Source organism: Lacrimispora indolis DSM 755 (genome assembly GCF_000526995.1).
In the GTDB taxonomy this organism is placed as follows: domain Bacteria; phylum Bacillota; class Clostridia; order Lachnospirales; family Lachnospiraceae; genus Lacrimispora; species Lacrimispora indolis.
This window is the reverse complement of the sequence record NZ_AZUI01000001.1, coordinates 4,862,596-4,920,266: the sequence shown is the minus strand read 5'-3', so window position 1 is coordinate 4,920,266 and position 57,671 is coordinate 4,862,596. Positions and strand designations below refer to the sequence as shown.

The 57,671-nt window shown below is 46.0% G+C and carries 54 protein-coding genes, 1 pseudogene and 1 riboswitch (2 of these 56 only partly in view); of the genes and pseudogenes, 7 read left to right on the top strand and 48 right to left on the bottom strand.

The annotated features are described in order from the left end of the window. The 3 genes from K401_RS0123945 to K401_RS0123935 form a co-directional block, all read right to left on the bottom strand. A protein-coding gene (locus K401_RS0123945) for a formate--tetrahydrofolate ligase (protein ID WP_024295321.1) crosses the window boundary here: on the bottom strand, positions 1–536 show its beginning. Its footprint begins 1,135 nt before the window's first position; 536 of the gene's 1,671 nt are visible here — the first part of the coding sequence; its start codon is at positions 534–536; the stop codon falls past the left edge of the window. 38 nt (positions 537–574) lie between these two features. Then, entirely contained in the window at positions 575–3,250 is a 2,676-nt protein-coding gene (locus K401_RS0123940; protein ID WP_024295320.1) for an FtsK/SpoIIIE family DNA translocase, read from the bottom strand. Between the two features lie 61 nt (positions 3,251–3,311). Next, entirely contained in the window at positions 3,312–4,052 is a 741-nt protein-coding gene (locus K401_RS0123935; RefSeq protein ID WP_024295319.1) for a ClpP family protease, read from the bottom strand. Between the two features lie 368 nt (positions 4,053–4,420). Between K401_RS0123935 and K401_RS0123930 the strand changes: the two genes are divergently transcribed. After that, complete coding sequence (locus K401_RS0123930) at positions 4,421–5,752, top strand: citrate synthase (protein ID WP_024295318.1); 1,332 nt, start codon at positions 4,421–4,423, stop codon at positions 5,750–5,752. Between the two features lie 3 nt (positions 5,753–5,755). Then, a complete protein-coding gene (locus K401_RS0123925) occupies positions 5,756–8,068 on the top strand; it encodes a hydratase (protein ID WP_024295317.1) in 2,313 nt (770 codons plus the stop codon). A gap of 71 nt (positions 8,069–8,139) precedes the next feature. Here the strand turns inward: K401_RS0123925 and K401_RS0123920 are convergent, their stop codons facing one another. The 22 genes from K401_RS0123920 to K401_RS0123800 form a co-directional block, all read right to left on the bottom strand. Then, the gene (locus tag K401_RS0123920; protein ID WP_024295316.1) at positions 8,140–9,282 is read right to left on the bottom strand and encodes an ABC transporter substrate-binding protein; all 1,143 of its coding nucleotides are present in this window, start codon (positions 9,280–9,282) and stop codon (positions 8,140–8,142) included. A gap of 36 nt (positions 9,283–9,318) precedes the next feature. Then, positions 9,319–10,068, bottom strand: a complete 750-nt coding sequence (locus tag K401_RS0123915) for a DUF364 domain-containing protein (RefSeq protein ID WP_027352332.1) — start codon at positions 10,066–10,068, stop codon at positions 9,319–9,321. After that, positions 10,068–10,841, bottom strand: coding sequence for an ABC transporter ATP-binding protein (locus K401_RS0123910; protein ID WP_024295314.1), 774 nt, complete (start codon positions 10,839–10,841; stop codon positions 10,068–10,070). The genes K401_RS0123915 and K401_RS0123910 overlap by 1 nt, the downstream gene beginning before the upstream one ends. A gap of 10 nt (positions 10,842–10,851) precedes the next feature. Then, the gene (locus K401_RS0123905; protein WP_024295313.1) at positions 10,852–11,868 is read right to left on the bottom strand and encodes a FecCD family ABC transporter permease; all 1,017 of its coding nucleotides are present in this window, start codon (positions 11,866–11,868) and stop codon (positions 10,852–10,854) included. Next, the gene (locus tag K401_RS0123900; protein ID WP_024295312.1) at positions 11,843–12,481 is read right to left on the bottom strand and encodes a nucleoside-triphosphatase; all 639 of its coding nucleotides are present in this window, start codon (positions 12,479–12,481) and stop codon (positions 11,843–11,845) included. The genes K401_RS0123905 and K401_RS0123900 overlap by 26 nt, the downstream gene beginning before the upstream one ends. Next, positions 12,481–13,512 carry an XdhC family protein gene (locus K401_RS0123895; RefSeq protein ID WP_024295311.1) on the bottom strand — a complete coding sequence of 344 codons (1,032 nt, stop codon included), beginning with the start codon at positions 13,510–13,512 and terminating at the stop codon, positions 12,481–12,483. Before K401_RS0123895 ends, K401_RS0123900 begins: the two co-directional genes overlap by 1 nt. A 382-nt stretch (positions 13,513–13,894) precedes the next feature. Next, the gene (locus tag K401_RS0123880; RefSeq protein WP_024295309.1) at positions 13,895–15,502 is read right to left on the bottom strand and encodes a C40 family peptidase; all 1,608 of its coding nucleotides are present in this window, start codon (positions 15,500–15,502) and stop codon (positions 13,895–13,897) included. A 253-nt stretch (positions 15,503–15,755) separates the two neighbouring features. Then, a complete protein-coding gene (locus K401_RS0123870; RefSeq protein ID WP_024295308.1) occupies positions 15,756–16,553 on the bottom strand; it encodes an ABC transporter ATP-binding protein in 798 nt (265 codons plus the stop codon). A 3-nt stretch (positions 16,554–16,556) separates the two neighbouring features. Beyond that, entirely contained in the window at positions 16,557–17,471 is a 915-nt protein-coding gene (locus tag K401_RS0123865) for an ABC transporter permease (RefSeq protein WP_024295307.1), read from the bottom strand. A gap of 250 nt (positions 17,472–17,721) precedes the next feature. Next, the gene (locus tag K401_RS0123860) at positions 17,722–18,759 is read right to left on the bottom strand and encodes an ABC transporter substrate-binding protein (RefSeq protein ID WP_024295306.1); all 1,038 of its coding nucleotides are present in this window, start codon (positions 18,757–18,759) and stop codon (positions 17,722–17,724) included. A gap of 211 nt (positions 18,760–18,970) precedes the next feature. Further along, complete coding sequence (locus K401_RS0123855) at positions 18,971–19,834, bottom strand: YitT family protein (RefSeq protein ID WP_024295305.1); 864 nt, start codon at positions 19,832–19,834, stop codon at positions 18,971–18,973. A gap of 148 nt (positions 19,835–19,982) precedes the next feature. Then, the gene (gene galT / locus K401_RS0123850; RefSeq protein WP_024295304.1) at positions 19,983–21,500 is read right to left on the bottom strand and encodes a UDP-glucose--hexose-1-phosphate uridylyltransferase; all 1,518 of its coding nucleotides are present in this window, start codon (positions 21,498–21,500) and stop codon (positions 19,983–19,985) included. Positions 21,501–21,590: 90 nt separating this feature from the next. Next, on the bottom strand, positions 21,591–22,106 hold the full coding sequence (locus tag K401_RS0123845; protein ID WP_024295303.1) for a Gx transporter family protein: 516 nt from the start codon (positions 22,104–22,106) through the stop codon (positions 21,591–21,593). Between the two features lie 138 nt (positions 22,107–22,244). Further along, positions 22,245–23,132, bottom strand: coding sequence for a DegV family protein (locus tag K401_RS0123840; RefSeq protein ID WP_024295302.1), 888 nt, complete (start codon positions 23,130–23,132; stop codon positions 22,245–22,247). 34 nt (positions 23,133–23,166) lie between these two features. Next, positions 23,167–24,570, bottom strand: a complete 1,404-nt coding sequence (locus tag K401_RS0123835) for a sensor histidine kinase (protein WP_024295301.1) — start codon at positions 24,568–24,570, stop codon at positions 23,167–23,169. A 44-nt stretch (positions 24,571–24,614) separates the two neighbouring features. Further along, positions 24,615–25,304 carry a response regulator transcription factor gene (locus K401_RS0123830; protein WP_024295300.1) on the bottom strand — a complete coding sequence of 230 codons (690 nt, stop codon included), beginning with the start codon at positions 25,302–25,304 and terminating at the stop codon, positions 24,615–24,617. Positions 25,305–25,337: 33 nt separating this feature from the next. Next, the gene (locus tag K401_RS0123825) at positions 25,338–26,993 is read right to left on the bottom strand and encodes a Na/Pi cotransporter family protein (RefSeq protein ID WP_024295299.1); all 1,656 of its coding nucleotides are present in this window, start codon (positions 26,991–26,993) and stop codon (positions 25,338–25,340) included. Between the two features lie 104 nt (positions 26,994–27,097). After that, the gene (locus K401_RS0123820) at positions 27,098–28,090 is read right to left on the bottom strand and encodes a dipeptidase (RefSeq protein WP_024295298.1); all 993 of its coding nucleotides are present in this window, start codon (positions 28,088–28,090) and stop codon (positions 27,098–27,100) included. Between the two features lie 144 nt (positions 28,091–28,234). Continuing rightward, entirely contained in the window at positions 28,235–29,413 is a 1,179-nt protein-coding gene (locus K401_RS0123815; protein WP_024295297.1) for an ABC transporter permease, read from the bottom strand. Beyond that, positions 29,397–30,056 (bottom strand): ABC transporter ATP-binding protein, encoded by a 660-nt coding sequence (locus K401_RS0123810; protein WP_084493144.1) that lies wholly within the window; start codon positions 30,054–30,056, stop codon positions 29,397–29,399. Before K401_RS0123810 ends, K401_RS0123815 begins: the two co-directional genes overlap by 17 nt. A 119-nt stretch (positions 30,057–30,175) precedes the next feature. Continuing rightward, positions 30,176–31,957, bottom strand: a complete 1,782-nt coding sequence (locus K401_RS0123805) for an efflux RND transporter periplasmic adaptor subunit (protein ID WP_024295295.1) — start codon at positions 31,955–31,957, stop codon at positions 30,176–30,178. A gap of 14 nt (positions 31,958–31,971) precedes the next feature. Next, a complete protein-coding gene (locus K401_RS0123800; RefSeq protein ID WP_024295294.1) occupies positions 31,972–33,063 on the bottom strand; it encodes an S-layer homology domain-containing protein in 1,092 nt (363 codons plus the stop codon). Between the two features lie 222 nt (positions 33,064–33,285). Here K401_RS0123800 and K401_RS0123795 point away from each other — a divergent pair, with 222 nt between their 5' ends. Together K401_RS0123795 and K401_RS0123790 are read left to right on the top strand one after the other, a co-directional pair. Further along, positions 33,286–33,960 carry a response regulator transcription factor gene (locus K401_RS0123795; protein ID WP_024295293.1) on the top strand — a complete coding sequence of 225 codons (675 nt, stop codon included), beginning with the start codon at positions 33,286–33,288 and terminating at the stop codon, positions 33,958–33,960. After that, positions 33,957–35,225 (top strand): sensor histidine kinase, encoded by a 1,269-nt coding sequence (locus K401_RS0123790; protein WP_024295292.1) that lies wholly within the window; start codon positions 33,957–33,959, stop codon positions 35,223–35,225. Before K401_RS0123795 ends, K401_RS0123790 begins: the two co-directional genes overlap by 4 nt. Before the next feature lie 54 nt (positions 35,226–35,279). Here the strand turns inward: K401_RS0123790 and K401_RS0123785 are convergent, their stop codons facing one another. The 5 genes from K401_RS0123785 to K401_RS0123765 form a co-directional block, all read right to left on the bottom strand. Next, entirely contained in the window at positions 35,280–35,990 is a 711-nt protein-coding gene (locus K401_RS0123785) for a GTP pyrophosphokinase (RefSeq protein WP_024295291.1), read from the bottom strand. A 25-nt stretch (positions 35,991–36,015) separates the two neighbouring features. After that, entirely contained in the window at positions 36,016–36,852 is an 837-nt protein-coding gene (locus tag K401_RS0123780) for an Mrp/NBP35 family ATP-binding protein (RefSeq protein ID WP_024295290.1), read from the bottom strand. Next, positions 36,845–37,663, bottom strand: coding sequence for a Cof-type HAD-IIB family hydrolase (locus tag K401_RS0123775; protein ID WP_027352333.1), 819 nt, complete (start codon positions 37,661–37,663; stop codon positions 36,845–36,847). Before K401_RS0123775 ends, K401_RS0123780 begins: the two co-directional genes overlap by 8 nt. 266 nt (positions 37,664–37,929) lie before the next feature. After that, positions 37,930–38,514: a folate family ECF transporter S component gene (locus K401_RS0123770; protein ID WP_024295288.1), complete on the bottom strand. Its 585-nt coding sequence runs from the start codon at positions 38,512–38,514 to the stop codon at positions 37,930–37,932. A 60-nt stretch (positions 38,515–38,574) separates the two neighbouring features. After that, positions 38,575–38,672: riboswitch (THF riboswitch) on the bottom strand. Positions 38,673–38,708: 36 nt separating this feature from the next. Next, complete coding sequence (locus K401_RS0123765) at positions 38,709–39,257, bottom strand: phosphatase PAP2 family protein (RefSeq protein WP_024295287.1); 549 nt, start codon at positions 39,255–39,257, stop codon at positions 38,709–38,711. 165 nt (positions 39,258–39,422) lie between these two features. Here K401_RS0123765 and K401_RS0123760 point away from each other — a divergent pair, with 165 nt between their 5' ends. Both K401_RS0123760 and K401_RS0123755 read left to right on the top strand, forming a co-directional pair. Next, positions 39,423–39,794, top strand: a complete 372-nt coding sequence (locus K401_RS0123760) for a CidA/LrgA family protein (RefSeq protein ID WP_024295286.1) — start codon at positions 39,423–39,425, stop codon at positions 39,792–39,794. Next, complete coding sequence (locus tag K401_RS0123755) at positions 39,787–40,479, top strand: LrgB family protein (RefSeq protein WP_024295285.1); 693 nt, start codon at positions 39,787–39,789, stop codon at positions 40,477–40,479. The genes K401_RS0123760 and K401_RS0123755 overlap by 8 nt, the downstream gene beginning before the upstream one ends. 182 nt (positions 40,480–40,661) lie before the next feature. Here the strand turns inward: K401_RS0123755 and fliB are convergent, their stop codons facing one another. The 13 genes and pseudogenes from fliB to K401_RS0123690 all read right to left on the bottom strand — a co-directional run bounded on the left by fliB (position 40,662) and on the right by K401_RS0123690 (position 54,133). Continuing rightward, positions 40,662–41,822, bottom strand: coding sequence for a flagellin lysine-N-methylase (fliB, locus tag K401_RS0123750; RefSeq protein ID WP_024295284.1), 1,161 nt, complete (start codon positions 41,820–41,822; stop codon positions 40,662–40,664). Positions 41,823–41,918: 96 nt separating this feature from the next. After that, a complete protein-coding gene (locus K401_RS0123745; protein WP_024295283.1) occupies positions 41,919–42,539 on the bottom strand; it encodes an MntP/YtaF family protein in 621 nt (206 codons plus the stop codon). Between the two features lie 179 nt (positions 42,540–42,718). Then, on the bottom strand, positions 42,719–44,155 hold the full coding sequence (gene nagE / locus K401_RS0123740; RefSeq protein WP_024295282.1) for an N-acetylglucosamine-specific PTS transporter subunit IIBC: 1,437 nt from the start codon (positions 44,153–44,155) through the stop codon (positions 42,719–42,721). 70 nt (positions 44,156–44,225) lie between these two features. Continuing rightward, positions 44,226–44,468 carry an HPr family phosphocarrier protein gene (locus tag K401_RS0123735; protein ID WP_242837867.1) on the bottom strand — a complete coding sequence of 81 codons (243 nt, stop codon included), beginning with the start codon at positions 44,466–44,468 and terminating at the stop codon, positions 44,226–44,228. Positions 44,469–44,488: 20 nt separating this feature from the next. Continuing rightward, positions 44,489–44,983: a PTS sugar transporter subunit IIA gene (locus K401_RS0123730; protein WP_024295280.1), complete on the bottom strand. Its 495-nt coding sequence runs from the start codon at positions 44,981–44,983 to the stop codon at positions 44,489–44,491. A gap of 20 nt (positions 44,984–45,003) precedes the next feature. Beyond that, the gene (licT, locus tag K401_RS0123725) at positions 45,004–45,831 is read right to left on the bottom strand and encodes a BglG family transcription antiterminator LicT (protein ID WP_024295279.1); all 828 of its coding nucleotides are present in this window, start codon (positions 45,829–45,831) and stop codon (positions 45,004–45,006) included. Between the two features lie 301 nt (positions 45,832–46,132). Next, positions 46,133–47,005, bottom strand: a complete 873-nt coding sequence (locus K401_RS0123720) for an ABC transporter permease (RefSeq protein ID WP_024295278.1) — start codon at positions 47,003–47,005, stop codon at positions 46,133–46,135. A 16-nt stretch (positions 47,006–47,021) separates the two neighbouring features. After that, positions 47,022–47,966: an ABC transporter permease gene (locus tag K401_RS0123715; RefSeq protein WP_024295277.1), complete on the bottom strand. Its 945-nt coding sequence runs from the start codon at positions 47,964–47,966 to the stop codon at positions 47,022–47,024. Then, positions 47,959–48,978, bottom strand: coding sequence for an ABC transporter ATP-binding protein (locus tag K401_RS0123710; protein WP_024295276.1), 1,020 nt, complete (start codon positions 48,976–48,978; stop codon positions 47,959–47,961). Before K401_RS0123710 ends, K401_RS0123715 begins: the two co-directional genes overlap by 8 nt. Positions 48,979–48,981: 3 nt before the next feature. Then, entirely contained in the window at positions 48,982–49,983 is a 1,002-nt protein-coding gene (locus K401_RS0123705) for an ABC transporter ATP-binding protein (protein WP_024295275.1), read from the bottom strand. Continuing rightward, entirely contained in the window at positions 49,980–51,662 is a 1,683-nt protein-coding gene (locus tag K401_RS0123700) for an ABC transporter substrate-binding protein (protein ID WP_027352334.1), read from the bottom strand. The genes K401_RS0123705 and K401_RS0123700 overlap by 4 nt, the downstream gene beginning before the upstream one ends. 420 nt (positions 51,663–52,082) lie before the next feature. Beyond that, a pseudogene (locus K401_RS0123695) lies at positions 52,083–52,457 on the bottom strand (sigma-70 family RNA polymerase sigma factor); the annotation flags it as partial. Between the two features lie 23 nt (positions 52,458–52,480). After that, positions 52,481–54,133, bottom strand: coding sequence for a recombinase family protein (locus K401_RS0123690; protein WP_034620533.1), 1,653 nt, complete (start codon positions 54,131–54,133; stop codon positions 52,481–52,483). Between the two features lie 169 nt (positions 54,134–54,302). Between K401_RS0123690 and K401_RS0123685 the strand changes: the two genes are divergently transcribed. Beyond that, positions 54,303–54,464: a hypothetical protein gene (locus tag K401_RS0123685; protein ID WP_156882289.1), complete on the top strand. Its 162-nt coding sequence runs from the start codon at positions 54,303–54,305 to the stop codon at positions 54,462–54,464. On the opposite strand, the gene K401_RS0123680 is transcribed toward K401_RS0123685, so the two are convergent. The 5 genes from K401_RS0123680 to K401_RS0123660 form a co-directional block, all read right to left on the bottom strand. After that, positions 54,452–55,828 carry a nickel-dependent hydrogenase large subunit gene (locus K401_RS0123680; RefSeq protein WP_024295270.1) on the bottom strand — a complete coding sequence of 459 codons (1,377 nt, stop codon included), beginning with the start codon at positions 55,826–55,828 and terminating at the stop codon, positions 54,452–54,454. The two genes, K401_RS0123685 and K401_RS0123680, sit on opposite strands and share 13 nt — an antisense overlap. A 2-nt stretch (positions 55,829–55,830) precedes the next feature. After that, on the bottom strand, positions 55,831–56,733 hold the full coding sequence (locus tag K401_RS0123675) for a hydrogenase small subunit (RefSeq protein WP_024295269.1): 903 nt from the start codon (positions 56,731–56,733) through the stop codon (positions 55,831–55,833). An 8-nt stretch (positions 56,734–56,741) separates the two neighbouring features. After that, on the bottom strand, positions 56,742–57,218 hold the full coding sequence (locus K401_RS32065) for a cytochrome b5 domain-containing protein (RefSeq protein ID WP_024295268.1): 477 nt from the start codon (positions 57,216–57,218) through the stop codon (positions 56,742–56,744). Positions 57,219–57,285: 67 nt separating this feature from the next. Beyond that, positions 57,286–57,543: a hypothetical protein gene (locus K401_RS0123665; protein ID WP_024295267.1), complete on the bottom strand. Its 258-nt coding sequence runs from the start codon at positions 57,541–57,543 to the stop codon at positions 57,286–57,288. Further along, on the bottom strand, positions 57,536–57,671 hold the 3' end of the coding sequence (locus K401_RS0123660; protein ID WP_024295266.1) for a hydrogenase maturation protease. 326 nt of this gene lie beyond the right edge of the window; the window shows 136 of its 462 coding nt (coding positions 327–462); its start codon lies off the right edge, out of view; the stop codon is at positions 57,536–57,538. Before K401_RS0123660 ends, K401_RS0123665 begins: the two co-directional genes overlap by 8 nt.

Genomic DNA, 57,671 nt, shown 5'->3' with positions numbered 1-57,671 from the left:
ACCACAATATTTCTAAGGGCGCGGTCATTCATGTCAAGGCAACGCTTCCAGAGAATCTGGCGGGTGTCGATTCCAAGAGTGTTACCCTGGTGGATATGATTGTCTAACAGGGCTGCAAGTAGGTTGTTTGCCGAAGTTATGGCATGAAAATCACCGGTAAAATGAAGATTTAAGTCTTCCATCGGCACAACCTGGGCATAGCCGCCCCCTGCCGCTCCGCCCTTGATACCAAAGCATGGTCCGAGGGAAGGTTCCCTGAGAGCGATCATGGCATTCTTTCCCATTTTCCCTAATGCCTGTCCAAGACCAACGGTAGTTGTAGTTTTCCCTTCTCCTGCCGGAGTGGGGTTGATGGCGGTCACCAGAACCAGCTTGCCGTCAGTACGGTCCTTTATCCGGTCCCATAGCTCGTCAGTCAGCTTTGCCTTATATTTCCCGTAAAGCTCCAGTTCATCTTCACTGATCCCATAGGAAGCAGCCACATCCTTAATAGGCAGCATTGCTGCCTCCTGCGCGATTTCAATATCTGTTCTCATTTCCCAGTCCTCCTTCTATGTAAATGATACAGCTTTATTTAATAACCCTGGGAAAGCATTTCATCAAATTCCTCCAGGCTCATCAATACCTTACGGGGCTTGGTACCTTCCTCTTCCCCCACTACACCGGCTTCTGCCAGCTGGTCCATGATACGGGCCGCCCGGTTAAAGCCTATTTTAAACATTCTCTGGAGCATACCAATGGATGCTTTGTCCTTTTCAATGATAAATTTCCCGGCCTGGACAAAATATTCATCCCGGTCATTTCCGCCGCCTTTGGTCTCTCCGCCTACAGGTGCTGAAGTGATCATGCTTTCCACTTCCGGATTATAATCAGGGGTCATTCCCTGCTCTGTTAAGAAATCCACCACCTTTGAGACTTCGGAATCTGATACAAAAGCGCCCTGAACCCGCATTGGCTTTGGATAGCCTGCCGGATAAAACAGCATATCACCTTTACCAAGAAGCTTTTCCGCACCGTTCATATCAATGATGGTCCTGGAATCCACGCCGGAAGAAACCGCAAAGGCCACCCTGGATGGAACATTGGCCTTGATCAGTCCTGTGATGACATTGACCGAAGGACGCTGGGTGGCAATAACTAAGTGAATGCCAGCCGCTCTGGCAAGCTGGGCCAGGCGGCAGATGGAATCCTCCACCTCTCCAGGGGCAACCATCATCAAATCCGCAAGCTCGTCAATGATGATGACGATCTGTGGCATTTTCTTCGGCTTATCCTCATCCTCAATGTCCTTTATGCTTTCCACCTTTTCGTTATATCCTTTGATTTCCCTGACATTGTACTGGGCAAACTTATTATAGCGGTCCGTCATCTCCGCCACCGCCCAGTTAAGGGCACCGGAAGCCTTTTTCGGGTCAGTGACCACTGGGAGGAGCAAATGAGGAATACCATTATAAACGCTCAGCTCCACAACCTTGGGATCCACCATGATCAGCTTCACATCCTCAGGGTCAGCCTTAAAGATGATGCTCATGATCAGGGTGTTGATGCACACGGATTTACCGGAACCAGTAGCCCCGGCGATCAGAAGGTGGGGCATCTTTGCAATGTCCGTGACAACCACCTGCCCGCCGATGTCCTTGCCCACCGCAAAGGCAATTTTAGAGGAATGTTTCTGAAAACCGTCTGCCTCCAGAATATCCCGTAAGTATACCATTTGGTTTTCTTTATTGGGAACCTCGATTCCCACCGCCGATTTTCCGGGTATGGGGGCTTCAATACGGATATCCGCAGCCGCTAAGCTCAATTTAATATCATCTGCCAGACTTACGATCTTGCTGACCTTTACTCCCTGCTCCGGATGCAACTCATACCTGGTTACAGAAGGTCCGCAGCTTATATTGGTTACCGTAACCCCTACACCGAAATTCTGAAGGGTCCTTTGAAGCTTGATAGCGGTATCCTTGTATTCTCTGTCGGAAAAAACCGACGTTTTCCCTTTTTTAAGGAGGGAGAGGGGCGGAAATTTATATTCCACCTTTACGGTCTCCTGCTTTTGCCTGATTTCCTGGCTGACGCTTAAACCGTCTTCCTTTGATGCCCCTTCCCGTTTCTTTTCCAGTTTTTTCTGAAGGGCTTCCGTATCTGTCTCTATGATCTTTCCGGAAGCAGTGACCACCTGCTTTGGTTCCTGGGGAATGGAAAAGGTGTCATTTTCCTCAACAGGATAGACATCCTCTTCCACAACCTCCATTTCCTTTAAGGTTCTCATCTCTTTCTTCATATATATGGAAGATTCTTCCAGAGCCTCTCCAAAAGCCCCAGTCCCTCCGTCAGGATCAAAGGGAACGATATCCTCTTCATTCTCCACGACCGGCGAAATACTGCCCCGGAAAATATCCGCCGGATTAGGTTCGGCGGTTTCTACAGCGGTAAGGGCAGACAGCCGGTCTGCCTGGGCCATAATATCCTCCCCAAGATCATTGGAAATTTCCTCAGCCGGTTCCGGATAATTTTCTTCCTGGGCCGCCTCCAGCTTTGTGGCGTCTAAATTGACTCCACGAAGCTTTTGCTCTTCCCAAAGCTGCCTGCGGGCTTCCTGGCGCTTTGCATGGAGCTCCATATGCATATCCACATTTTCCTTGGCATGACGGTACGCCTTTCCGCTTCCCTTTTTCACAATATCTACAAAAGACTTTTCCGTAATGCATACTGCAGATATGACAAGAAGGACCCCTATTACCAGATAGGCTCCTACAACGCCGATAATGGAGGTGAGACCTCCGGCCAGGAGACCGCCTATAATACCGCCCCCCCTTCCGCTGACAGAGGCTTCAAAATAAATGTCGGCAAGTCCAGCTCCCTCACCGGCTTTTCCGCCAAAAAGGAGCTGTAAAAATCCACACAAAGAAACCAGCGCCAGAATAAAAGACGCCAGTTTAAAAGCTGCCCTGGGATTTCCCTGATTGGAAATGTAAAACGCCGTTCCTGCAAACAGCAGCACAGGCGCTATATATCCCACACTTCCGAATATGCCAAGCTGTATGCTCCGCAGAAAATCCCCTACCACGCCGCACAAGTGAAAGTTACTTAAAAACAGAATGGACGCAGCCAAAAATGACATAATGATCACTACTTCTGAATGGATAAATTCCGGTTCCGGCAAAATCACATTTTTTTTGGCGCCGGAGTTTCTTGTTCTCCCGTTTTTTCCTTTTTTTGCTGTTGTACGTTTCTTCGTTGTCTCAGGCACAATACTTCCCCCTTCTATCCGTTGGTAACAGTATACAAAAAAATCGGGAGAATTGCAACGATTAACGGGAAGCAGTTTCCATCAGTTCATATAATTTTTTCAAAGCATCCTTTATTCCGCCTACCTCGTTGATCAGGCCTTCTTTTACGGTTTCCTCGCCCACGAGAACGGTGCCTAAGTCTCTGGTGAGCATTTCCGTATTCAGCATAAGGCGCTTCAACTGATCGTAGGCAATCTCTGCGTGATTGGAAACAAAGCTTAAAATCCGGTCCTGTATCATTTCAAAATATTCATAAGTCTGGGAAGCGCCGATTACCATTCCCGTCATTCTTACCGGGTGTATCATCATGGTTCCGGTGGGCACGATGAAAGAATAATCCGTGCAGACTGCCAGTGGAACTCCAATGGAATGACTTCCTCCAAGAACCAGGGATACAGTTGGGACGCTCAAAGAAGCGATCATCTCAGCAATAGCCAGGCCTGCGTCCACGTCACCGCCGGAAGTATTTAAGAGAACCAAAAGCCCTTCCACTGAATCGTCGTCTTCAATCTCAGCCAGTTTCGGGAGGATGTGATCATATTTTGTAGCCTTGCTGTTTCCGGATAAATTCTCATGGCCCTCCACCTCTCCTATAATGGTAATCAGATGGATTTTTCGCTTGTTTGCATTGTCATCCAAAGTGGCCTGACCATATTCTTCCAGCTTTTCATCCTCTTTCTGCTCAATATCCTTTTCCGTCTTTTTTTCGTCCAGGTTTTCCTTGCGTGTATTGTCGGAGGGCTTATTCTGCCTTTCGTCCATATCTTCATTCTTTTGATTATCATTATTCTGATGTTCTCTCACCTTAAAAACCTCCTGTTTTGCTCTGAATTTGGTAATATCTTATGATGTGGAGAAAACCATAAAAATATGCTTGAAAATCTTAAAACCGGATTTTACGTTTCCATACAAAAGGCCAGTCATAAAACTGCCGGAATAACAATATTTTAGTTGTGATTATAACAAGTTATTGACTTTGATACTTTTCCATGTTAAACTACCAAACAATAAAAAAAGTCACATTCTTGCCAATGGAGGCAGCGCCGGGGATATCCTTTTGCGCTGCTTTTCTATAAACGGATACATATTCTTCAGGCTGTGGCTTAACTAAAAAAAAGGAGAGATCGTTCATGAACAACTTTTTTATTGCTCAAACTTTTGGTAAATCCTCAAATTTCACGGATATTCCAAACCATTTATTTAAGGAACACAATGTAAAAAAAGGCCTGCGCAACGAAGACGGTACCGGAGTCCGGGTGGGCTTAACCCGCGTATCTGATGTAGTTGGCTATGAAATCCAAGACGGAAAAAAGGTGAACGTTCCCGGCAAGCTCTATTACCGGGGAATCGAGATCGGCGACCTGGTAAGCGGAAAAAACAGCGAGCGCTACGGCTTTGAAGAAACTTCGTTTTTGCTCCTTTTTGGTTATCTTCCATCTAAAAAGGAATTAAGGGAGTTCACGGCCACCTTAAGCCATAACTATCTTCTTCCGGATGAGTTTCTGGAAAAGAACATGCTCCGTTCTCCTTCCCGCAATTTAATGAACAGCCTTCAGCGGAACATCCTGTCCCTTTACGATTATGACGAGGAGCCGGATAATGTGGATCCTTATCGGACCATGTTAAAAGGAATCAACATCCTTGCAAAGCTTCCTTCTCTTTCCGTCTACGCATACCAGAGCAAGGTTCATCATTATGACAGAGACAGTCTGATCATACATTATCCAAAACAGGAATATTCCATAGCAGAAAACATCCTCTACATGCTGCGCCGGGATGGGGCCTTTACTGAACAGGAAGCAAATCTGCTGGATGTAATGCTCATGATCCATGCAGACCATGGCGGCGGAAACAACTCCACCTTTACCAATGTAGTCATATCTTCCACCGGCACCGATATTTATTCAGCCATTTCCGCTTCCATAGGCTCCTTAAAAGGGCCAAAGCATGGCGGTGCCAACATATGCTGCAGCGAAATGATCAAGGCGATTGAAAAAGAAATCGGGTTTAAGGCAACGGAAAACCAGATGAAAGGAATAATCCAGAAGATCCTTGCAAAGGATTTTTATGATAACTCCGGCCTTGTATACGGACTTGGCCACGCAGTTTATACGGTCTCCGACCCCAGGGCGGATTTATTAAAAGTCTGCTGTGAAAAGCTTGCCAAACAGAAAAACAGGGAAGATGAATATGAATTTCTGACAAAATTTGAGAAAGTTGCCAAAGCATGCCTGGCGGGAAACGGAAAAACCCTGTCAAACAATGTGGACTTCTACAGCGGTTTCGCTTATAATATGTTACAGATACCGGAAGATATGTATACGCCTCTGTTCGTCTGCTCTCGTATGGCAGGCTGGCTGGCGCACAATATCGAAAACAAGCTGTATGACGGAAGAATCATGCGTCCGGCAACAAAATACGTAGGAGAAACCATTTCCTACAAAAAAAGAGAGGAAAGATAGCATATGGTGAAATTGTATGACGGCGGGGCTTATCTTGTTCATGGAAGGGAACTGGTTCCGGAACAGGAAGCTTTAAAAGTGGCTGCCCTTACAGGAAAAACTGCAGATAAGGCTGAAGCCAAAAAGGGCACCATCGCCTATTCCATTTTAAAGGAACACAATACCTCCGATGACATGGATCATTTGAAGCTCCGTTTTGACTCCATGGCCTCCCATGACATTACATTTGTAGGGATCATCCAGACTGCCCGGGCATCAGGGCTTAAGGAATTTCCCATTCCATACGTTATGACCAACTGTCACAACTCCTTATGCGCAGTTGGTGGCACCATTAACGAGGATGACCATGTTTTCGGGCTTTCCGCCGCAAAAAAATACGGCGGGATCTTTGTTCCGCCTCATATTGCGGTCATCCATCAGTATATGAGGGAAATGATGGCCGGATGCGGACGGATGATCCTCGGCTCTGACAGCCATACCCGTTACGGCGCCCTGGGAACCATGGCTATCGGCGAAGGCGGCGGGGAACTGGTAAAGCAGCTTCTGCGGGATACTTATGACGTGACATATCCCGGCGTTGTGGCTATTTATCTTACAGGAAGCCCCGCCCCTTCTGTCGGTCCTCATGATGTGGCCCTGGCCATTATCGGAGCGGTCTTCCAAAGCGGCTATGTAAAGAACAGGATCATGGAATTTGTAGGGCCCGGAGTTTCTTCCATGGATACGGACTACAGGAACGGCGTGGATGTCATGACAACGGAAACCACCTGCCTTTCATCCATCTGGAGAACCGATGAGGACACAAAGGCTTATCTGGATCTTCATGGACGGGGAGATGCTTATAAGGAGCTGAATCCTGAGGAAGTGGCTTACTACGACGGAGTCGTTTATGTGGATTTAAGCACCATTAAGCCCATGATCGCACTGCCCTTCCACCCAAGCAATACGTATGAGATCGACCAGCTGAATGCAAACCTGGGCGACATTCTCCGGACCGTGGAAAAAGAAGCGGAGCGAATTGTGGGAAGTTCCAAGGCAAGCCTTTCTCTCACCGACAAGATCGTGGATGGAAAGCTCATGGTTCAGCAGGGAGTGATTGCAGGCTGCGCCGGAGGCAACTACTCCAACGTCATGGCTGCGGCTCATATTCTGTCAGGAAAAGACTGCGGAAATGATATCTTTAATTTATCCGTGTATCCTTCCTCCCAGCCGGTATACATGGATCTGGTGAAAAAGGGAGCCATCTCGGAATTTATGGCAGCCGGAGCGACTGTCCGGACGGCCTTCTGCGGCCCGTGCTTTGGTGCAGGGGATACTCCTTCCAACAATTCCTTAAGCATCCGCCACACCACAAGAAACTTCCCCAACAGGGAAGGCTCCAAGCCGGGAAGCGGACAGATTTCCTGTGTAGCCCTCATGGATGCCCGTTCCATTGCGGCAACGGCGGCAAACGGCGGCTATCTGACCTCTGCGGAAGGATATGGAGAAGATTACCGTGTTCCTGCTTATGAATTTGACTCATCTTCCTATGACAGGCGGGTATATCAGGGCTTTGGAAAGGCTCAGCCTGAGGCTTCCCTGATTTATGGTCCCAATATCAAAGACTGGCCGGCCATGAGCGCTTTGACAGAAAACATCCTTTTGCGGGTATGTTCAAAGATCATGGATCCTGTTACTACCACCGACGAGCTGATCCCTTCGGGTGAAACCTCCTCCTACCGCTCCAACCCTCTGGGTCTTGCGGAATTTACCTTGTCCCGCCGGGATCCGGAATACGTGGAACGTTCCAAAAAGGTAAATGAGCTGGAACAAATAAGGAAAGCAGGAAACACCCCATTAGAAGCCGATCAGTCTCTGGAGTCAGCATGGAAAGCCCTGAGCTCTTACTTAAACCAGCCGGAGCTGAAGGCAGGTGAAACGGAAATCGGAAGCATGATCTATGCGGTGAAGCCCGGTGACGGCTCTGCCCGGGAACAGGCAGCCAGCTGCCAGCGAGTGCTGGGCGGCCTGGCCAATATTGCCAAAGAATATGCTACCAAGCGATACCGTTCCAATGTCATGAACTGGGGAATGCTTCCCTTCCTTCTTGATGAGGAACCTGATTTTGAAGTAGGTGATTTCATCTATGTGCCCGGAATCCGCACCGCCCTTGACGGAGATATGAAGCACATTCCAGCTTATGTGGTAAAAAACAGGGACGGGAATCCGATTCATGAGATTAAACTGCACATTGCCGATATGACCCCGGAAGAACGGGAAATCGTAAAGGCCGGATGTCTGATCAACTATAATAGAAATAAAAACCAACAGAAATAATCTTTAAAACAGGAATCCCCCGGACTTGAAACTGGCAGAAAGGCCAGATCCAAAACCGGGGGTTATGTTTTTTATTTCAAAATTTTCTCCGTCTGTGTGTCATCAAGATTTACGTGATAAAACAGCTGGTAGAAATCTTTTACTTCCTGTTTTATATCAACGTTATACTGCTCCGGATATACAAGATTGCCCAGCCACATAATCCCGATCATTCGGTTGACAGAAGGCGGGCTGCTCATAAAACTATATGGAACAGAAGGTATCTGATAAACCTTACCTTCTTTCACTGCATTTAATTCTCCCCAGACCTTATCTGTTGTTATTGTCTGGTATAAGGTCTCAGAATCTGCGATGATAATATCCGGCTGCCACAGAAGAAGCTGTTCAAAGGATACTTCACTTCCGCCTCCGCTTGATACCATTTCAACTTTTGCCGCATTTTCCGCTCCGATCTGTTCGATGACCCGGGCATGAATGGAACCCTCTGCATTGGTGTGAAGTCCATCATCTCCAATGGCAAAATAAACCGATTTCTTTTCTTTTTCTGCCAGTTCTTCCTTGGCTGTTTCAGATTTTTTCAATATATTATTACAATAGTCCGCCAGCTTCTTTGCCTGATCAGCCTCGCCGGTAAGCTCCCCAAGCTTTTCATAAGCAGCACTCATGGTATCTAAATCTGCCTCTATAAAAATGACCGGCATGTTAAGCTGTTCCTGAAGGGCATCCATATCCTCTTTTACGGTTTTCTTCGCTTCTCCGATATCAATGATCACATCCGGGCTTTCTGCAATGAGAGCCTCCATATTAAGGCTTGCATTCTTTCCATAAAACTGGCCGAATTTAGGAAGTCCCCAATATTTTTCGTCAATATACAGCTTTGCACCCTCAGAAAAATCAGAAGCAAGTCCGGACAGCTTATCCGGGCACAGGGTATAAAGCACAATCTGTGCCAATGGCCCGGAAGGAGCAATCTTGTTAATTTCCTTTGGAAGTGTAACTTCTCTTCCTGCTGAATCCGTAAATACTCTGGTCTCTGACTGTCCCCCTGTTTCACTGGATTTTTCTGTTTCCGCCTGAGTTTCTGCCTTTGCAGGCGCAGTTGACTCTGTCTGAGTGGCAGGTACCTCATTACTGTTTTCCTTTTGGCAGCCATTTGCCAGTACCGCAGCAGCAAGGAATGCAGCCAATACCAGCCCTTTTCTCATTTTTTTCATATAATCCCCCTATTCTGCCGCATTTGCGGCTTATATTTATTTTAGGGAAAGCCTTACCGGTAAACCAGAACGGATTACCGCCTTGTGCTCTCCTTTTTTAACAAATTCCTCTGTAAGCTTTTTATCTGTAATAAGTGTGCCTGCCAGCTCCCACACACCAAAATCAAAAAGTTCAGGAGCAAGAGCCACACTGGGCCCCACTAATATGACTTTGGCATTCCGCGACAGCTCCAACAGCCTTGGAAGGGTTTTATTAACCAGGGTAAATCCAGTGATAAATACATAATCTCTGTCTGAAAGAACATATTCACAGGCACTGTCCGGATAATCGCCATCCTTTGGATTGCGTTCCAGAATTACGCAGGATTTTGCTTCTTTAAAATACTCCTCAGCAAAGCAGAAATGTCCGATGGTCGCCACCTTTTTTCCTTTGATATCCTCACTATGTGCCATAAAGGCATCTTCCCTGGACAACATCCTGATTGCACCTTCCCTTTCCAGCCTGCTGATCCGGTCCGGCTGATTATAATAGGCATTTACCGCCGCGGCACCTATGCTGGCTTCCGTAAAATTCCATGATTTTATCAGTCCTGCAGCTTCCTTCCATGACATGTCCAAGATATTTTTTTCAGTTCTTGATATGGTCTGAAGCGGATTTGTCGCCGTCGCACCTGTACAGCCGCAGACAGTCACCGAAGTCCACTGGATTCCGGCAAAATAATCTTCTATCTTTACGTCATCTGGTATTGGTTCTATCAGACTGTCATACATTTCCCACATATTCATCACCCTTCCCCAGGCATACAAACCTTTTTCCCGCTTTTTAAATCTTCATAGATCTCAATTGGCACCTGGTACACGCCTTCCAAAAGCTCCTTTGTCAAGATCTTGTCCGGCTCACCCAAAGCCCTTATCTTTCCATCCATCATCACCAGCGATTTATGGGCAAAGTGAAAGACATGCTCCGGATTATGGGTGGACTGCACAATTAAATATCCCTTTTCTGACAAGGTACGCAGCTCCTTCATGACCCTGATCTGGTTGCCGTAATCCAAGCTGGAACATGGCTCATCCATGACCAGTATTTTTGCCTCCTGGGCGATTGCCCTTGCAATCAGCACAAGCTGCTGCTCTCCGCCGCTGATCTGCCCGAATATACGGTCCCTTAGACCAGCAATCCTTAATAGCTTTAAAGCATTCATTGCCCTGTCTTTTTCCTTTGGTCCCGGCCCTGCAAAGCGGGGCAGGGAAGCGGTTGTTCCCATCAAAACCATATCCAGAACCGAAAAAGAGAATGCAGTATCGTGATTCTGGGGGATATAGGCGATCCGTCCGGCCAATTCCCTTTCTGAAAAGTGCCGGCGTTCCGTTCCGTCAATCAGAATCTCCCCCTGGTATCCCTTCAGCAAACCTAACATGCAGCGAAAAAGCGTACTCTTCCCTGCTCCGTTTTTCCCAAGAACACAGACCAGTTCTCCTTTGTTGAAGGAAAAATTAATCCCCTTTAATACCGGAAAACAATGATAGCCGAATTCTAAATCTTTTACCGTCAGTTCCATATCTCCTCCTCTATAACCGGTTTCCTTCCCGTAAAATCAGATATAAAAAGAACGGAGCACCAACAAATGCAGTCAAAATGCCGATAGGAACCTCACTGGTAGCCAAAAGCCTTGCAAAATTATCCACGATCAGCAGAAAACTGCCGCCCATAAGCAGGGAGGCCGGCAACAGCCTGCGGTAATCACTTCCTACCAGCATTCTTGCAAAATGAGGAATTACCAGTCCCACCCAGCCGATATGCCCGCTTACTGAAACTGATGCTGAAGTAATCAAAGATGCACTGACAACAATGATAAGACGAAGCCTTCCTCCATTGATCCCCATGCTCCTCGCCTCCTCTTCCCCAAGGCTTAAAACATTGATCCGCCACCGGAGAAGATAAATCGGAAGGATTCCCATCAGGATCCATGGAGCAGCAAACATCACATCTTTCTGACGGATGGATGCCAGGCTTCCCATAAGCCAGTAGGTAATGACCGGAAGTGTATTGGCCGGATCCGCCACCAGCTTTAAAAAAGATACTGCTGCGGAAGCAAGGGAACTTATCATCATGCCGGACAACACCAGCCCCAGCACGGGATTATATTTTACCCGGCTGCTGATGAGGCAGACAATTCCTACGGCACCAAGACCAAAAAGAAAGGCACTGATTGTTACTCCGTTATAACCCAATGACAAAAACAGTCCCAGGGCAGCGCCTAATCCTGCGCCCGAGGAGGCTCCCAGAACATCCGGTGATACCATGGGATTTTTAAAAATCCCCTGATAAGCGGCGCCTGCACAGGACAATCCTCCTCCGATCAATGCTGCCATGAAAACTCTTGGAAGACGGACACGAAAAACAACAGTCTCTATCTGGGCAGGCCAAGAGATTTCTATAGGAAAAACTTTGGCAAGAAGGACTTTTAAAAGCGTGTCCGGGTATACCGGGTACCGTCCAAGCAAAAAGGAACCCAAAAAGCAGACAATAAATAAGAGCACTATGATTCCAAAACGTCTTTTATAAACCCAGTCCCTTTCTACCATGTGTTTCCATTCCTTCCTTTTCCCCGCATTCTCTCAAAAAATCCATAATTTCCATACGGATGTGTTCTTTTCTGTCGCGCTCAAACGTAAGTATCCGCCCATTTGACCGTTTTTCAAGTTTTTCCTCCAAGTCCAGGAGAAGCTTGTCCGTATCCGTCTGTATGGGGATTCTGGTCCTCATGGACTCCAGATTTTTCCGGTTTTTTAATACTCCGATGCATGGAACCGGACCATCAATACAGCAAAGAACCTCCTCCATAAATTCCGGCACAAAAAGCTCTACCCCGCCTATTTCATCCAAAAGGCAGAGTCTGCTCTGAGCGGAAGAACGCAGAATATCCACACCAACGGTTTCAAAAAGTTCAGGATTTTTATGGAATCCATGTTCAGTCCGTTCAATAAAAACATTAGTCATTCCTTTTTTATAGGGAGCTGCCGGAATCCAGTCTTCCTCTGCAGGAACCATTCGAAATCCCATAGTCATTCCATCTTCCATTATTAAGCGCTGTGAATAAAACCCTCCCATCAGCCGGTGCCAGGATCTTAAACATTCAAAAAGCAAGGTTGTCTTTCCTTCTCCGGAATCACCTTTTAAAAACAGAAATTTTCCCATTATTTTTTTCGCCCTTCCCGCAGAGCCCTGACAGCAATCAGTTCTCCTGCCACACTGATGGCGATCTCAGCGGGTGTTTCTGCATAAATTTCCAGACCGATAGGGCTGTGGCAGCTGTCGATCTGTTCTCTGGTAACGCCGTCTGCCATAAGCTTTCCGGCCAGAGTTTCCAGCTTCCTTCGGCTGCCGATTACGCCGATATAACAGACATTTTTTGTAAGGACCTGTCTTTGGACAACATAATCCGACTGGTGTCCTCTGGTCATAACACAGACATAATCACATTCCCTTAATTCAAGGTAATCAAAAATCCTTTCATAATCCCCTGCAATGGTCTTCTCTGCCTGGGGAAACAGTGTTTCATTGGCAAACTCCGGCCGGTCATCAAAAACAGCACACCGGAATCCTACATGCGCCAGGACCGGTACCAATTCCTGTGCCACATGTCCGCCTCCAAAAATATAGACACAGCCGGCCCGGACCAGAGGCTCGCTGTAATACTTGCGTTCACCAAAGTTTTTCTGAACCGCCTTATTCTGAAGAAGAATTTTTCTTTCTTCTTCAGCAATTCCTTCTATTCCTGTAAATCCCGCTGATTTACTGTAGATTCCCAGCCCCCATGTGGATTCACTGGAAATATCCATAATAAGCCAGCTGTCTTCATCCTTGTCATAGGCTTCTTCTATCCTCCTGCACAAGTCAATAAATTCCTGATTTTCATGGTCCAAATACTGAAAGTATACCACCACATCGCCACCACAGATCATGCCCAGATCAGCTACCTGTTCTTTTCCCAGGACAAAGCTGTGGATATAGGATGCCTTTTCCTCAATCGCCTTTTGTGATCTCTGAATGGACCGGTATTCCACCGCTCCGCCCCCGATAGTTCCTTCCGTGGTCCCGTCCCGCCTTACCAGCATATGGGATCCTGCACCTCTGGGAGTGGATCCGGAGCTTGCAATAATGGTTACTAAAACTCCATCCTCGCCTTTTTCCAAAGTTTCTAAAACTGCTTTAAACATCTGCCTCATTTTAATACCCCCTCAAAATATTTCATAAACAGTTCTTCTGTTTTTTCATTCAACTCTTTTTCCATGCTTAGGAACCGGTTCAGAAAATCCTTAGTCTTAGGTGTGAGTTGGGAAAATCCACCCTCTGCTCCGTCTGATAACGGTTGTCCCTCCAATGGGCATCAATGGTTTAAATGTACTGGCGGCACTTTTATGTCCCGCCGCAAAAATGACCGCACCTGCCTTCATACCGGATCCTGCCTTTCCGTTGTATTTTCAAAATTATAACGGCGTACTCATTATAATCCATTTTCCAGAATTTGTAAACCCGGGGAAAAGCAAAAAGCTCCCGGATTGAAATTTAATCGAAATATCAATTAAATTTCAATCCGGAAGCCTTAAATCAATCACCGATCATATTTCGGATCCTTACCGGTGTCCGGTAATTCCATGTAGATATTTTTATACCGCTTCGCCTGCTGGCTGCATGTACGATCTGACCGTTTCCGATATACATGGCCACATGGTTGATGGTTCCTTTGCTGTCTGCATAATAGATCAGGTCTCCGGGTCTCATCTCACTGGATTTTACCGCCTTGCCCATGCCTGCCTGAGAGCCGGAGTAATGAGGCAGCCCGATGCCGAAATGAGCATAAACAGATAAAGTGAAACCGGAACAATCAGCCCCTTTCGTTAAGCTGGTTCCTCCCCACACATAAGGATTTCCCAAAAACTGCAGGGCATAATTTACGATCTGGGTCCTGAGGGAAGCCTGTGCATTGGCCTTTTCCTCCAACGGGGAAAATTTGATGGCCTCAGGAAGCGCATACCGGACATCCACAAAATCTGTGGATACGTAAGCGCTGCTGTTTTCCTCCAGCTCGATCTCAATCCAGCCGTCAATCTGCTTTAATACAGGATACCGCTCATTGTTGGATATCTGCGTCCATATCTTTGAATCAGTGGAAGGCTCAGTCCTGGCATTTAACATATCCGTGTTTACAATGGCCATAAGCTCCGCCACCTGCATTGCTTCATCCTTTGCCGCCGGTCCTGTGAGGATATAATCGGACTTTACATAGCCTGTAATATTGCCGGACTGGATCTTATACCATCCGTCTTCAGTAGTCTCCAAAATGTTTCCTGCTGCTTTGCTGGGCATTTTCCCGATGATTTTGCCGTTTTCGCTGGGCTCTTCTCTTACATTCAGATAATTATCCACATCTGAAATCCCGATATTCTTGTATAGATTAAATATCATTGCCTTTAAATCCAGCTTTCTGGCCTCGTTCAGTCCGTATTCCAGATTTACGTAGTCTGCGGACAGATACCCAGTGGGAATTTGTACCCAGCCCTCCGTCTGTCCTATGACCTCATACCGCTCATTTAAAAGTGCCTGACCCACCACATCCGAACTGGTGGAAGGTTCCTTCCTGATGTTCATATTGTCGGTCTGGACGACAGCCCTCAGCTTTACCAAGTCCATTGCTTTTGTCTTTGCATCTTCCCCTGTCAGGACATATTCAGAATTTATGTATCCTTCAATTCCGCCGGAAGATATTTTAAACCATCCGGATTCTGTATTCTCAAGGATATCACAGGCACTGTCTCCCTGAAGCTTTCCAATTACATCTTCCTCGGTACCAGGTGCCTTTCTCACATTTAAATAGCCCGATACCTGGATGATTCCCAAATTCTTATAGGAATTTATTACCGTTTCTTTTTCCTCTTTTTCCTTTGCGGCCTGGGCAGCAGACTCAGATTCAGCTTTAACCTTTAAATCCGCTGATTCCTCCGGCTTTTGGGCAGAGGCATCAGATCCTGTGGCAAGGCCCGCCGGCTTTGCAGACATGTGATTTTTTATCGACATTCCCGCCGCTGAAATGACTGCCACGCAAAGAACCGCTGCGCCTCCCAGTGTCATAAGTTTCTTGTAATCATTCTGGCTGCGTTTTTTTCTGGCCTTATCCAAACGGATTGTATAATCTTTTTTCTCGTTATTGTTTTCCATCCTGTACTTTCTCTCCATCTTCCTGTTTTCTAGCGGAAAGCCGATTCAGGCTATGAGCCTATCTGTCTAATTATAGCATAAAATGTCATTCTTTGCGATACAGGTCTCATAAAAAATTATTAAGATTATGTTACAAACAATTAAAAAAGATATATCCGGGAAATACCTTGATAATGAATCTCCGGACATTAAAACAAAAAAACACAGGGCAGGAAGCACATATAAAGGGCTCCTGTCCCATGTTTTTTACCTGCTATTTTGCCAGAATCATTCTGTCGTTGGAAAATTCTTCACCGCTGGCTTCCTCAAACTTCTTAAGTAAGTCTTCCACTTCCAGCTTCTTTTTTTCTTCCCCTGAAATATCATAAATGATGCGTCCTTCATGCATCATCACAAGACGGTTGCCAATCTGGATGGCATCCTTCATGTTATGGGTGATCATAAGCGTGGTAAGATTCTGCTCCTTCACAATTTCCTGAGTGATCTCCAGAACCTTTCTGGCTGTCTTTGGATCAAGTGCGGCAGTATGTTCATCAAGCAGAAGAAGCTTTGGCTTCTTTAAGGTCGCCATCAAAAGGGTAAGCGCCTGTCTCTGACCGCCTGAAAGAAGTCCCACCTTGTTGGTCATACGGTCCTGAAGCCCAAGTCCAAGCTTTTTAAGGGCCTCATGGTAAAATGCCTTTTCATTTGCCCTGATTCCCCAGGCAAGGCCTCTTCCCTGTCCCCGGCGATAGGCCAGCGCCATATTTTCCTGTATCTCCATTCCGGCGGCTGTTCCCATCATAGGATCCTGAAACACTCTTCCGATGTACTTGGCTCTTTTATACTCGGGATCCCTGGATATGTTAATTCCATCGATCTGGATCTTGCCGGAATCAATGGGATACACTCCTGCTATCATATTAAGCATCGTGGATTTTCCCGCTCCGTTTCCGCCGATCACAGTGACAAAATCGCCTTCATTCAGATGGAGATCAATGCCATTTAATGCTTTTTTTTCATTTATGGTATTTTTATTAAACGTTTTTCTGACATTCTTAATATCCAGCACAGTTTATTCTCCTCCCTCTGTATAAGCTTTCCTGATGCGCCATTTGTTTACCATGACCGGAACGCAAAGCGCTACAGCTACGATCCCAGCCGACAACAGCTTCATATCATTGGCATCCATACCCATTCTCAAAACAACGGCACGGATTACAAAATATATGACGGAGCCGACTACTGCAGAGGTGAGTTTGCTTCCAAAGGATCGTAATCTTCCCATAAGCACATCACCGATAACAATAGCGGCAAGGCCGATGACAATGGCACCAGTCCCCATACCGATATCCGCATATTTCTGGCTTTGACACACCAGTCCTCCTGAAATCCCCACAAGCCCGTTGCTTAAGGTAAGTGCCAGAAGCTTTGTCCAGTTGGTATTGACGCCCTGGGCACGGATCATAGCCTGATTATTGCCAGTAGCCCGCATGGCACTGCCGATTTCCGTTCCAAAGAACCAGTAAAGCAGTGCAATCATAATAATTGCAGCCCCGATTCCGATGATCATGGCGGCAGCCTGTTTGCTTAATCCGCTTACCGCTATGAATTTAGACATAATCGTATCCGTCTTTAAAAGCGGTACGTTGCTTTTTCCTCCCATGATCCGGAGATTGATGGACCAAAGCCCGATCTGCGTCAGAATTCCGGCCAGAATCGCGGGTATTTCAAAGATTGTATGTAACAATCCGGTTACCGCTCCGGCCGCCATCCCGGCTATGGCCGCCATCCCCAAGGCAACCCAGGGATCGACATTAAAATTCAATATCATGACGGCGCATACACAGCCGCCCATTGCAAAACTACCATCTACCGTCAAATCGGCAATATCTAACAGTTTATAGGTGATGTAAACACCTAAAACCATAATCCCCCATAAAACTCCCTGAACAACTGCATCCTGAAGGGATATCAGTAAACCACTCATCTATCATTCCTCCGCATATTTTCTCATTTCATATTTCCTGCCCATGTACTTGGGGCATAAAGGTATGCCAGAAAGGCGTTCATATTTCCTGCCCATGTACTTGGGGCGTAAAGTATACCCGTAGGGCGATCATAGGCATAAATGCCTTACATAAAAAATGAAAGCCCCATTCTTTATGTAAAGCATCTATGGTTGACAGGCGGGCCAGTCAAATAGGCGCCGCCTGCCGCTCATTCCTGTTTAAATCTGCCTATTTAAGGCTGGAAACATCGATCCCAAGGGTCTTTGCTGTTTCCTCGTTGACAGTCAGCTTGCACTTATCCAAAGGAAGATACTCAATAGGCATCTTGGAGATGTCCGCACCCTCTGTTAATATCTTCACTGCCTGCTGACCGGTTAAGTAACCCAGTTCATAATAATCAATTCCGTAAGTAGCAAGACCGCCTGCATTTACCATGCCTTCTTCGCCGCAGATTACCGGGATTTTGTTTTCAATGGCTACCATGCTCACTGTTGCCATACCTGCTGCAACAGTATTATCGGTTGGCGCATAGATGGCATCTACCTTGCCTACCATGGAGGTAACTACTGTCTGGATCTCGTTGGAATTGGATACGGTGTAATCCACTGCAGTCATGCCTTCCGCTTCAATGGCATCTTTTGCCATCTTGGCCTGGATCTCTGAGTTGGATTCTGAAGAACAGTAAAGGATTCCTACAGTCTTAGCATCGGGGAGAATCTTCTTTAACAGGGAGATCTGCTCCTTCACAGGGGTCAAATCAGAGGTACCGCTGACATTTCCGCCCGGATTATCGTTGCTTTCCACCAAATCCGAAGATGCAGGATCAGTGACCGCTGTCACCAGAACCGGGATATCGCTCGTAGCTCCTGCCACGGCCTGAGCCGCCGGTGTTGCGATGGCGAGAATCAAATCGTCTTTATCATTGACCAGCTTGCTGGCAATGGTCTGACAGGTAGGCTGGTCGCCGGATGCATTCTGCTGGTCAACGGTATAGTTAAGACCTGCATCGTCAAGGGCCTGGATAAAGCCCTTATTGGAGGCATCCAGGGCTGCATGCTGCACAAGCTGAAGAACCCCGATTTTAAACTGCTTTCCGTCTGCAGTCTTTTCTGCTGTGGATTCCGCCGCTTCACTTGTATTCTCTGCTGCTGTGGTGGTTTCCGGTGCCGCAGTAGTAGTTTCCGGAGCTTTACTTCCGCATGCTGTCATGGACATCATCATGGCGCCGGCGAGAACCAGTGATAATACTTTTGCTGATTTCTTCATAATCTTCTCTCCTCTTCCTTCCAAAATCTCGTCCTTTCTGGAACTTAATTCGTATCATACTACAAAAAAGACAAGCCGTCAATTTTATTACTTTAATTTTATATGTTTTTAAAGCGTTAAAGTACATTTTCGTCAAAATTTACGATAAAAATCCCATATAGTCCATTTCATTCGTCAAAAAGACCGGAGAATCTCTGTTCTCCGGTCTTTTTTAATTGGCAAGAAATCCCTTTCCTATAATCTCACTGGAATTGGATATCAGTATAAATGCAGTGGGTTCCACGGTACGTATATAGTTTTTAAGTTTCAGCGCCTGGGAACGTTTCATGGTTGTTAATATGACGGTCTTTTTATGATGGCTGAAAGCTCCCTGTGCCTCGTAAACTGTGGCGCTCCGGTTAAGCACGTGAATGATGTAATCACAAATGGGCACCGGGTCATCACAGATGATACTGAAGCATTTGCAAAGGTTGATATTCTCAATGACATCGCCAATGACAAGAGATTTGGCCATTAAGCCAAGGGATGAGAATAATCCGGTCTCCGGTCCGAATACAAAGTATGCCAGTATTACACCCGCCACATCCACCAGCAGAAGCACTGTACCTATATTAAGGCTGGTGTACCGTTTCAGGATCATTGCAATAATATCCGTCCCTCCGCTGGAAGCCCCCACGTTAAAAAGAATGGCAGAGCCAACGCTTGGTAAAAGGATGGCAAAGATCAATTCCAAAAGCGGTTCCGTAGTCAGCGGCCTAGTCATGGGATACAGCCGTTCTAAAAAATAGAGTGATGCTGACATCATAATGGTGGCGTAAACTGTTTTGATTCCAAAACTCCGCCCCAGAAACAGAAAGCCGGCTACCAAAAGAGCCGTGTTCACGATATTCGTAAACTCACTGGCCGACCAATGGGTCAATGCACTGATTACTGTTGCAAACCCTGTGACACCTCCGAATGCAAAATTATTAGGGAATTTGAAAAAATAGATTCCCACCACCATAATCCAGATGCTGAACGTGATCAGTCCATACTCTGTAAGCGTTCTCAGTGTTTTGTTTTCTAACTGCTTCATGGCTGTTTGTCTGTCCCCCTCCGGCTCCTTTTAGCCGGTTCCGTATGTTTATGGAATGAATTTAAAACTTCCTTTCACTCCCACTCGAATATACCTCAAAGAGGCGGTAATTACAAACACCAATCCATCTGATATTCTCACAGTCTTTCTATTGTGAACAAGGGGTAAATCCCACGTCTGCAAGGAACCGTGCAAATCCCTTCCGTCCAAGCTCATCACATTTATAAACGCCGGAATCCTCCAACACCCGTTCAAATACCAGACCAACTTCCTTCTTTAAAATATCCTCCACATTTTCCTTTGTCACTGCTTCATAATTTTTTAAAAAAGCCTCCGCCCAGTCCGCGTGTTTTTCAATGGCTTCCTGTTCTCTTATGTTCTTTCCTTCCACAATACATTCAGCCAGGAGATTCAGCTCTTCCTTCAGCCTGGAAGGCAGAACCGCCAATCCCATGACCTCAATTAAGCCGATATTTTCCTTCTTAATGTGATGAAGCTCCTGATGGGGATGGTAAACGCCAAGAGGAAATTCTTCCGTGGTGATATTGTTTCTTAAAACCAGGTCCAGCTCATATACGCCATCCCGCATTCTGGCAATGGGGGTAATGGTGTTGTGAGGCTCTCCGTCTGTTTCAGCAAAGACAAAGAATTCCTCGTCCGTATAAGCCCTCCAGGCATTAAGAACCTTTGTTCCAAGTGCGATTAAATCTTCTGGATTTTTGCTTCTGGTACGCAGTACGGACATGGGCCATTTCACGATTCCGGCTTCCACATTGTCGAAGCCTTCTATCCGGAAACAGCTCTCCATTGGAGCCTTTGCCATGGCAAAATCATAATTTCCTCCCTGAAAATGGTCATGGGAAAGAATGGAACCTCCTACAATGGGCAGATCCGCATTGGAGCCAAGAAAATAATGAGGAAACAGTTTTACAAAATCAAACAGTTTTACAAAGGTCTCTCTCTCTATCTTCATGGGAATATGCTGTCCGTTGAAAACGATGCAGTGTTCATTATAGTAAACGTAGGGGGAATACTGAAAGCCCCACTGGCTGTTGTTGATCTCAAGACGGATGATCCTGTGGTTATTTCTGGCAGGATGGTTTGTCCTTCCTGCATAGCCCTCATTCTCCATGCAAAGCTGGCATTTGGGATAACCGCTTTGTTTTGCATGCTTTGCCGCTGCAATGGCCTTCGGATCCTTCTCAGGCTTTGATAAGTTTACCGTAATGTCCAGTTCTCCGTATTTGGTAGGGGTCACCCAACGCATATCCTTTTTGATCCGGTACCGTCTGATATAATCGGAATCCTGGCTCAGCTTATAATAATATCCGGTCGCTGCCTGGGGGGACTGGCTTTGGTACAGCTCCCAGAACGTCTTTCCTATTTCGCTGGGTCTTGGCATCAGGCAGTTCATCAGCTTTGTATCAAATAAATCCCGGTATGTAACACTGTCTTCCTCTATGATTCCGGTCTGGCAGGCATAATCAAGCAATTCCTTCAAAACAGCTTCCAGCTCTATTTCCCCGCATTCTCCCGGCTGTTCCTCATACTCGTCCATCATCATCACGTCAAGGATCTGGTTAAGGGCATAAAACCGGTCCTCTTCCTCGATCAAGCCTGTGTTAAGTCCATACTGCACCAGTTTCTTAATTGCCTCATCAATCATTGTGGTATCCCTCCTGGTTTCTTTTTCTCCGTATATTCTATCTCATTATACCTTTCCCAAAGCTGCAAAACAATACGATTTATTTTGTTTTTACTGCATTTTTTTTATAAAACCACTGATCCGGTTTATGATCATGCCTCCCAGAATCCCTATGACAAGTCCTGCGGCCGTACCGGAGATCAGAAGCATGGGGAGATAAAAGAACACTCCGGCCTGCTTGACCACAAGGGCGGCCACGCAGACTTGTCCGATGTTATGTCCCACACCTCCCAGAATACTGATGCCCGTTGTGCCGATCCAGTTTTTCTTCCTGCAAAGGACCATGATAAGAAGGCTTAAGCTCCAGCCTCCCAGGCTGTAGAGCATGGCAAACAGGTTCCCAAAGGTGAAGCCGGTGAGAACGATCCGCAAAAGCGAGATGATAACCGTACCGCCTGCTCCGACCGTATAGAGCCCCACAACCGTGACCAGATTGGCGAGTCCCAGCTTTACTCCCGGTATCCCAAGGGAAATGGGGATGAGGGTTTCTACAAAGCTGAGCACAAACGCCAGTGCAATCAGCATCCCGTACAACGCTGCCACATGTGCCGAATTTTTTCCCTTCATAAGAGCTCTCCTTTTTTCTGCAATCAGCCTTTATCTTATCACATTTTGTCATTTATGTAAAAGAAAATCCCGGAGAACATCCTAATAATTAGGAAAACCCTCTCCGGGATAAAACCTTTAATTGATTCTTTTCCTGGTCTAATCCATTCGTTTATCGCCCCAGAAAAACAGTGCAACAGTACCAGGTCCGGTATGGGAGCCGATGACAGCGCCAATGCTGTTTAACACCACATTTCCGGATAAACCGGGGAAGCGTTCTTCTACCAGGGCGGCCACTTCTCTGGCGTCGTTTTCACAGGCGGAATAAGAAATGAAGCATTTTCCGTTGTAATCCCTTCCGCCCTTTGCATGGGCCTCCATGGTATTTACGATCTCCTGGATGGCCTTTTTCTTGGTACGGATCTTCTGTCTTGGAATCAAATGCCCCTTGTCATCAATGCTCATAAGAGGGCAGATGTTAAGAACCGTTCCAAGCATTGCAGAGGTAGCTGAAATCCTGCCGCCCCGCTTAAAGCTGGTTAAGTCGGTGGAAAAAAACCAGTGATGTACAAATAATTTGTTATTCTCCGTCCATTCCCAGGCTTCCTCCAGGGAAACGCCTTTGTCCCTTAAGTCTGCCACTGCCTCAGTCAAAAGTCCATAGCCGGCAGAAGCGGCCAGGGAATCTACAACAATGATCTTTCTTTCCGGGTATCTGGAACTCATCTCTTCTCTGGCCACACATGCGGAATTATAGGTTCCTGATATGCCGGAAGAAAGGGTGAGGTGCAGAATATCCTTGCCTTCCTTTAAAAACGGTTCAAAAAAATTACAATATTCTTCCACATTGACCTGTGAAGTCACCGGTGTTGCGCCTTTGGCGATCCGGTCATAAAATTCCGGAAAGGGAATGCTCTGCCCTAAATCATCCGGATAAGTAACGCCATCCATTGTATAGTGAAAACACACATAGGGAATCTGACGCTGCTCAAAAAACTCCTTCTTCCTGTCTACCGTTGAACAGCAGGTTAAAATAAAACTTCCCATATCTGTACACCTCCTATCATTTGCTGAATCAATATTAACACATTTTTTCCTGAATTGGAATCTTTACGACAAATTCCGTCCCCACATCAAGCTCTGAGCGGACGGTAATGGTCCCATGATAGAAATTTACAATATGCTTTACAATGGAAAGTCCAAGGCCGGTTCCTCCCTGCTTTTTGCTCCGCCCTTTGTCCACCCGGTAAAAGCGCTCAAAAATACGGCTTAAAGATTCTTTTGGAATGCCCATTCCATTATCCTTTACGCGGATTAACACATTGCGGTCCTCTTCTGTCACAGTGACCCACACCTGGCCACCGGGCTTGTTGTACTTTACCGCATTGCTTATGAGATTCCCGAAAAGCTCTTTCATCTGCTGCCCATTGGCATAGATGCAAAGAGGCTTGCAGTCCACATGGATGATGACTTCATGAGACGCCACCAAAGGCTTTAAGGATTCCACGATATCGTTTAAAAGAATGGACAGGCGCACATCGCTTTTTAAAACCTCTGCTTCCTTTGCTTCCAGCCGGGAGATCATTAGAATGTCATTGATGAGATGATTCATATTGACCGCTTCCTTTTTGATGCGTCTTATGAAATCCATCTTTTGTTCTTCATCCTGGATGATCCCGCTTTCCAGAAGCTCCGCATATCCCTGAACCGATGTGATTGGGGTTTTCAGCTCATGAGAGGCATTGCTGAAAAATTCCTGACGGATCTGCTTTTCCAGCTCGATCTGGTTTAAATATTCCTTTATATTCGTAGACATTGACCTGGTCGTTTCTGCGATAATATTAATTTCCGGATATTGGTAGGTTTCAAAGGAAAGATCAGTGTAATCTCCGTTTACTTTCAGCATCTCCTGAGAAATTTCCTTTAACGGCTTTGTTATGGATTTAGAAAAGCTGTCTGCAGAAAAGGCGGAATACATGATGGCCAAGAGAAAGCTGAGCCAGATGGCAGGTAACAGGAGCATTAAATATTCTTTCATTCCGGAATAGGGAATGGCCATACGAAGAATATAATCCGCCTGTGAGGAACGGATGGCAACATACAGCATGTTTTCTTTAAGAGTCTCTGAATAACGCCTGGCCGTGCCGGCCCCCTCTGCAAGAGCCTCCTTCACTTCTTCCCTGTCTAAATGATTATCCAGGGAAGCAGCCGGTACATTTCCAGTATCGGCCGCAACACTTCCATCCATGCGTATGATTGTAAATCGGCTTTGATTTTCGGTGAGTGTCTGCTTAAGATCCTCTATCTCTCCGTCAAGATTGCCGGAATAATCCAGAATCTCATCCATGGCCTTTAGAGTGTAGGTCATATCCTTTCTGGAATTTTTAAGCAATGCGCTGCTGGAGGCAATATAAAAAACAGCACTACTGAGTATCAGCACAACCAGAATGATCTGGATAAATTTCTTAAAGATCACACTTCTCATAGACTCCTCCATTCTGCACATATGCAGCCAGGTCATAGAATTCCTTACTCTTCTGCCTTAATAAAACGGTAGCCCACACCTCGGATCGTCTTGATGCAGGAACCTCCGTTTTCTCCCAGCTTTTGCCGGAGAGTACGGATATGCATGTCCAGGGTCCTGGTTTCTCCATCGTAATCATATCCCCAGATGTGGTTTAAAAGCTCATCTCTGGTGACGACCTTATTATGATTTTCCATTAAATACTGTAAAAGATCAAACTCCTTTAAGGTCAGTTCCACCTTAACGCCGTCACAGTGGACTTCTCTTGTTTTTTTGTTGAGACTCAGGCAGTACTGGTTCAGTTCATTTGCTGAAGCCTGGTCTCTGGTGCTGCGGCGCAGAAGGCTTCGGATTCTGGCTGCCAGCTCCATAACTCCAAAGGGCTTTGTCATATAATCGTCGGCTCCGCCATCCAGTCCTGCCACCTTATCAAATTCCCTGTCTTTTGCTGTCAGGATAAGAACAGGAATATCTTTTAAAGACTCATTTTTACGTATTCTTCGGATAGCTGTCAGTCCGTCCATGCCGGGAAGCATCAGATCAAACACAGCCAGCGCCGGCTTATCTGCTTCAATGTGCTTTAAGGCATCCTCCGCCATCTCAAAAGCAGAAACTTCATAGCCAAAACCTTCCAGAGCAATTTTTATTAAATCTCTGATGTTGTCATCGTCTTCAATTACATAGATAAGTTCCATACAGTCTCCTTTCCATTTTCCTGCCGTCTTCTGTTACATTTCATCCCTCACATAACCGGCAATATTATGAGCATGGTCTGAAATACGTTCCAGGTTGCTCAGCGCATCCAAAAAGACGACTCCGTTTTCCGGTTTACAGGTCTGAGCAGATAAACGCTCAATATGGCGTTCTCTTAATTCCTCTTCCAGGCTGTCCACTCGTTCCTCGCTCTGAACCACTGCACGGACCTCAGACATGTCGGAAGTTGCCCTTGCCTTTATTGCATGCTCCAGAGAGGACCGTACTTCTTTGATCATTTCCTTGATCTCATTTTCTGCTTCCTTTGAGAAAACAATGTTCCGGTTGGCTTTTTCAACCGCAAGCTCAGATAAGTTCTCACAGTGATCACTGACCCTTTCAAAATCGCTGACCGTATAGAACAGATTTTTTACCAGAAGATGCTGTTCTTCATTTAAAGACTGATTGTTGATTTTCACCAGATAATCAATAAGTATTTTCTCATAACCGTTGATCTTCTGTTCCATTTTTTCCACCAGCTTTGCCTCTGCTTTATCGCTGCTGAGAAGAGCTGCCGCTGCAAGATCTAAGTTCTCCATGGCAGCATAACCCATGTTCACCACCTCATGGTTTACGTTTTCAATTGCAAAGGAAGGGGTTTCCAGGATTCTGTCATCCAGATGACGTTTCATCTGAGCATCGGAATCCATGGAAGCTTCCTTCTTATCTTCCCGGACAAGGATTCCCGAGGCCTTTACCAAAAGTCCTGCAAAGGGGAATAAAATGACGGTATTGCTCACATTGAATATGGTATGGAAAATGGATATTCCCACGCTGCTGATCCGTGAAGCCGCGAAAACCGGATTCAGCGTAAATACGACAAACATGATGCAGCCGAAGATCACAGCGCCGGTCACATTAAAAAGCAGGTGGATGACAGCGGCACGCTTTGCGGTTTTATTTGCTCCTATGCTGGAAAGCAGGGCAGTAACACAGGTGCCGATATTTTGTCCTAAGGTGATGAAAATCGCTGACTGCCAGTTTACGATTCCATTGAGCGCCAGGGTCTGCAAAATTCCCACAGATGCCGAAGAGCTCTGAATAATGCCGGTAACCACAAGACCTGCTAAAATTCCAAGAAACGGATTTTTCCCCAAAATAGAAAATGCCTGGCTGAAAATAGGAGCATTCCGGTAAGGAGTGATGGAGTCTGACATAAATGTAAGTCCTACAAACAGCACACCAAAGCCGACTAAAATTTCTCCGATCTGCTTTTTCTTTCCGCTGCCAGTAAAAAGGCTTAAAACAGCGCCCACACCAATCAGTGCCGGAGCAAAAAACTCAGGTTTAAGCATTTCGCCCCATTCGCTCATGGATACGATCCAGCTGGTAACGGTGGTTCCTATATTGGCGCCCATAATGATACCCACGGCCTGGGCCAGATTAATGATCCCGGCGTTAACAAAGCCAACTACCATAACTGTGGTGGCCGAGCTGCTCTGGATGATGGCGGTAATTCCTGTTCCCAAAAGCACACCCATGAGCCGGTTGCTGGTCAGAACTCCTAAAAGCTGCTGCATCTTATGGCCTGCGGACTTTTGAAGCCCATCGGCCATGGCATCCATTCCATAGAGGAACATCCCCAGTCCTCCAATGAATTTAAATAGCATTTGTATATCTGCGATTGACATAGCTTCCTCCTGATTTTTCATGATAAGACATGTTATGTAAGTACTATATCAAATCTATGTAAAGTAAGATGCACATAAATGTAAAATTTATGTAAATTTTTGTCTTAATGTAAAATTTCCTTATAGACCCGAAGGACATTCCCATAAAAGACCGCTTCTATTTCGCTTTCTGAGAATCCCTCTTTTTTCATATAACCTTCCAGAAGGGGCAGATCTTCTGAAGATCTCAGCTCTAAATTTCCTCCGATCCCATCAAAATCCGATCCAAGGCCAATGCACTGGATGCCTCCCACCTGCTTCATATGCTTCATATGGAATATCATATCTTCCAGCCGGCTTAAAACTCCATCTCCCTTTTTCCAGTCATGAAGAAAATCGGCGCAATAATTGATCCCGGCCACACCGCCCCGTTCTGAAAGCCTTTTGATCATATCATCCGTTAAATTCCTGGGATGGGAAGCAATGGTCCTGGCGTTGGAATGGCTGGCTACAAATGGCTTTTCCGTATAGCGGAACACATCTTCAATTCCGGCATCTGACAAATGGGACACATCGATGATCATTCCCAGCTTTTCCATCTCCTGAATAAAAGCGATCCCTTTTTCCGTAAGACCCAGCTCAATTTCCGGCTGGAAAAAGGCCTCTCCTTTTTCCTCCCAGAACCGGTTTGGATGCCCCAGTTCGTTTTTATAATTCCAGGTAAGAGTGGCCATACGGACTCCCAACCGGTAAAAATTCCTTAAAAATGCCAGTTCTCCCTGGCAGACGCCTCCCTCCTCTATGGTGAGCATGGCAGACATCTTCCCATTTCTCCGGTTTTCTTCAATGTCTTCGTAAGTTTTTACAATGCCGATCATATCCTCGTATTTTTCCAGCTCCGTAAAAAAAAGGTCAGCCAGCTTCATACAATATTCAAAGGGATGTTCCTGTCTTGCAAGATTTGTAAACATGGCAAAGTTCTGCAGGCAGTAATCCCCCTTTTTCATGCGCTCCAAATCAATATGGCAGTCATTCTTTAAGATAGAATACTCCTTTCCCTCCTCCCTGCGGTAAAAAAGCTCGGAAATCGTATCACAATGCATATCAACAACCTTCATAATTTCTTTCCTTTCTCATGATCCTTCTAAATTTCCTCGACGCAAAAGGAGCAACCCAAAAAATGAGCTACTCCTTTGGTAACTATGCAAATAGTATCACCAATATGTCATATTTGCAAGAATTTGCAGGAAAATATCGGATTATCACTCACTGCGCAGGGCGTCAATGGGATTTAAATCAGCTGCCCTTCTGGCAGGCATGTAGCCGAACAAAAGGCCGATCCCTACGGATACACTGAAGGAAACTACCACGGCGCCGGGTGTTGGGGTGGCATTCATCCCCATAGCTGTTCCAATGACGGTCGTTGCCACAGAGCCTATCAAGATGCCGGCAACTCCGCCGAGAGAACTGGTAACTGCGGCTTCTATTACAAACTGCTGCATGATGTTGCGTTTTTTTGCACCCAAAGCTTTTCGGATCCCGATCTCCCTGGTCCGCTCTGTTACCGACACCAGCATGATGTTCATGACCCCCACTCCGGCTACCAGCAGCGAGATCCCCGCGATTCCGCCAAGCATCATGGACATCATGGAGATCATGGAATTTAAGGAATCCAAAAGCTCACTCATGGCTGTGATCCGGAATAAGTCCTCATCCTTTAAGATCTCAAAAAGAAAGGTGTTAATCGCTTCCTTTGCCTCTGTGGTATGATCCATATCAGCAGTTGCAAATACATAGCTGTTTATGTCGGCAGTGTTATTCATCTTGGCAGCACTGCTGTAGGGGAGATATAAAACGTCGTCCGAGCCGCCGGCCTTAAGTTCCGAATCATCCTGTCTGGAAACCACGCCAATGATCTGGTAAGCATAACCGTTTATTTTAATAGTCTGGCCAATGGCTTTTTCCGCTCCTCCGTATAATTCCCAGGCAACATAATAACCTGCCACACAGACCTTTTGTCTGGATAGAATATCGGAATACTGAAGAAACCGCCCTGAATCCAGAGTCTGATCCTTCATTTCTAAGTATTCCTCGCTGACGCCGGATACCGTGGTATTTGTCAGGGACTCCGTCCCGTTTTTTAAAGTAGAGGATAAGGAAACCCTTGGCGTCATCTGGGCAAAAAGGCTCCTGTTGTCCTCATAAAATTCATACATCTGATCAACGGTGACGGACCTGGATGAAAGATTGGTCACGTTGACGTTGATCTGGTTGGTACCCATGCTGGCAAAGCTTTCTGTCATATAGGACATCTGCCCGTTTACAAGGCTTACCAGAATGATGACCGATGCCACGCCGATGATGATACCCAGCATGGTGAGAAAGGAACGCATCTTATTTCCCCAGATGCTTTTTAAAGCCATTTTAAAGGATTGCAGAATATTCATTTACGTCTCCATCGAAATTAATCTTACCATCGTGTACCCGGATCACCCGCCTGGCCTCCCGTGCAATGGCGCTGTCATGGGTGATCATGACAATGGTATTCCCTTCATCGTTCAGCTTTTTTAAGAAATTGAGAACTTCCCGGCTGGTTTTGGAATCCAGAGCCCCAGTCGGTTCATCGGCCAGAATCAGAGAGGGATCTCCTGCCAGCGCCCTTGCAATGGAGGCCCTTTGCTGCTGGCCTCCGGAAAGCTGATTGGGAAAGTTTTTCCATTTTTCTGCCAGGCCTACCCGCTCTAAGGAGGCCATGGCCCGGTTGTTCCGTTCAGCGGCTCCTATCCCTGAATACAGCAGGGGCAATTCCACATTTTCAAGAAGATTCAGTCTGGGAAGCAGATTATACTGCTGAAAGATAAAGCCAATCATCTTATTCCGTATCCCGGCCAGCTGATTGTCCGACATCCTTCCCACATCCTCGCCGCCCAGAAGATACTCTCCTGAGGTGGGAACATCCAGTGCGCCTATGATGTTCATGAGCGTGGATTTTCCGCTTCCCGACTTTCCTACGATAGCCACGAATTCTCCCCGGCAGATGGTTAGGGAAACTCCGTTGTTTGCCCGGACCTCCTCCTCCCCCATCTGGTATACTTTATAAATATCCTTTAATTCAATCAAAGAATTTTCCACGCTTTACAACCTCCTTGCTGCCTTTTGGGCCGAGGGCCGCCGCTGCTGCCGGGCCCTCAGCCTCCGGTGTTTCAGCCGCCGTTGCGCCTTGCACCGCCGGAATTACCCCCGGAATTACCGCCAGAACCACTTCCGGAACCGCCGCTGCGCCATCTGCCATCAGAGCCGCCTCCTCCCGGATTTACATTTACGCCGCCCATGCCGCCTGGCATCATAACAGCGTTGGTGTTGCTTACAGTGGTTTGTGCAACATAAACTTCCTGGTTTTCTTCCAGCCCGCTTTTAATCTCCACGTAATTATCATTGATCAGTCCTGTGGTGACTTCTATGGCTTTAAAGCCTGCCGGTATGTTTCCCTGGGCCTCTTTCACTGTTTCATCCTTTACATAAACCTGATTTCCCCGCATCAGTGCATCTGCCGGAACAGCCAGCACATCGGTTGCTTTGTCCAGAATGATCACTCCGTCTACGTTCATGCCGGGAAGAAGCTCATCCATTCCGTCATTTAAGGTAACGGTAACCGGATAATTGGTAACGCCGTTTGAAGTGGAACTTTCCAGGCTCACATTGGTAACAATGCCGGAAAAGGTTTTACCTGTTACCGCATCCGCTGTAACTGTTACCTCCTGGCCAACTTTCACGGACTTGACATCCAGTTCATCCACAGACATTTTAAAGGTATAGCCGGACATATCGTATATGACTGCCAGGGTCGTACTTCCGCTGGAGCTTTTGGTGATCTTATCTCCTGCCTTTACGGATTTAGTAATGACCTTCCCGGATATGGGGGCAGTAATGGTATAGTTATCATAGGTGTCGCTGGTGCTCTCCAGCTTGCTCTTAGCCGATTCCAGGGTCTCCTGAGCCTTTTCCATGGTATCTTTATAAGTTCGTATCAGCTTATCTGCGGACCTGCTTTCCATTGTAAAGATAGGAGTGCCCTTTGCCACATAATCCCCTTCATGGACCAGCAGAGTTCCCACCTCCACATTGGAAGATAAGTCTGCTTTCATGGTCGTCTCAAGTTTTGGCTCAAAGGTTGATTCCACGGTACATACGTAATCGCCCACCGATGCTGTGGCCGGGGTCTCCGTAGTAAGGCCTCCTGGATTTTCCACTTCAATGGTAACGTAGCGGACGATCCGTCCGCCTGTTAAAGTCACATCCATATTGCTGACAGAGGAGACAACGCCTTGAATCTGTTCTCCCGTATCCGTAAGGGTCAGAATTGCTCCCTGGCCGGCCGTTATCTGAGCAGCTTCACCGGAAAGAAAGGGAACCTTGATCTTCATGGTTTTATCATCGTAGATGGAGGCAATTTCCGTATTGTTCCCCACTTTATCCCCTTCCTTAATGGAAAGAGATTTTATGTACCCGCTCTCCGTGGACTTGTAGGTATTCCCGCTGTAATCACTTAAAGCAGCATTATAATCATCCTGAGCGGCTTTATAATTTTCCTCAGCCCTGGCCAGGGAGTTGTTTACGGAGGTCATCTCCGATTCCATGGAGGAGGTGTCGATCTGATAGAGGATCTGTCCCTTTTCCACCTCATCTCCCTCTTCAAAATCTGCTGCAATTACTTCTCCTTCAACCAGAGAAGTAATTTCATATGTATTCAGAGGGGAAATGGTGCCGGAGGAAGACAGTTCCGAAACAATGTCCTGCTTTGTTACCCTTGCTGTTTTGACGCTCTTTGCCGCAGCTGAGACTTCCTTTGACTTTTTATAGCTCACTGTTCCTATGGCTCCTGCCAGAACTGCAAGAATTACAATCAAAAGGATCAGGATCTTTTTCCCCTTTATCCGGCCCTTTCTTTTTTCTCTTGAAAATAATTTCTGAATGACTTTTTTCATTCCGGATTCTCCTGTTAATCTTCTATATAATCAATGACAGTCCTGGTTTCATTTCCTTCATTGTCCACAGAAAGGGTATAGACCAGATTCACGGTATCCCCGACTCTCAGGCCTCCGTAGGAAGAAAATACAAACTTCATTTCAGTGCTGGAAAGCTCATAGGTATTGCCGTCATCCAGTATGATCGCCCCCGGAGTCATTAAGTCAGTAGAATCATAGACCACGTTGGTGATTTCTCCGAATACGGCGGAACGGCCGTTTTCATTTTCATTTCCAACGGTATAAAGCCATACGGTTTTGGAGAGGGAATGATAATAAACCAGAACTCCGTCCGAGCTTTCTAGGGAAACGGTAATTGCATCACTGGAATTGGAAACAGCCTCTCCGTCAAGATAAACATTGGCCTCCCCCAGCTTAAAGGGAAGGAGGGAATTAAGCCTGCTTTTGCTTCTTACGATCTTCGGCCCCTTAAGGCTGTTGTCAACCATTGTAAATGGATTGATCTCACCGTCATCTGTCAATTCACAGTCTAAGCTCTTTCCAAACATGGTTCCGGATTTTGTATCAGTTTTTAAGAGATTATAAAACAGGTTGATGCAATCCTCTTTATTCATGATCTCCAAGGCCTCTTTATTAAGATTCTCATCTAATTCCAGGAAATGATATTTGGAAAGCCTGGAACCGGACTGGTCACCTGTAAAATCGGAATTTACATATTCCAAAAGTGCCAGAACTCCTTTTACCGCCTCCTGAAGGGTTATGGATTCGTCCGGCTTAAAGTTTCCTCCCAGATATCCGTTCATCCACCCCTGCTCCGCTGCAATCCGTATCTGGGCCGCATATTCATGATTTCTCGGCACATCCGCGAATACGGAAGTATTGCTGGTTTTGCCTGCTGTACTTCGATAGGAGGAAGCATTGACCAGCATACTGGCAAATTCTCCCCGTGTCACTGCCAGACCCAGATTCCCGGTGTTCATGATCCCCGAAACCCCAATCACCTTTTTTCTTAAGTCAAAATTACTTGATGCCTCCGTTATCATAGGGCTGACTGCAGTCGCAGCCATTACAAAAGCCAGGGAGGCCGCCATTCTTCGTCCGTTCATCCAGTTTCTCCTCTCATCATTCAAATCTGTAGCTTATTTTAGCAGGCCGATATGTCCATTCTATGACAGTAAGCTGAAATTAACCTGAAACTCTGTAATTTCAGCCTATTTTAAGCTTGATCCCTTATGATTGAAATAACTGAGAAAGCTTGCTTAATAAGCGGTCTCAACTTATAATAGATGATAACCGGTTCATAATAAAGGATATAGGAGAATCTAATTATGAAAGTGCTGATTGTAGAAGATGAAGTAAGGCTGGCCGATGCGTTGGGACAGATTATGAGGGAACAGCATTATCAGGCTGATATTGTATATAATGGAACCGACGGTTTATCCTGCGGCCTTTCCGGAGAATATGACGTCATTGTTTTAGATGTTATGCTTCCGGGAGAAACCGGTTTTCAGGTGGTAAAAAAGCTGAGAGAAGCCCGCATTCAGACTCCGGTTCTCATGCTGACCGCACGGGATGACATCCGGGATAAGGTGACCGGGCTTGATAAAGGGGCTGACGACTATATGACAAAGCCTTTTATTCCGGAAGAATTGTTGGCCCGCATCCGTGCTATCTCCCGCCGCCAGGGTGAAGTGATCGTAGAGGAAATGAAATTCGGAGACCTGGCTTTAAATTTATCCGCCAATGATTTATGCTGCGGCACAAAATCCATTCACCTTGGGTATAAAGAATTTGAAGTGCTGAAAATCCTTATGGGAAATTCCGGCAGGATCGTTTCAAAGGAATTCCTCATTTCAAGGGTATGGGGCAGTGATTCTGACGCAGAGGATAATAATGTGGAAGCTTATATTTCCTTTCTGCGTAAAAAGCTTAATTTTGTGGGATCAAAGGTCGAAATCAGTACCGTCCGTAAGGTTGGATACCGCCTGGAGGAACGGTTATGATAAAAAAGTTAAGAATAAGATTTGTTTTGATCAACATGACCTTTGTCATTAGCATTCTTTCCGTAGTTCTTGGCATTTTTTACTATGCAAATTACAAACGCATCGAGCGGCAGACCGTCATGGCCCTGCTGCAGGTCATCGACCATGACCGCCAGGAGCGGCCGCCGGATAAGGTGGAATTCGGCCGCAGACCCCAAAAGGACCTGCCTCCTCTCATACCTGTTTTCGTGGTGACCGTAAACAATCGTAATTCCATAGAAACCATAAAGGAAAACAACATCACCGTCACAAAAGAGCAGGCCTCCACTCTGGTAAAGTTAGTAAAGGCCGGCGGTTCTCCCCAGGGAGAGCTTAAGGATTATTCCCTTCGCTATCTTAAGATTTCCGCAATGGAAGGAATTAAAATAGGGTTTGCAGATCAAAGCTATGAACGGAATAATTTAAGGGCTTTGCTCATTAACTGTCTGCTGGTCTTCCTTGGGGCAACTTTTCTTTTTTTGATCCTAAGCCTGTTTCTTTCCCGTCTGGCCTTAATACCTGTGGAAAACGCATGGCGGGTGCAAAACCAGTTCATTGCCGATGCTTCCCATGAATTAAAGACACCCCTCACCGTGATCCTGGCCAACCTACAGATTCTGTCCCTTCATAAAGAATGCACCATCATGGAACAGCAAAAATGGCTGAATAATACGAAAGAAGAGGCCCAACGGATGAAACAGCTTGTGGAAGAATTGCTCTTTTTGGCCCGTTCCGATGCCGAATCCGTTCAGGCGCCTCAAACCGCAAAGGCTCCTCTGGATTTCAGCGATATTGTATTGAACGGAGTCCTGCTGTTTGAATCTGTGGCCTTTGAAAATAAGGTGGATTTAAAAAATGAGATTGAACCCGGCATTTTCCTGGAAGGCTGGGAAGCCCAGCTAAGGCAGCTGACCACCATCCTCCTGGATAACGCCTGCAAATATGCGGGAAAACAGGGTTCCGTGTCCGTAATCTTAAAAAAATCTCCCCATTATGCTGTTTTGACCATCCAAAATACAGGAGAACCCATTCCTGAAAAAGAACAGTCCCACGTTTTTGAACGTTTTTACAGGACAGATAAATCAAGAGTTCGCAAGGAAGGGGGATATGGGCTTGGCCTTTCCATTGCAAAGACCATCGTTGATCAGCATAAGGGAAAAATAAGCCTGACCAGCAGCCTTGAGGCAGGGACCTCTTTTATTGTCAGCCTGCCCCTCCCTTCCCGTCAGTCTTTAGGCAAAGCATAAATATAGGAAGGGCGTAATTGGGAATCTCTCCAATTACGCCCTTCCTTCCTTTATTTATTTTGAGACAGAGATCCCATGATCCTCAATTCTCTTTCTGATTCCCAGCATCCGTTCGTCGGTCTGAGCGATCACATCCGCACATTCCCGCAGTTCTTCGCTGATTTCCTGGGAATACTCTTCCACTTCTTTCTTATATTTTAGCTGGTGGTCTAAGCTGGCCCAGAAATCCATGGCAATGGTACGGATCTGGACCTCGGCTCTCATCCATTTTTTCTGGTCAGAGAAGAAAACCGGAATCTCCACGATCATATGATAGCTGCGGTACCCGTTTTTTTTCGGTTGCCGGATATAATCCTTAATGGCAATGATATGCACATCATCCTGTCTGGCCAGCATCTCTGCCACCGCATAAATATCATCCAGAAAGGAACAGATCACACGGATTCCCGCCACATCATCTAAGTTGTCCATCATGGATTCCATGGAAACAGGCAGTCCTCTCCGCTGAAGCTTTTCTACAATACTCACAGGCTTTTTGACTCTGGACTTGACCAGCTCAATGGGGTTTCTGGAATTTCTCACCGACAGTTCGTCGTTTAAGACCTCCAGTTTTGTTTTGATCTCCCGGATCGCACAGGTATACATCATCATAGCTTCCTGAAACTGGTATGCCTGCTTGATAAGCGGATCCGGAACCTGAACCAGATTGGGAACATTCACAATGGACTGGTTCAATTCACTATTGGGGTTCATGCTAATATTCATTCTTATCCCTCGAAACGTAAATTACTTATGCTTTTTCTGCTGCCACAACCGCCTTGTCAAGCCAGGTCGCTTCTAAATACTCGATGGTACCTTCATCCACTGCTGCTGCAATCCTTGGGTCAATGGGTATCTTAGCCAGTACGGTAAGGCCATTGTTTTTTGCAGCTTCATCAACACGGCTCTCTCCAAATACAGAGATCTGTTTTCCGCAGTCCGGACAGACCAGGTAACTCATGTTCTCCACAAGGCCCAGAATGGGTATATTCATCTTTTTTGCCATATTTACTGCTTTTTCAACAATCATGGTAACAAGCTCCTGGGGAGAGGTCACAATAATGATTCCATCCACAGGAAGGGACTGGAACACGGTCAGGGGCACATCTCCTGTTCCAGGCGGCATGTCCACAAACATGTAGTCAATATTCTCCCAAAGGGCTTCCTGCCAGAACTGCTTGACTGCTCCTGCAATGACAGGGCCTCTCCAGATGACCGGATCCGTCTCATGGTCCAGGATTAAATTTGCCGACATCACTTCAATTCCCGTTGCAGTAGTAGCCGGGATCATGAGACCGTTCGGCGTCATGCCCACACCATAATCAGAAAGGCCAAATGCTTTTGGTATGGATGGACCGGTAATATCCGCATCCAGAATGGCTGTTTTATATCCCCTGGCATTCATGCCCACAGCCATCATGGAAGTCACCAGAGATTTTCCTACACCGCCCTTTCCGCTTACAACGCCGATTACCTTTTTTACTGTACTGGCAGGGTTAAGGGGCTCTAAAAAGCTTACCGGCTCCTCCCGGCTGCTGCAGCTCTCACCACAGGTATTACAATTATGAGTACAATTTACTTCACTCATGGATCATTCCTCCTAATGAATTATAATCTAATATATGGAAAACAGCTTTTTTTAAGCCGTCTGCTTCTATAGAATCCGTAATGTATCCGGCCGCTTCCTTGACCGTGTCAGATGCATTTCCCATGGCAATCCCAAGACCTGCACCAGTTATCATGGAAATATCGTTCGTGCCGTCTCCAATGGCAGCCATCTCATGGGCAGAGAATCCATAATGTGCCGACATCTTCATGATTCCCCTCCATTTGCTTCCGCCTGCCGGAATCACGTCACAGGCCATCTCGTCGTGCCATCGTATGAACTCACAGCCAACAAGATGCTTTCTCAGCTTACTTTCCATGTCATAGGAAACGTAAGGGATAATCTGGTAAATGCGCTGGCTTCTGGCCCGTTCCACATTTAAAACCTGCGGAATCCTGGTCCCGATTTCCAACTGGACCTTCTCTACCATGGAATTCACCATATTGATGTACATGCAGTCCCCTTCCATAAACAGACAGGGAAACGGCTCCTCCTCTAAGAGTGTCAAAGTTTTGTCAACTTCAACAGGATCAATGGGAAAATCATAAATAACTCTTTCCCCGCAATAGCAATACTGGCCGTTTAATGTCACATAGCCGTCAAAGGGGATTCCCTCCAAAAGATCTTCCTCTTCCATTTCAAGCTTATGGCGTCCTGTGGCAATAAACAGAAGGATCCCTGCCTTTCTGGCTTCCAAAAGCGCTTCTTTTGTGCTGTCCGGAATCCTTCCTGTCTGGAAATCCCTCAGCGTACCGTCAATATCAAAAAAAATGGCTTTTATCCGCCTTTCCATTTTCCATCATTCCTTCTTTAACTGATTATTCTTACCTGCCTGACCTTACAAACACTTAAGATTATATTATAACTTATCTGAACTTGCAACGCAAGTGAAGATAAAAGGGCTGTTTTTCAGCCCGTCCATCCGATGATGAACAAAGGCCTGTGCCGTCATTTCCGACGCTACAGGCCTTTGTTCATTATTCCCGTGAAGTCAACGAGCCAATGTCAGAAAAGCTTAACTTTGACGGCTGCCCACGGACCCAGATACCCTATCGCTTGCTACAGGGTATTTGATTTTGTTCCTGCAGTTCCGGCTCTGCGAATGGTCTTAAATACCCCCATAGTATCCAGGGCTTTTACCATGGTATAAAAAATCATGGAATCAATGGGCCACATAACCAGGTTTTTAAACGCCCTTGCCGGGAGAAGCACCATAAACCCCTTTCCGTACAGGATGGAAAGACACATGGTATTAAGGATCACGTTGCAGACCAGCATGACAAGAAACTTGGAGATCAGGACCCTTTTTAAGGTAACAGGCTTTCTGTAATACATACAGCCATACATAATACCTGCCAAAACAGTAACCAGAGTCAGCCCCGGGAAAAATGCACCCGTAGGCTTTAACAAGTATTTAAGCACATCCATGCTTCCGGAAAACAGACCTCCTACTACCGGACCAAACAGATACGAAACGATTCCGTTTGGAATGGAAGAAAAACTGATCCGGATGTAATTTCCCATGTTAATGGAAAACATGCCTAAGACAATTGCTACTGCGCCAAACATGGCAGACGTGGTGATGGTACTTACAGATTTCAGTTCTCTGTAAGAATCGGTGAACAAAGTGACGAATTTTTTCATAAAAAATACCTCCTTTGCAGACCTCAAACTACAACCGGAGATATTATTCCTATCTTCTGATGCAGCGGGATGCGACCGGTGTACCGCAAGAAAATCTTTTCGTCCAGCTGACAACTCCCTGTTCAGCCGGCACTTAACGCACACGGGTCTACTCTGCGATTTATAATATTGTATTTTGTAACGCCATCAGTATATCACAGATTCCAGGGAAAGCAAGTATTTTTTTTAGAAATTCCTCCTCTCTCCACCGCCCAGTGAACCAGAACAGCGATTAAAATGCCCAGAAACAGCCCTCCCAGCACATCAGTCGGGAAATGGACAAACAGATACAGCCTGGAAAAACTGATGAGCACTGCCAGAACCAGAGAGGCAGTTCCCCATTTCCGGTTATAAAGCCAGATGCTCACGGCTCCTTCAAAGGAAGCCAGGGTATGCCCGGAAGGGAAAGAATAATCCTTTGGGTTCCTGATCAGAAGGGGGATACTGGTATCAATCCAACAGGGCCGTTCTCTTGCAACCAGATTCTTAAGAATCATATTTCCCATCAAAAATCCGACTGCCAGGGACAAAATAACGCAGAAACCCGCGACTCTTGTCTTTTTAAAGCACAGTAAAACAATGCCGGTAATGATCCAAAAAATTCCGCTGTCACCCAGACCGGTTATCTCCTTCATAAACACATCCAGCCAGGGAGTATGTAATGATTGTAAAAAATATAAAATGCCAAATTCTATGCCAGCCATTATGCTTCTTTGCTCCTTTTTTATTCATGCTCTTATTATATCCTGAAGCCCTTAATTTGCCAATAAAAAATAGATCATATTAATAAAACCATTTGACAAGACACGCAATTAAGTTTAGGATAAACCATAGTTGAAAACCAGGAAGGAAACTAAGGAGGCTTTGTAATGAAATACATCAGACAATTCACTATTATTCTTTTCATATCCCTGGCCGGAGAGATCATACACCTGTTTATTCCCCTTCCGGTGCCTGCAAGCATTTATGGTCTGCTGATCATGCTGATTGGGTTAAAAAAACGATGGATCCCATTGGAAGCAGTTGAGGACGCCAGCATATTTCTTATTGATATCATGCCATTGATGTTTATTCCGGCAGCCGTCGGACTTTTGGATTCCTGGGGAGTCCTTCGGCCTATTTTAATCCCATTTCTGGTGATCAACCTGGTTTCCACGGTCATCGTCATGGTGATCACCGGAAAGGTGACTCAGTTTTTCATAAAAAACGACAGTAACAGAAAGGCAGAAAAAAATGAGTAATGCAGTAAGTGATTTTTTGTTTTTTGGCGCAGTGCTGAGCCTGTTAGGCTATGAAGTTGGACTCCGTTTGAAGAAACGATTCAAATGGGCCCTTTTCAATCCTCTTTTGATATCCATTTGCATTGTCATGGCATTTTTATCCGCATTTCATATTGATTATGAGGTGTACAACAAAAGCGCCAATTACATCAGCTATCTTCTGACCCCGGCTACCATTTGCCTGGCAGTCCCCCTTTACCGCCAGCTGGAGCTGCTTAAGAAGCATTCCAGAGCCATTATAGCCGGGACCCTGACCGGAGTTCTGTCCACAATGTCCACCGTACTGCTTCTGGCCCTTATCTTTGGTTTAAATCACCAGGAGTACGTTACCTTTTTGCCTAAATCCATTACCACTGCCATTGCAATGGGCATTTCAGAAGAAATGAAGGGATATGTGACCATTACGGTTGCCAGCATTATTGTCACCGGAATCCAGGGAAGCATCATTGCGGAAGCCGTATGCAGAGCATTTAAAATTACGGAGCCAATTGCCAAAGGCATTGCCATTGGTTCCGCCTCCCATGCCATGGGGACCACGAAAGCCATGGAAATGGGGGAAATCGAAGGAGCCATGAGCAGCCTTGCCATTGCAACCTCCGGATTATGCACCGTTATATTTGCTTCCGTGTTCTCTAATTTCTTATAAGCAAAATACAGGCACTTATGATATTGAATACGACTTATGTCCAGGCGGGGAATCAGGTAAATACAGGTGATTTGCCGGTTAATTCTGGTTTGAGAAAATCGGGGAAGAAAGATTGCCGGAACGATTCCGGTCTGTAAAACCCTGAATCATTCCGGCAATCGCCGTTTCTTTCTTCTAATCTCCTATAGCAGCCATAAGATTTCTTCCAGGCCAAAGCTTTTATCAGAACGGAATATTTTCTCCAGTTCATTGAGATTCTCATCCGAATGCTCCACCTCTCTGGAAAACCAGTGGGCCAAATGAACAAATTCCTTAAAATCCAGCCTGCCTTCATTTCTTTTAAAAGCTGCCTGAGCCATTTCCTGAATGAGAAGGGTGCTCACTGCCGCAAGCTTTGTCTTTGCATAGGGATGGCCGTCATAAACGGCTCCGCAGAAATAGGTAAAGATAAAGTACACCATAAGCTGTTCGCTCCACCGCTCCCATTGGCGTTTCCTGCCCTCTTCTTCCATTAAATACCGGTCAAATGCCTTTCTGTTTTCCTCATAGCTTTCCGCTCCGGCATCAAATAATATCTTTTTAAGGCTCCCCATGTATTGAGGCCAGTCCTGATTAAGCACTTCAAGCTTTCCAAAGAGAGAAAACCATTCCTTCATTTTTTCATACCGCATCCTGCCGCTCAACCTGCGGACAGCCATCTTCTTTTCCGCAAGCTCCGCTCCGGCCGCTCCCTGATACCGCTCCATCAAATCATCCAACTGAGAAAGCTTTTCCTGGCGGATCCTCCTTTGCATATCATGAGAAAAACCCAACGCCATAGCAATGCGCAGACGGCAGTCTATATCCCGGTTCTGCAGGATAGAAACCATCAGTTCCCTTGCATCCATAAGCTTTGTAAAGAAAAAGATATCAAAATCCAGGTAGGACTCCTCTCTCTCATCTTCCTTTGTAAGAAAGCGTACAGGCTCTTCACAGCCAAGGATCAGCCCTGCCGCCTCTTCGCAGGACAATGACAAGGAGATTTCCCTGACTCCTTCATATTCCTCCGTATGCCTTGGATAATCCCGGCAGGTTTTGCAAAGCATTCCCGGCCCGGCCTCCCGGTAGATATCACATAGATTGTCCTCATTTAAAAAGGCACACCGGCGGCCGCACTGCTTAAAGGAGCCATTTTTCCAGTCAATAGAATGATGGAGCCTCCTGCCGAAGGCATCTTTTTGCAGCCGATACCGCTTTTTTGTGAGATCATCGATCATAATGGCCCAGCCTGCACAGCAGGTATCCGGACACTTCCCTGCCACACAGCGGAATTTATTATAATAATGTGGAATAGTAAACTGCATAAATGATTGCTCCTGTTTTTTGATAACGATTATACCTCATTTAAAAATGGGGTGCAACCCATTTAAAAGAGCGTCACCCCATTTTCCATCAGCTGGTCACAACTTCCCAAATGCCAGGAACAAAAACAGTATGCCGCTGACCCAGGTTAAATCCCAGCCCTTTAGTGCAGCAAGCTTACGTCCCAGAAACAGGCCCATGTACATGACGGCAGTTCCCACAACCAGAGCGGTAAGTGCCGTAAGCCCCGGAGATATCATCAAGAATCCTGACAAGGCTCCGGCTACCAGACTGTCCAAAGACATGGCCAGAGAAAACATGATGGTTTCCTTCCAGGAAAGGGATTTGGAATGGTCCCAGTCCGCTGCCATGGGATTTCCGTAAATATTTATGATGATGCTCAGTCCTGAAATAGAAAACGTCAGATCCTTGTGAATATTCACATGGCTGTTGATATATTTTTTTATGGTATAATCCAGAAGCTTTATTACTCCCAGAAGAAACAGGCAGGAAAATGCCGCTCCCTTTGCAAAACTTTCCGGCACCAATCCGCTGATCATGCTTCCTAATACTAGGGCAGCCCCCAGGCAGCCGCTGCAGATCCCATTGACCGCAATCACCTTTCCCCACGAAATCTTCAGACGGTTTGCCCCATAGGCAATGCTGGCAACAAAGGTGTCGGTGCTAAGTGCCAGCACAAGAATCAATATATCACGCATATCCTGTCGAACTTACCTTTTTATTTTAATATATTCACCCAAGTCTCTTTTGGCCCCCTAAAGAGCATGGGATTTTTAAAGCCTCACTCCTTTTACTCTTTGTCCCCTGTTCCATCTGCATACTAAAAAGACTGAAAAAGCAGGGGCATCAACACGCCCCTGCTTTTATGTTCATTCATTTACCTGCGCAGCTTATTAAATTCATCTGCCACAAACTGCACCTGAGGTCCTACGATGACCTGTACGCTGGTCTTGCCCGGTCTGATGACACCTGCAACACCTGAAGATTTGATCTTCTTTTCGTCCACCAGAGTATAATCCTTGATCTCAAGTCTCAATCTTGTGATACAGTTATCAACGCTGGTGATGTTCTCCTTACCGCCAAGTCCTTCCAGAATGATGGCAGCAACAGCGGTATAGTTATTATTGGAGAGAGTGATTGTGTTTTCATCCATATCATCATCTTCCCGTCCCGGAGTCTTAAAGTTAAACTTTAAGATTGCAAAGCGGAATACGAAGTAGTAAATAGCCGCATAAACAAGGCCCAGCGGGATAATAAGCAGCGGATTTACAGCCATTGGAGCCTTAAAGCTCAAGAACCAGTCAACGAAACCTGCGCTGAAGTTAAAGCCTGCACGTACGGGAAGCAGGGAGCAGATTATTAAAGAAATACCGGTTAAAATTGCATGGATTAAGTAAAGGCCTGGTGCAAGGAACATGAAAGCGAATTCCAGAGGTTCTGTTACTCCTGTAAAGAAGGAGCATACTGCTGCTGCAAGCAATAAACCATAAGCATTTTTCTTTTTACCAGGTTTTGCGGTATGATACATAGCCAAAGCTGCGGCCGGAAGACCGAACATCATTACCGGGAAGAAACCTGTCATGTACTGACCAGTCTGGCCCAGAACACCATTTCCTGACCAGAAATTACCAAGGTCGTTTACACCTGCAACGTCAAACCAGAATACGGAATTCAGTGCGTGGTGAAGACCTACCGGAATCAGAAGACGGTTGAAGAAACCGTAAATACCTGCTCCTACAGCGCCAAGGCCCAGGATGCCTTTACCAAATGCTACCAGTCCGGAATATACAACCGGCCATATGAAGAATAAAACAAGGCAGGCTACCAGAGAAACAAGAGCAGTTACAATGGCAACAGACCGTTTGCCGCTGAAGAATGCCAGGGCATCGGGCAGCTTGGTGTTTTTAAACTTATTATAGCAGCTGGAACCGATGATACCGGACACGATACCGATAAACTGATTTCCGATCTTGCTGAAAGCCGGATTCACTTCACTGACATCGATGCCTTTTAACATGCCGACTACGCCAGGTGAAAGAATGGTCTGAATCATCAGCCAGGAAACGATGGCAGCCAGTGCGGAAGTACCCTCATGGTCATCTGCCATACCAACGCCAACACCGATTGCAAACAGAACTGCCATGTTATCAATGATGGCGCCTCCTGCCTTAATCAAAAAGGCTGCAACGGCACTGTTTGCTCCCCAGCCGGTGGGGTCAATCCAGTAACCAATCCCCATCAGGATACCAGCCGCAGGCAAACATGCCACCGGAAGCATCAATGATTTACCTAGTTTTTGCAAATACTTCATCATAATAAAGAAACCCCTTTCTTTTTGTCCTGCCGGACATATTTTATCCATACCTGCACCATGCAGGTTCAGATCAAATTTTTTCCAAAACGGTACGGATGGCGGTTATGGCCGCATCCTCATCCGCTCCATTAAACCGGAACCGGATCATACTGCCTTCTGTGACTCCCAGCCCCATTAATCCCAGAAGGCTTTTGCAGTCCGCTTTGTCTGATTCCCATTGGGCTTCTATGCTGCAGGAATACTTTCTCGCTTCCATGAAAATCAGGGAAGCCGGCCTGGCATGAAGTCCCATGGGATCTTTTAATTCATACAAATACTCCCTCATTTAAATACCTACAATTCGATGATTGGTTCCAACTCTTTTACCTGCATCCCTGTATGACATACCATATCCGGATAATTCGGCGTATTGCATACGATGACCGGAGTGATCACTTCATATCCGGCCTCCTTTATGGCTGCCATATCAAATTCCAAAAGAAGCTCCCCTGCTTTCACTTTGTCTCCCTGCTTTTTATAAGCAGTGTAATGTTCTCCCTTTAAATTCACCGTATCAAGCCCCACATGGACAATGATCTCAGCGCCTCCCGGAGTCGTAATGCTGATCGCATGCTTTGTCTCAAATACTACTGTTAAAATTCCGTCAGCAGGTGCAACAATTCTTCCTTTTGCCGGAATAATGGCAACTCCCTTTCCCAGAATCTCCTGGCTAAAGGTGGGATCATTCACTTCGCTTAAGGGGACGGCTGTTCCTTCAACCGGTGACAGAATTTTTTCCCTTTCTTTTTCACCACTTCCCCCAAAAATTTTCTTTAATGAATCAAACATACAAAAAATTCTCCTTTCATTTACAGCCTCATTCTTTTGATGTGGACCGCCAGATATGCGGTTTCCTCTTCTGTTACATCGTGATGGTACGTTTCCATTATATAATCCTTGATTTTTAAACTGCACCCGTATTCTTCCGGATACATCTGGGATATCAAATGGTTAAATTCGCCATTCCCGCTGTCTAACAGCTCTTTTGTAACGATTCTTTGCGCCAGGAACCTTAAATGGGTGACAAACCGTTGATAATTCAATGAAGTTTCGTCAGGCTCCATTGAAAAATACTCCTTCACGATCCCTACGGTGTTCTGAATCAGGTTCGTGATGTCTATGGTATCCCGCATGGCAGTATTAAATTCTGCATTGACAATATGGAACGCAATGAACCCCGCCTCATCCACTGGAAGGGATATGCCGATCCTGCGCTCAATCAAAGCAATGGCGTATTCACCGATCAAGTATTCCTCTTTGTAAAAGGTCTTTATCTCGTTAAGCAGAGGATTTGAAAATTTCATCTTCTCCTTAAAGCGGTGAATGGCAAAATTAATGTGGTCCGTCAGCGTTATGTATATGTTTTGATTAAGGCTCCTGTTTAATACGCTTTTTGCATAATTAATGATTTCCGTAGAAACCTGGATGTGCTCAAGGGGAAGGTTCACCAGCAATTCTTTGAATTTGTCAACATTGTTCTGGCTGTCCAGACGGAATACTTTTTCAACTGTACCTTCCGGGATACTTTTTCCCGGCTTCATGCCAAAGCCGATCCCCCTGCCCATGACGATAACTTCTTTTCCATCCGGCTCCAGCGCACTGACAATATTGTTATTGATGATTTTGTCAATTTTCATACAATGTCCCATCCTATAAAATAAAAAACCAACCTTGACCACGAAAATAGAATTCCATTTTCCATAATCAAAATTGGTTTTGCCTGCTTTCCAGTAACAACCCACTTAATATTTATCCTTACTTAAACTATATCAGTTTTTTTCAAAAAAGTCAACAAAATTTTATACTTTTTTATGTATTTTTTTATAAATCCTCAACTTTTCAGTCTAAAAATAACCTTCCGGTTCCTAAGGAGCAGTAAGTTGTTCACATTTTTCTTTGATTTCAAAATAAATATTGAATTACAAAAAGCCTTATCAATTAATTTCCCGAAGGATCGAAGGCATCTCTTAAAGCATCACCAATAAAATTAATGCTGACAACCAGTAATATGATCATCAGTCCCGGAGGCACCCACAGCCATGGCTTGGATGTGAGGATGGAGATGGATTGGGCCCCGTTTAGCATGTTGCCAAGGCTGGACTGAGGCGGTTGAATTCCCATACCCAGAAAGCTTAGGGCTGCTTCATCCAACATCGATATGGCGATCACGGAGGTCGCATATACCAGAATTGGCGCGACCGTATTGGGAAGTATCTCAGAAAACAGGATATAACGCTTTGGCATTCCTGCGACCCGGTCCCCCTGAATAAAATTCATCTCCCGTATGGATAGAACATTTCCTCTCACCAGCCGGGCAATTCCGGGCCAATCAACAAACCCGAGAATCAATATAATATTTAAAAGGCCCGGCCGAAATATAGCGGCGGAAACCAATACAAGCAAGATATAGGGAAAGGACATGACCATATCAGTAAAACGCATGATGACCATATCCAGGATTCCTCCGAAGAACCCGGATACCAGGCCCAGGACCACACCAATGGCCGTGGACACTGCAGTAGCGGCAAACCCTACCAACAGTGAGATTCTCACGGCATAAAGCATTCTGCTTAATACATCCCTTCCTACCTGGTCGGTTCCAAGCAGATGTTTTATTGAAGGCGGATCGCTGAATCCGCCCACCACCTTATCCGGGTCATAAGGCGAAAGAACCGGAGCGAGCAGCGCACATAAGAGAATCATAGCCAGGAATACGGCACTGGCCACAGCCAGTTTGTGTTTTAAGAACCGCCTCATTACCGTATTGCGGTATGTATTATCTTCACTGATTATTGTGTTATCTTTATTCATTGATTTTCTCCTGCTTTTAATACGTTATTGTCGGATCTACCAGTGCGTAGATGACATCTGTCAGCAGGTTTGCCACCAGAACAACAATGGCGGACATCAGACAGACGCCCATAATGACCGGATAATCTCTGCTGATAATTGCACTCATGGTCATCATGCCAAGTCCAGGCCAGGAAAATACCTGTTCAATGATGATGGCACCGCCAAACAAGATCGGTATATGCATTCCGAATATGGTAATGACCGGAATTAATGCATTACGAAGCGCATGTTTATTAATCACCAGAAAGCGTCCAATTCCCTTTGCCCTCGCCGTTCGCAGATAATCCTTCCGGAGTATTTCAAGCATGGCGCTTCGGATATAACGGATATTGGTTCCGGCCATGGAGGTCGCCAATACAATCACAGGCATGATCATATGCCTGATGACGTCTAAGGCACTTTTCTCCGCTCCCAGGGTATACATACCGCTGGAGGGCAGCCAGCCAAGCCTGACGGTAAAAAGATAGATCAGCACCAATGCCAGAAAAAATCCGGGAACACTGCTTCCCAGGAAGGAAAGCGTAACTACAGTATAGTCCTGCGGCGTATACTTGTGGACCGCACTATAAATTCCTGCAGGTACCGCAATCAGCATGCTGACAAATAACGAGACAGACATCAGCAGCAAAGTTGGTCCGATATAGGTTTTAATCATTTGGCTTACCGGCTGAAAACTCTTTATAGAATATCCCATATTACCCTGCAAAAGATTGGTCAGCCAGATCCAGTATTGTACATAGACAGGCTGCTGAAGACCTAAGGCAATTCTTTTGGTTTCAATGGCTGCCTGGGACACTCTGGGTCCCTGGAGCAGTTCCAATGGACTTCCCACCATTGTCATGATCAGAAAATCAATGATGGTTATGCCAATCAGGACCGGGATAGCAATAAGAATACGCTTGATAATATATTTAAGCATCTGCTGCCTCCTTTGGCCGTTCCCCCAGGGTCAGCACCGGGCAGGCTGCTAAATGCCCGCTTCCTGGCTGGATCGGGATTAAGGCCGACTCGGCTCGTTTGCATTCCTCAATAGCATAGGGACACCGGCTATGAAAATAACAGCCGGAAGGCATATTCTTATTGGAAGGCAGTTCTCCCTGCAAAATCACTCGTTTCCTTCCTCTGGCATCGGGATCGGGAATGGGTGCGGCACTGCATAATGCCTGGGTGTAAGGATGCACCGGATTCTCAAACAGTTCCTTTGCATCTGCAAGCTCCACAATTTTTCCAAGATACATGACGGCAATGCGGTCACTGATGTATTTAACCGCATCCAGACCGTGTCCGATAAACAGATAGGTAAGCTTCAGCTCCCTTTGCAAATCACGAAGCAGGTTGAGAATTTGAGCCTGTATTGATACGTCCAGGGCGCTGACCGGCTCATCGCAGACGACCAGCCTGGGGTTAAGAGACAGCGCTCTTGCGATCCCGATCCTTTGCCGTTGGCCGCCAGAGAACTCATGGGGATAACGCCCCTTGGAGTTTTTCGGAAGCCCTACCATGTCAAGCAGGCGGTCAACCTCCCTATGGATATTCTGTCTTGTACTGACGCCATGATACAGCATTGGATAGGATAAGGTATCAAAAATACGCTTTTTCGGATTAAGGGAGGTATAAGGGTCTTGAAACACCATCTGGATCTGGGTACGGATTCGTCTCATTCCGGCTGCCGTCCGGTCCGTGAACGGATAGCCTTCATAGACAATACTGCCCTCTGTAGGGATTTCCAATGCTGCCAGCTGACGCCCAATGGTGGATTTTCCACAGCCGGATTCACCTACCAGTCCCAGCGTTTCTCCCTGATACAGTTCAAAATCCACTCCGTTCACAGCATGGATCAGCCCAACCGTATGGGGAATAATACCGTCACGGACCGGATAATATTTTTTCAATCCCTTTATCTCTGCCAGAGGCTGTCTTTCCTTTTGCATGTGCTAATTCCCTCCTGACGTTTGCGTCTTCCTCTCCCGGATCTGAGACCTCCGCCAGCATCTTATTCCGTGACTTTCTTCTATTTCAACCAGCCTTTGCTCCAAATCACAGCCGTCGGCAGCATAAGGGCAGCGGTTTGAAAAGCGGCAGCCAATGATCTCCCCGTAATGTTCAGGAACAGTGCCCTCAATCGTCAACAGTTCTCTCTCTTCTTTATCTCTGATACTGGGAATGGAATTCAGCAGCGCCTGTGTATAAGGGTGCCCCGGGTTTTTAAATAAATCATGGACGTCTGCTTCCTCTACAATCTGCCCGGCGTACATAACCATGACCCGGTCCGCCATTTCAGCTACAAGTCCCATGTCATGGGTAATTAAAATGATTGACATATGAAGCTCTTTCCGTAAGCTCCTTAAGAGTTCCATAATCTGTGCCTGAATTGTGACATCCAATGCAGTAGTGGGCTCATCTGCAATGAGAAGCTTCGGATTACAGGCAAGCGCCATGGCGATCATTACCCTTTGCTGCATTCCGCCTGACAGTGTATGGGGATACTTATTCATAATAGAAGAAGGATCCGGCAGTCCTACCTTATCCAGGAGGAGCTCTGCCCGTTCCTTCGCTGTTTTCCTGTCCAAATTTAAATGTATGCGCATGGTTTCCATGATCTGATTCCCAATGGTGAATAGCGGATTTAAGCTGGCCATGGCGTCCTGAAAGATCATAGTCATCTCACTACCGCGGATCCGGTCATATTCCTTCTCCGACAATCCCAACAATTCCTGTCCGTCAAAGATGACCCTTCCTCCGGTGATTTTACCATTTTCTCCAAGCAAGCCCATGACTGACAAAAGCGTGACACTCTTGCCTGAGCCTGATTCTCCAACGATACACAGGATCTCGCCTTGATTTACATCAAGGCTGACCCTGTCTATGCATTTGATATCTCCGGCAACGGTGGAAAACGCCATTTCCAGCGCATCTACTTTCAGCAGCGGAATCATTGTGTCACATCCCATTGGTGAATGTTATTAAAAGAACCATACACATCAGGCGTCGCATTCACCACCCTTTTATTCACAGCCCCGATTGCGCTTATGATATAGGCAGAGATCATGGGAACCTCCTGCTGCATGACGGTATCGATCTTAAGATATTGCTCTCTGATTTCTTTCACATCACTGGTAACCTGAGTCGCCGCCAGTGCCTGGGTTACGGTATCATTTACGTAGCCGGTCCAACCGTCGGAAGATAATAACCAGTTAATGTCCGGATATGGATCTACGGGAGCATAGGTATACTGCACTGCCAGCAAATCAAAATCCTTGCTTCCAGCCTTAGTCATTAAGCTGGATAAGTCCACGGTTGTTACCTGAATCTTGATTCCGATTTCCTGCAGCTTCGCAGCAATATAGTCTGCGGCCTGACAGAACGTGGTATCTCCGCTGTTTACATAGAAGTTCAATATTCTTGAAGCATCCCAGCCGTCCGCAACTGCCTGGGCAACCAACTCCCTGGCTTTTTCCGGATTATACGCAGTAGGGGTCAGGCTTGCATCATAGAAAGGTCCCGCACTGGACAGGAAGCCGTCAACCACTTCACCTTTTCCGTTTAAAAGCCCTGTTATGATGGATGGGCGGTCAATCCCATAAAGAATCGCCTGACGTATACGGGGATCCGTTACTGTGGTAGTATTAAAGAAGATCGACTGATTTGTGACAGGAGCGCCATAGTTTACCGTTACATTCTCAAGGGCTTCCACGCTGGCATAATCCTCCTGCAGAACGCCGCCGGTGGTCTGCTGTACAAAGTCAATCTCTCCTGACTGCAGCCCGGTCAGCAATTGTGCCGCAGGTACGATCTTGATATTTAACCGGTTAATCTTAGGAATTCCCTTCCAGTATTTATCATTTGCCTCATAAGACACATAATGCTGCAAATCAACGGAAGTGATACGGTAGGGACCGTTAACTACTGTGGGAGCGTTGAACCAGTCATAGCCTGCCAGATCTTCATCTGATACGCTCTCCAGAACATGCTTGGGCAGCGTCAGTATATAACGTCCATAAGTATTCTGGAATGTGGTAAGAGCCATCTGATACTTGGTCGTAAATTGGACGGTTTTACTGTCAATTGCCTTAACGCCGGATATTTCCGTCGCCCCTTCCTCTGAAAAGCCATCGTCGCCCACGCCTTCAATGGCATAAAGCGCCATGCTTGCATTGGCACGGATGGGACTTGACAGCTTAAGAACGGTGTAAACCACATCGTCTGCAGTTACAGGCTGACCGTCAGACCAGCTTGCGTTCGGATCAATATTCACTGTGAAATGAATATTGTCCTCTGTGGTTATGGAAGAAGCCAGCATTCCCTCAAACTCCAGATTGCCGCTTAATTCAACAAGAGGCAGGAATTCCATTGCAGTGGAGGTCTTCATGATCTCAGTCGCATCCATCAACAATGGGTTTACGCTGCTGATAGAATCAGTCATTCCGATGTTTACGATCTTATCCTCTCCACTCTCACCCTTTGCGGAATTATCCTCTGTCTTGTTTTCCTTTGCCGGATTCTCAGTTCCGGGACCGGAATCTGGCTTTGCACAGGCCGCAAGGGATACCACCATCACAAAAACCAGCATGGCCCCAATTACCTTATGTAGTTTTTGAAAGACTATTTTTTTCATAATTGCCGTCCTCCTAAAATAAAAAAAATTTTCTCAGATACTTATCCTGCGCACTGCATGTATTCCTCATATTGGATTATACATATATGTTTAGTATGGAATATCCTTCTTAACATATTATTATGATTTCGTTTTTTTGTCAACCATATTAATTTCAAACTGCAGCAACCACGGCTGAACAGGACGGTATCAGGCTCCTCCGACTGCGGTTGTCCCCCATGAAGGTTTCCGATCCAGAACTGGCTGTCAGTTCTGAATCGGAAACCACGCACTTTTTCGTAACAGCAAAGAAGTCCGGAACGCCCTGTTGATCGGGCCTCCCAGACTTTTCACTCTTCTCAACCATCAAAAATGGATCAATACCGGTTTTTCTAAAAACAACAAAATTTTATGCACTTATATCTTACATGATTCTATTTCTTAAATACTATTCTTTTTAAGTTCGTCTCTTAACCGCTCCAAAGCCTTTTTTTCCAGCCGGGATACATAGGACCTGGATATTCCCATAACGTCCGCAATCTCCCTCTGGGTGTATTCCTTTCCTCCATGAAGCCCGTACCTCATTCCGATAATGGTTTTTTCATTGTCCTTCAAGCAGCTGTCAAAGGCTTCATACAGTTCTTTAATATCCTGCTTTAAAATAATGGTTTCCAGTGTCTCCTTATTTTCCATTTCAATGACATCTACAAGGCTTACAGTCTCTCCATCCTTGTCTACGCCGATCGGTTCAAACAGAGAAACTTCTTTTGAATATTTTTTATTTGCACGAAGAAGCATTAGGATTTCATTTGCTATAGTCACCTTACGGCTCCTGAGGCTTAAGAGTCCTTTGAGCCAAATAAGTACAGATGGACATTCTCTCCATCCCATATGACCTTATCCACAAAGGTCCGGACTGCCGCCCGTTTCTGCCGCACATCCATAAGGTCGATTACATTTCCAAATGAAGACAGGGTCTGCTTTAAAAGCTGAAACTCCGGGCCGGAAAGCTCATTGCTTCCGGCAGCCTGGGAAAGTGTCCATATCCGCTGCTTTATTTCCTCTCTCCTTTTATCCAGACTGTCAATCTGCCTTATGATGTATTCTTCCGCCCCAGTGCCCCCGGCTTTCCCAAGAGCAGCCACCAGCCCTGTGATTTCTCCTTCGGCATTCCTAAGCTCCTCCTTTAAACGGGATATGTCCCATTCCAGTTCCTGCCTGCTCTCTTCCACTGCCCTTTTGCTGCGGCACAGCTGTTTTTGAAATTCTTCATGATCCTCCGATAGCTTTTTGATTTCCTCAAGAACCATCTGATCCAGCATATTGCCGTTTACATTCTTCATTCCGCAGCATTTCATACGGCTTTTTTCCTTTATAGTACATAAATACGAATAAATCTGCTCCCCCTGGTCATTGTACCGGCCAGACAGCTTTGGACGCATATAATCGCCGCAGCCTCCGCAAAAAAGGATCCCTGACAACAGGGCTACATTGCTGCGGGGCTTCCTGTAATTTTTTGATTTGTTTTGTTCCAGCAGAAGCTGGACGCTGACCCACATGGAGCCTGGAATGATGCCCTCATGTTTCCCAACCGCCACAATCCATTCTTTCATATCCTTCATTTCGTGGGTTTTTCCGGCCTTTTGAAGGGTGCGGTTATAGGCGATCACCCCATGGCTTCCGTCAAAAGCTTCTTTTTCTGCAAACAGGTCCACCTTTTTTTTCAGCAAATATTCATAAGCCTCCTGATCCGCTGCCATATAGACGGGATTGGTTAATATGCCCTTTATGGCAAAACGGCTGAACTGACGGCCGTATTTTGTCTTATGGCCGTTTTGAAGCAAATATGTCTCTGTCTGGGTCAATGATCCTGTTTCTAAAAATTTTTCGTAAATCAGCCTGACCAGCTTTCCCTCTTCCGGAATCAGCTTAAGCTTAAAGGCCTTTTTTACTTTGCCGTCAATAGTTACGGAAGACACGCTTTCCGACGTATAGCCTGTGGGAGTATTCCCTCCCAGCCATCTTCCGCTTTTGGAAAGCTCAAGCATGTTATCCCGAATGCGCTCCGCAATGGTCTCTCTTTCCAGCTGAGAAAAAACTGAGGCAATGTACATCATGGCCCGCCCCATGGGGGAAGAGGTGTCAAACTGCTCTTTTATAGAAATAAAGGAAATATGAAGCTCGTTAAGCTCTTCGATGAGATTTGCAAAATCGCCGATATTACGGCTGATCCGGTCCAGACGGTAGCATACCACGGCCGTAAATTTCTTCTTTTTCGCCTCCTGCATCATGGCTTTAAACTGAGGCCGTTCCAAGTTTCCTCCGGAAAATCCCTCATCCTCATATACGCAGGCGCTGTCAGCAAGGCAATCCCCATAATGCGCGGAAATATATTGTCTGCACAGCTCAATCTGATTGCCGATGCTCTCTCCCTTTCCAGTAAATTTTGACTTTCTTGAATAAATTGCAAACCGTTCTTTTCCGGCCTCCACCCAAACCTTCCTCCTTATTAAACAAAACGCTGTTCCCCGGAGCAATGGCTGCCGCCAGGGCCTTTCTTCATAACCTTTCCAGGAATTCAACAGCCCTCCTCTATTACCGAACATAGAGGACATGGGAAACATCATACATTATAATAAGAGTATATATCAGGTCCCTGGAATGAATATGATCGTACATCAACCGAAAACCAAAGAAGACAGGAAAGAATTAGAAAGAAAAGCCGCCATTCTCCATAGCCAGGCTGTCCTTCAGTATGTACAGCAGCTTGCCTGCCCCAATGATCAAAAACAGGCTCTTATAGAAGAGCTTCACACAATCTGAATTGTATTCATATGCTTCCCGCCGGAAAAGACATGTGTGGCACAGGATACACACGGGTCAAAGGAACGTATGATCCTGCCGATCTCCACAGGTGTTTCCACATTGTTTACAGGCGTTCCGATGAGAGCCTGTTCTCCGGTTCCCTTCATCCCGTTTGACTGGGTTGACAGATTCCATGCGGACGGCGTTATGATCTGGTAGAAAGCGATTTCCCTGTTTTCAATATACAGCCAGTGGCCAAGGGCCCCTCTTGTCGTGTCAACCAGCCCCTTTCCCGACGACTGCACAGGAATCTCATATTCCTCCTGCATGAATACACCCGGAATCAAATTGTCTATCAGTGTTTGCATTATTTCCACAATTTTCTTGGCCTCCAAAGCTCTTGCGATGGTCCGGTCCATGGCAGATATCCCGTTTCCATACTCACCGGAAAGCCACTGCCTTGCAAGCGGTCCTACCTCATAGGGTACATTGTCATATCTCGGTGCCTTTATCCAGGAATACGCCTGGGACTTGCTCCTATCAGGTTCATCTTCTTCATTGAACCATGCATACTCATCTTCCTGGGTTATAAGGTCAGGATCAAAAGGGGATGTACGGCCTTTTGAAAAAACAAGAGGATCCACATACAACGTTCCCAAATCTCTGTAATCATAAAAGCTTCCATAAGTTAATAAGTTCCCATAGCCCCCGCCCATATGATAGTACTCCGGATAATACGTTCCAATGGTGTAGACATCGGGAATCATTTTTTCCATGATAAATTGTCCTATGCCATATAGTATAGATTTTATGCTGATGATCATATCTGCCGAGACTGGTGATGTGATCCCTCCGATAAATACCCCATGGTTGTGGGGGGCTTTCCCTCCCAGTATGGCAAGCATCTGATGGGCGCTGCGGCTGAACTCAAGGGATTCAAAATAATCGTTTACCATTTTTTCATTTATGTCCTTTGGAAATCTGTAATCATTATGATCTCTTTTAAACAACGGATAATCATCCGGAAGCTTTACATAGTCCGGGAGGGTAAACTGATAAAAATGCCTTAAGTGATTTTGCAGAAACTCACATGCATGAAGCAAGTCCCTGAGGTACCTTCCCTGCTGGGAGGGGACAATGTTCAATGCTTCTTCCAGCGCAAGGGCAGAGGCCATGGAATGGGCGGTGGAGCAGATCCCGCAGATCCGCTGCGTGAAATATACAGCGTCAAAAGGACTTCTGCCCTGAAGCATCTTTTCAAATCCCCGGAACATCATACCCTTTGTTTTCGCATCCACAATGGATTCTTTTTCAATGTCGGCTTCAATCTCCATGAAACCATTGATACGGGTAATAGGATTTATGGTTATTTTCTCGGCCATGTCTACTCCTCTCTCATGGTGTCGTAAATGATAAACGGCTCCATTGCATCGGGAAATCCAAACTGGGCACAGCCAATACAAGGAGAATCATCTCCTACCGGCCAGTTAACATGCCCGTTCCACTGACGTATGGGACAGTCAATCTCCGTAACCGGCCCCTTGCAGCCCAGCATGAACAAGCAGGTTTCTTCCCCAAGCTTTTCAGCAAAGATACCATTGTCATAATAGGACCTTCTTGGGCATCTGTCGTGAATAGTCGTACTGTAAAACATCAGGGGACGGTCCCTGTTATCAAGAGGAGGCTCCCCGTATAATATGAGATAAGCCAGAGTGCCCATGAACCAGTCCGGATGGCAGGGACATCCTGTCAGTTTAATCACTTTACGGCCCAGAACATCCTGTATTCCCACACATTGCGTAGGATTTGGCCTTGCCGCAGACACACCTCCGTGTGAAGCGCAGGCCCCCACGGCAATCACATGAGCTGCACGTTCTCCCAGCCTTTTTACTGCTTCCAATCCCGTTATTTCCCTGCCGTTTCTCCGGCCAATGGTCTGATAGGAACCGTTATCCTTTAAAGATACCGCTCCCTCCGCAGCCAGGATATAATTGCTGCCTATGATGCCGAACAGCTGTTCCATGGCCTCATCTCCTTCGGAAGCGATGAGACTGTTGCTGTATATGAAATTGCTCATTTGAGTCAGCAGATACTGGAAATCCGGATTCTGACCGTCAAGAAGGGAAATGGTATTGCCGGTGCATCCGTTTAATTCAAGCCAGACCAGATTCTGCTTTGGACGTACACGGTTTCTGATGTCGCTTCTCACCCTGTTCACAAGGCTTTCCGTTGTTTTTAATCTGCTTTCCTGATAAGGACATTTAAAGCTTGCGGAATCCAAATTCATCACCAGCTTTACACGGGAGTCAGATAGCCTACGATCGGCAGTCTGGTTAAGACCATTGCACCGGGATGGCAGGTCTGAAATTCACTCGTTAAATCATTTCCAGGATTAAGGCCAAAATGGCTGTCTCCCCTCCAGACGGCATTATTTGTAACATCATATACCACTCCGTTTACTGCAACATAGGCAGGAGCACCGTTCTTGCCGTCATATTCTGATAATTCATCCAGAGTGAAGTATCTCGGAACGGCGCCTTCCTCCTGGTTTTGGCTTGCATGGATGATGTCATAAGGATTTTCTATTTCTTCCATGCTTAAATGGTTTGACTGGCTGAAATATTTGATATGGCTTTCCAGCATAATCACTTCACCGCTTAAATGATCCAATACGGTGCTGCTGTTGTACTGATCGGAATAAAGCCTTTCCACATCTTCATTAATTTGCCTTACACAGTTCCCGATGTAATCTAAAAACAAATTTAATTCCATAAAAAACCTCCAAAAATAAAAAACATACAATTGTTACTATAGTTTACCGGCCAGTATGCGGCCTGCTTTATTGGAATTTCTCTCCATCGATCCTGTCTATGATGGCAGTGAGAGGTTCTATTTCCTGTTTGCGGACCATAATGTTTGTCCAGTCACCGATAAGCGCATTTTTTCTTTCAGAAAAATATTCCCGGATGCTGTCCTTGCTGATATGGCTGTTCGTATGTACCGTAATTGTCAGATCCAGAATCTTCGCAATGGCGTTTTCTTTGCATAAGTCAATGATTGACTCATATAAATTTTGATTTAAGAAAGTGTCATGCATAAATGGCTTCCTCCCATATGATTTTTTGAATAGCACCTTCAATCTCCTGACAGATCTGAGGCAGCTTATCCCTTAAAACAGGGCTGAGTTCATGGCCAAGACCGATTTCGGAGATTTCAATGCCAATG

Excerpts from the sequence above, each read along its gene's own strand:
- K401_RS0123685 (WP_156882289.1), top strand. The coding sequence starts at position 54,303 with ATGAATATGATCGTACATCAACCGAAAACCAAAGAAGACAGGAAAGAA.
- K401_RS0123830 (WP_024295300.1), bottom strand. The coding sequence starts at position 25,304 with ATGGAACTTATCTATGTAATTGAAGACGATGACAACATCAGAGATTTA.
- K401_RS0123925 (WP_024295317.1), top strand. The coding sequence starts at position 5,756 with ATGGTGAAATTGTATGACGGCGGGGCTTATCTTGTTCATGGAAGGGAA.
- K401_RS0123800 (WP_024295294.1), bottom strand. The coding sequence starts at position 33,063 with ATGAACGGACGAAGAATGGCGGCCTCCCTGGCTTTTGTAATGGCTGCG.
- K401_RS0123915 (WP_027352332.1), bottom strand. The coding sequence starts at position 10,068 with ATGAATATGTGGGAAATGTATGACAGTCTGATAGAACCAATACCAGAT.
- K401_RS0123920 (WP_024295316.1), bottom strand. The coding sequence starts at position 9,282 with ATGAAAAAAATGAGAAAAGGGCTGGTATTGGCTGCATTCCTTGCTGCT.
- K401_RS0123900 (WP_024295312.1), bottom strand. The coding sequence starts at position 12,481 with ATGGGAAAATTTCTGTTTTTAAAAGGTGATTCCGGAGAAGGAAAGACA.
- K401_RS0123760 (WP_024295286.1), top strand. The coding sequence starts at position 39,423 with ATGAAATACATCAGACAATTCACTATTATTCTTTTCATATCCCTGGCC.
- K401_RS0123820 (WP_024295298.1), bottom strand. The coding sequence starts at position 28,090 with ATGAAGGTTGTTGATATGCATTGTGATACGATTTCCGAGCTTTTTTAC.
- K401_RS0123715 (WP_024295277.1), bottom strand. The coding sequence starts at position 47,966 with ATGCTTAAATATATTATCAAGCGTATTCTTATTGCTATCCCGGTCCTG.
- galT (WP_024295304.1), bottom strand. The coding sequence starts at position 21,500 with ATGATTGATGAGGCAATTAAGAAACTGGTGCAGTATGGACTTAACACA.
- K401_RS0123810 (WP_084493144.1), bottom strand. The coding sequence starts at position 30,056 with ATGGGGGAGGAGGAGGTCCGGGCAAACAACGGAGTTTCCCTAACCATC.
- K401_RS32065 (WP_024295268.1), bottom strand. The coding sequence starts at position 57,218 with ATGGAATTAAATTTGTTTTTAGATTACATCGGGAACTGTGTAAGGCAA.
- K401_RS0123795 (WP_024295293.1), top strand. The coding sequence starts at position 33,286 with ATGAAAGTGCTGATTGTAGAAGATGAAGTAAGGCTGGCCGATGCGTTG.
- K401_RS0123930 (WP_024295318.1), top strand. The coding sequence starts at position 4,421 with ATGAACAACTTTTTTATTGCTCAAACTTTTGGTAAATCCTCAAATTTC.
- K401_RS0123730 (WP_024295280.1), bottom strand. The coding sequence starts at position 44,983 with ATGTTTGATTCATTAAAGAAAATTTTTGGGGGAAGTGGTGAAAAAGAA.
- K401_RS0123680 (WP_024295270.1), bottom strand. The coding sequence starts at position 55,828 with ATGGCCGAGAAAATAACCATAAATCCTATTACCCGTATCAATGGTTTC.
- K401_RS0123705 (WP_024295275.1), bottom strand. The coding sequence starts at position 49,983 with ATGATTCCGCTGCTGAAAGTAGATGCGCTGGAAATGGCGTTTTCCACC.
- K401_RS0123805 (WP_024295295.1), bottom strand. The coding sequence starts at position 31,957 with ATGAAAAAAGTCATTCAGAAATTATTTTCAAGAGAAAAAAGAAAGGGC.
- K401_RS0123665 (WP_024295267.1), bottom strand. The coding sequence starts at position 57,543 with ATGCATGACACTTTCTTAAATCAAAATTTATATGAGTCAATCATTGAC.
- K401_RS0123895 (WP_024295311.1), bottom strand. The coding sequence starts at position 13,512 with ATGAGGCAGATGTTTAAAGCAGTTTTAGAAACTTTGGAAAAAGGCGAG.
- K401_RS0123880 (WP_024295309.1), bottom strand. The coding sequence starts at position 15,502 with ATGGAAAACAATAACGAGAAAAAAGATTATACAATCCGTTTGGATAAG.
- K401_RS0123700 (WP_027352334.1), bottom strand. The coding sequence starts at position 51,662 with ATGAAAAAAATAGTCTTTCAAAAACTACATAAGGTAATTGGGGCCATG.
- fliB (WP_024295284.1), bottom strand. The coding sequence starts at position 41,822 with ATGCAGTTTACTATTCCACATTATTATAATAAATTCCGCTGTGTGGCA.
- K401_RS0123675 (WP_024295269.1), bottom strand. The coding sequence starts at position 56,733 with ATGAATTTGGATTCCGCAAGCTTTAAATGTCCTTATCAGGAAAGCAGA.
- K401_RS0123840 (WP_024295302.1), bottom strand. The coding sequence starts at position 23,132 with ATGGGAAGTTTTATTTTAACCTGCTGTTCAACGGTAGACAGGAAGAAG.
- K401_RS0123865 (WP_024295307.1), bottom strand. The coding sequence starts at position 17,471 with ATGAGTGGTTTACTGATATCCCTTCAGGATGCAGTTGTTCAGGGAGTT.
- K401_RS0123755 (WP_024295285.1), top strand. The coding sequence starts at position 39,787 with ATGAGTAATGCAGTAAGTGATTTTTTGTTTTTTGGCGCAGTGCTGAGC.
- K401_RS0123710 (WP_024295276.1), bottom strand. The coding sequence starts at position 48,978 with ATGCAAAAGGAAAGACAGCCTCTGGCAGAGATAAAGGGATTGAAAAAA.
- K401_RS0123720 (WP_024295278.1), bottom strand. The coding sequence starts at position 47,005 with ATGAATAAAGATAACACAATAATCAGTGAAGATAATACATACCGCAAT.
- K401_RS0123825 (WP_024295299.1), bottom strand. The coding sequence starts at position 26,993 with ATGTCAATCGCAGATATACAAATGCTATTTAAATTCATTGGAGGACTG.
- K401_RS0123860 (WP_024295306.1), bottom strand. The coding sequence starts at position 18,759 with ATGAAGAAATCAGCAAAAGTATTATCACTGGTTCTCGCCGGCGCCATG.
- K401_RS0123785 (WP_024295291.1), bottom strand. The coding sequence starts at position 35,990 with ATGAATATTAGCATGAACCCCAATAGTGAATTGAACCAGTCCATTGTG.
- K401_RS0123910 (WP_024295314.1), bottom strand. The coding sequence starts at position 10,841 with ATGGAACTGACGGTAAAAGATTTAGAATTCGGCTATCATTGTTTTCCG.
- K401_RS0123835 (WP_024295301.1), bottom strand. The coding sequence starts at position 24,570 with ATGAGAAGTGTGATCTTTAAGAAATTTATCCAGATCATTCTGGTTGTG.
- K401_RS0123770 (WP_024295288.1), bottom strand. The coding sequence starts at position 38,514 with ATGAAAAAATTCGTCACTTTGTTCACCGATTCTTACAGAGAACTGAAA.
- licT (WP_024295279.1), bottom strand. The coding sequence starts at position 45,831 with ATGAAAATTGACAAAATCATCAATAACAATATTGTCAGTGCGCTGGAG.
- K401_RS0123765 (WP_024295287.1), bottom strand. The coding sequence starts at position 39,257 with ATGGCTGGCATAGAATTTGGCATTTTATATTTTTTACAATCATTACAT.
- K401_RS0123775 (WP_027352333.1), bottom strand. The coding sequence starts at position 37,663 with ATGGAAAGGCGGATAAAAGCCATTTTTTTTGATATTGACGGTACGCTG.
- K401_RS0123745 (WP_024295283.1), bottom strand. The coding sequence starts at position 42,539 with ATGCGTGATATATTGATTCTTGTGCTGGCACTTAGCACCGACACCTTT.
- nagE (WP_024295282.1), bottom strand. The coding sequence starts at position 44,155 with ATGATGAAGTATTTGCAAAAACTAGGTAAATCATTGATGCTTCCGGTG.
- K401_RS0123780 (WP_024295290.1), bottom strand. The coding sequence starts at position 36,852 with ATGAGTGAAGTAAATTGTACTCATAATTGTAATACCTGTGGTGAGAGC.
- K401_RS0123855 (WP_024295305.1), bottom strand. The coding sequence starts at position 19,834 with ATGAAGCAGTTAGAAAACAAAACACTGAGAACGCTTACAGAGTATGGA.
- K401_RS0123845 (WP_024295303.1), bottom strand. The coding sequence starts at position 22,106 with ATGAAGGGAAAAAATTCGGCACATGTGGCAGCGTTGTACGGGATGCTG.
- K401_RS0123935 (WP_024295319.1), bottom strand. The coding sequence starts at position 4,052 with ATGGACGAAAGGCAGAATAAGCCCTCCGACAATACACGCAAGGAAAAC.
- K401_RS0123905 (WP_024295313.1), bottom strand. The coding sequence starts at position 11,868 with ATGGTAGAAAGGGACTGGGTTTATAAAAGACGTTTTGGAATCATAGTG.
- K401_RS0123790 (WP_024295292.1), top strand. The coding sequence starts at position 33,957 with ATGATAAAAAAGTTAAGAATAAGATTTGTTTTGATCAACATGACCTTT.